36 protein-coding genes, 1 tRNA gene and 2 pseudogenes (1 of these 39 only partly in view) are annotated in these 44,060 nt (G+C 64.3%); 6 read left to right on the forward strand and 33 right to left on the reverse strand.

All coding sequences use genetic code 11. The features are described from left to right. The 10 genes from I9P22_RS02620 to I9P22_RS02665 all read right to left on the reverse strand — a co-directional run. Positions 1–298: the 5' portion of a LutC/YkgG family protein gene (locus I9P22_RS02620; RefSeq protein WP_199257844.1), read on the reverse strand. Its footprint begins 350 nt before the window's first position; only the first 298 of its 648 coding nucleotides appear in the window; it begins with the start codon at positions 296–298; the stop codon falls past the left edge of the window. Further along, entirely contained in the window at positions 295–1,728 is a 1,434-nt protein-coding gene (locus I9P22_RS02625; protein WP_199257845.1) for a lactate utilization protein B, read from the reverse strand. Before I9P22_RS02625 ends, I9P22_RS02620 begins: the two co-directional genes overlap by 4 nt. Positions 1,729–1,731: 3 nt before the next feature. Then, positions 1,732–2,499: a (Fe-S)-binding protein gene (locus tag I9P22_RS02630; RefSeq protein WP_199257846.1), complete on the reverse strand. Its 768-nt coding sequence runs from the start codon at positions 2,497–2,499 to the stop codon at positions 1,732–1,734. A gap of 7 nt (positions 2,500–2,506) precedes the next feature. Then, positions 2,507–4,276: an L-lactate permease gene (locus tag I9P22_RS02635; RefSeq protein ID WP_199257847.1), complete on the reverse strand. Its 1,770-nt coding sequence runs from the start codon at positions 4,274–4,276 to the stop codon at positions 2,507–2,509. Positions 4,277–4,461: 185 nt separating this feature from the next. Further along, entirely contained in the window at positions 4,462–4,926 is a 465-nt protein-coding gene (locus I9P22_RS02640; RefSeq protein ID WP_199257848.1) for a hypothetical protein, read from the reverse strand. A gap of 65 nt (positions 4,927–4,991) precedes the next feature. Further along, complete coding sequence (lpdA, locus tag I9P22_RS02645; RefSeq protein ID WP_199257849.1) at positions 4,992–6,758, reverse strand: dihydrolipoyl dehydrogenase; 1,767 nt, start codon at positions 6,756–6,758, stop codon at positions 4,992–4,994. Between the two features lie 14 nt (positions 6,759–6,772). Further along, positions 6,773–8,041: a dihydrolipoyllysine-residue acetyltransferase gene (gene aceF, locus I9P22_RS02650; protein WP_199257850.1), complete on the reverse strand. Its 1,269-nt coding sequence runs from the start codon at positions 8,039–8,041 to the stop codon at positions 6,773–6,775. A 24-nt stretch (positions 8,042–8,065) separates the two neighbouring features. After that, positions 8,066–10,720, reverse strand: a complete 2,655-nt coding sequence (gene aceE, locus I9P22_RS02655; RefSeq protein ID WP_199257851.1) for a pyruvate dehydrogenase (acetyl-transferring), homodimeric type — start codon at positions 10,718–10,720, stop codon at positions 8,066–8,068. 11 nt (positions 10,721–10,731) lie between these two features. Beyond that, the gene (gene phbB, locus I9P22_RS02660; protein ID WP_199257852.1) at positions 10,732–11,457 is read right to left on the reverse strand and encodes an acetoacetyl-CoA reductase; all 726 of its coding nucleotides are present in this window, start codon (positions 11,455–11,457) and stop codon (positions 10,732–10,734) included. Positions 11,458–11,549: 92 nt separating this feature from the next. Further along, positions 11,550–12,722, reverse strand: coding sequence for an acetyl-CoA C-acetyltransferase (locus tag I9P22_RS02665; RefSeq protein WP_199257853.1), 1,173 nt, complete (start codon positions 12,720–12,722; stop codon positions 11,550–11,552). A gap of 399 nt (positions 12,723–13,121) precedes the next feature. On the opposite strand from I9P22_RS02665, the gene I9P22_RS02670 reads away from it, so the two are divergent. After that, a complete protein-coding gene (locus I9P22_RS02670; RefSeq protein ID WP_233253161.1) occupies positions 13,122–14,030 on the forward strand; it encodes a FadR/GntR family transcriptional regulator in 909 nt (302 codons plus the stop codon). 46 nt (positions 14,031–14,076) lie between these two features. On the opposite strand, the pseudogene I9P22_RS02675 reads toward I9P22_RS02670, so the two are convergent. The 18 genes and pseudogenes from I9P22_RS02675 to I9P22_RS02765 all read right to left on the reverse strand — a co-directional run. Then, a pseudogene (locus I9P22_RS02675) lies at positions 14,077–14,346 on the reverse strand (integrase core domain-containing protein); the annotation flags it as partial. 517 nt (positions 14,347–14,863) lie between these two features. Beyond that, the gene (locus tag I9P22_RS02685) at positions 14,864–15,094 is read right to left on the reverse strand and encodes a hypothetical protein (RefSeq protein WP_199257854.1); all 231 of its coding nucleotides are present in this window, start codon (positions 15,092–15,094) and stop codon (positions 14,864–14,866) included. Position 15,095: 1 nt separating this feature from the next. Next, positions 15,096–15,434 carry a DUF2285 domain-containing protein gene (locus tag I9P22_RS02690; RefSeq protein ID WP_199257855.1) on the reverse strand — a complete coding sequence of 113 codons (339 nt, stop codon included), beginning with the start codon at positions 15,432–15,434 and terminating at the stop codon, positions 15,096–15,098. 103 nt (positions 15,435–15,537) lie between these two features. Further along, entirely contained in the window at positions 15,538–15,861 is a 324-nt protein-coding gene (locus tag I9P22_RS02695; protein WP_199257856.1) for a transcriptional regulator domain-containing protein, read from the reverse strand. Between the two features lie 123 nt (positions 15,862–15,984). Next, a complete protein-coding gene (locus tag I9P22_RS02700; RefSeq protein WP_199257857.1) occupies positions 15,985–16,260 on the reverse strand; it encodes a DNA -binding domain-containing protein in 276 nt (91 codons plus the stop codon). 57 nt (positions 16,261–16,317) lie between these two features. Beyond that, positions 16,318–16,566, reverse strand: coding sequence for a helix-turn-helix domain-containing protein (locus I9P22_RS02705; protein ID WP_058096061.1), 249 nt, complete (start codon positions 16,564–16,566; stop codon positions 16,318–16,320). A gap of 281 nt (positions 16,567–16,847) precedes the next feature. After that, a complete protein-coding gene (locus tag I9P22_RS02710; protein ID WP_058096062.1) occupies positions 16,848–17,174 on the reverse strand; it encodes a DUF736 domain-containing protein in 327 nt (108 codons plus the stop codon). Between the two features lie 573 nt (positions 17,175–17,747). Continuing rightward, positions 17,748–18,188 carry a hypothetical protein gene (locus I9P22_RS02715; protein WP_199257858.1) on the reverse strand — a complete coding sequence of 147 codons (441 nt, stop codon included), beginning with the start codon at positions 18,186–18,188 and terminating at the stop codon, positions 17,748–17,750. A gap of 277 nt (positions 18,189–18,465) precedes the next feature. Further along, a complete protein-coding gene (locus I9P22_RS02720) occupies positions 18,466–19,392 on the reverse strand; it encodes a DUF2493 domain-containing protein (protein ID WP_199257859.1) in 927 nt (308 codons plus the stop codon). Positions 19,393–19,731: 339 nt separating this feature from the next. Continuing rightward, on the reverse strand, positions 19,732–20,784 hold the full coding sequence (locus tag I9P22_RS02725; RefSeq protein WP_199257860.1) for a DUF7146 domain-containing protein: 1,053 nt from the start codon (positions 20,782–20,784) through the stop codon (positions 19,732–19,734). Next, the gene (locus tag I9P22_RS02730; protein WP_199257861.1) at positions 20,784–25,109 is read right to left on the reverse strand and encodes a strawberry notch family protein; all 4,326 of its coding nucleotides are present in this window, start codon (positions 25,107–25,109) and stop codon (positions 20,784–20,786) included. Before I9P22_RS02730 ends, I9P22_RS02725 begins: the two co-directional genes overlap by 1 nt. A 146-nt stretch (positions 25,110–25,255) precedes the next feature. Continuing rightward, positions 25,256–25,900, reverse strand: coding sequence for an antitoxin of toxin-antitoxin stability system (locus tag I9P22_RS02735; protein ID WP_199257862.1), 645 nt, complete (start codon positions 25,898–25,900; stop codon positions 25,256–25,258). Continuing rightward, positions 25,893–26,309 carry a hypothetical protein gene (locus I9P22_RS02740; RefSeq protein ID WP_199257863.1) on the reverse strand — a complete coding sequence of 139 codons (417 nt, stop codon included), beginning with the start codon at positions 26,307–26,309 and terminating at the stop codon, positions 25,893–25,895. The genes I9P22_RS02735 and I9P22_RS02740 overlap by 8 nt, the downstream gene beginning before the upstream one ends. Before the next feature lie 66 nt (positions 26,310–26,375). Further along, complete coding sequence (locus tag I9P22_RS02745; RefSeq protein WP_199257864.1) at positions 26,376–26,924, reverse strand: hypothetical protein; 549 nt, start codon at positions 26,922–26,924, stop codon at positions 26,376–26,378. A 195-nt stretch (positions 26,925–27,119) separates the two neighbouring features. Continuing rightward, on the reverse strand, positions 27,120–27,284 hold the full coding sequence (locus I9P22_RS02750; RefSeq protein ID WP_107325957.1) for a hypothetical protein: 165 nt from the start codon (positions 27,282–27,284) through the stop codon (positions 27,120–27,122). A gap of 417 nt (positions 27,285–27,701) precedes the next feature. Then, the gene (locus I9P22_RS02755) at positions 27,702–28,007 is read right to left on the reverse strand and encodes a hypothetical protein (RefSeq protein WP_199257865.1); all 306 of its coding nucleotides are present in this window, start codon (positions 28,005–28,007) and stop codon (positions 27,702–27,704) included. A gap of 91 nt (positions 28,008–28,098) precedes the next feature. Further along, positions 28,099–30,237 carry a ParB/RepB/Spo0J family partition protein gene (locus I9P22_RS02760; RefSeq protein WP_199257866.1) on the reverse strand — a complete coding sequence of 713 codons (2,139 nt, stop codon included), beginning with the start codon at positions 30,235–30,237 and terminating at the stop codon, positions 28,099–28,101. Between the two features lie 280 nt (positions 30,238–30,517). Next, positions 30,518–31,648 carry a competence protein CoiA family protein gene (locus I9P22_RS02765; protein ID WP_199257867.1) on the reverse strand — a complete coding sequence of 377 codons (1,131 nt, stop codon included), beginning with the start codon at positions 31,646–31,648 and terminating at the stop codon, positions 30,518–30,520. A 213-nt stretch (positions 31,649–31,861) separates the two neighbouring features. Here I9P22_RS02765 and I9P22_RS02770 point away from each other — a divergent pair, with 213 nt between their 5' ends. Further along, positions 31,862–35,551: an AAA family ATPase gene (locus tag I9P22_RS02770; protein WP_199257868.1), complete on the forward strand. Its 3,690-nt coding sequence runs from the start codon at positions 31,862–31,864 to the stop codon at positions 35,549–35,551. Between the two features lie 126 nt (positions 35,552–35,677). Here I9P22_RS02770 and I9P22_RS02775 read toward each other — a convergent pair whose 3' ends face one another. Both I9P22_RS02775 and I9P22_RS02780 read right to left on the reverse strand, forming a co-directional pair. Beyond that, a complete protein-coding gene (locus I9P22_RS02775) occupies positions 35,678–36,076 on the reverse strand; it encodes a DUF2958 domain-containing protein (protein ID WP_199257869.1) in 399 nt (132 codons plus the stop codon). Beyond that, positions 36,073–37,026 carry an ArdC family protein gene (locus I9P22_RS02780; RefSeq protein ID WP_199257870.1) on the reverse strand — a complete coding sequence of 318 codons (954 nt, stop codon included), beginning with the start codon at positions 37,024–37,026 and terminating at the stop codon, positions 36,073–36,075. The genes I9P22_RS02775 and I9P22_RS02780 overlap by 4 nt, the downstream gene beginning before the upstream one ends. Positions 37,027–37,444: 418 nt before the next feature. On the opposite strand from I9P22_RS02780, the gene I9P22_RS02785 reads away from it, so the two are divergent. Both I9P22_RS02785 and I9P22_RS02790 read left to right on the forward strand, forming a co-directional pair. Continuing rightward, positions 37,445–38,476, forward strand: coding sequence for an AAA family ATPase (locus tag I9P22_RS02785; protein ID WP_199257871.1), 1,032 nt, complete (start codon positions 37,445–37,447; stop codon positions 38,474–38,476). Beyond that, complete coding sequence (locus I9P22_RS02790; RefSeq protein WP_199257872.1) at positions 38,427–40,940, forward strand: S8 family peptidase; 2,514 nt, start codon at positions 38,427–38,429, stop codon at positions 40,938–40,940. The genes I9P22_RS02785 and I9P22_RS02790 overlap by 50 nt, the downstream gene beginning before the upstream one ends. A gap of 81 nt (positions 40,941–41,021) precedes the next feature. Here the strand turns inward: I9P22_RS02790 and I9P22_RS02795 are convergent, their stop codons facing one another. Beyond that, positions 41,022–41,765: a hypothetical protein gene (locus tag I9P22_RS02795; protein ID WP_199257873.1), complete on the reverse strand. Its 744-nt coding sequence runs from the start codon at positions 41,763–41,765 to the stop codon at positions 41,022–41,024. 318 nt (positions 41,766–42,083) lie between these two features. On the opposite strand from I9P22_RS02795, the gene I9P22_RS02800 reads away from it, so the two are divergent. Next, a complete protein-coding gene (locus I9P22_RS02800) occupies positions 42,084–42,350 on the forward strand; it encodes a hypothetical protein (RefSeq protein WP_233253162.1) in 267 nt (88 codons plus the stop codon). A gap of 13 nt (positions 42,351–42,363) precedes the next feature. Continuing rightward, a pseudogene (locus tag I9P22_RS24915) lies at positions 42,364–43,401 on the forward strand (recombinase family protein); the annotation flags it as partial. Positions 43,402–43,557: 156 nt separating this feature from the next. On the opposite strand, the gene I9P22_RS24920 reads toward I9P22_RS24915, so the two are convergent. Together I9P22_RS24920 and I9P22_RS02810 are read right to left on the reverse strand one after the other, a co-directional pair. Continuing rightward, positions 43,558–43,929 carry a hypothetical protein gene (locus I9P22_RS24920; RefSeq protein WP_332908990.1) on the reverse strand — a complete coding sequence of 124 codons (372 nt, stop codon included), beginning with the start codon at positions 43,927–43,929 and terminating at the stop codon, positions 43,558–43,560. 43 nt (positions 43,930–43,972) lie between these two features. After that, positions 43,973–44,049 (reverse strand) — tRNA-Met (locus I9P22_RS02810). Positions 44,050–44,060 lie beyond the last annotated feature (11 nt).

Below are 44,060 nucleotides of genomic sequence, written 5' to 3' on the forward strand. Positions count from 1 at the left end.
GTGCGGTCAGCGCCGGCGTCGGTTCCACGGCCAGGGACAGTGACAGTCCGTGTCCCGACAGATAGCGCCGCACAGCGTCGGGAACGGCTTCCATGCCGCCAACGCGGTCAATCGTCGTGCCGATCGACTCAGCCTTCAGGATGAAGGCATCGAACAGCCCCTCAGCGACCAGTCGGGGGCGGCTGGTGTCGGGATCGGCCAGCAGGGCCTTGGCCTCGGCGGAGATGGCGTCGGGCGCCGGGCGTTCCTGTGGCAGCGCTACGCGGATCGCATCCAGTATCCGGTCGCGGGCGGTCATGGGCGGCCCCCTTTCTTCGCCTGTTCGGCGCGATACTGCTCCATGAAGGTGCGACCCTTGGGTCGCGGCATGTCGCGGTGTGCCGTCCAGCCCCCGGCGAGCGGCAGGCGCGAAATCCAGCCCGCCTTGCCGAACATCCGGATTGCGCGTACCCCGGTCCGGCTGGCCAATCGGTAAAGCGCGGGGCGCTTCGCCAGCATGGCCCAGAGGCTGATGCCGACGCGCAAGGCACCCGGTTCGAGTTTCTCGCGCCAGCTGCGGATGCGCCAGGCGCGCAGAAGCGTGGGCAGCGGGATGCCAACCGGGCAGACCTCGGCACAGCGGCCGTTCATCGTGCAGGCATTGGGCAGATCGCGTGACCCGGCCAACCCGTCCAGCACCGGCGTCAGGACCGAGCCCATGGGGCCGGGATAGGTGCCGCCATATGCGTGACCGCCGATCTGGCGATAGACGACGCAATGGTTCATGCAGGCGCCGCAGCGGATGCAGCGCAGCATCTCGCGGAATTCGTCTGCCAGCATCCTCGTTCGGCCATTATCGACCAGAACGATATGCATCTCTTCCGGCCCGTCGGCATCGCCCGGACGCTTCGGCCCGCAGTGGAAGGTGGTGTATTGCGTCAGCTCACCGCCCGTGGCCGAGCGCACAAGAAGCCGCAGCAGGGCAAAGGCATGGACTGTGGAGGGCACGATCTTCTCGATTCCCGCTGTCACGATATGGATGCGGGGCGGCGTGGTGGTCAGTTCGGCATTGCCTTCGTTGGTCACAGTGCAGGTGGCGCCGGTATCGGCCACGAGGAAGTTTGCTCCAGAAATGCCAATGTCGGCCGACAGGAACTTCGTGCGCAACTCGCGCCGCGCACTTTGCACCATGGTCGCCGGGTCTTCGGCGGCGGGCGGTGGACGATGGCCGGTCTTGAACAGTTCGGCCACCTGTTCGCGGGTGCGGTGCATGGCGGGCCAGACGATATGCGACGGTTTTTCGCCGGCCAACTGGATAATGTGTTCGGCGAGATCGGTCTCGACCCGCTCGATTCCGGCATCCGCCAAAGCATGCGGCAGGCCGATCTCCTCGCCCAGCATGGATTTCGACCGGGTGACCAGCTTTGCCTTCGCCTCCAGACAGATGCGGGTGACGATGGCGCGTGCCCCGGCGTCATCAACCGCCCAGTGCACCTTGGCCCCCGATGCGGTGGCGTTGCGTTCGAACTGTTCCAAATAATGGTCCAGATGGGCGATCACATGATCCTTGATCGCCTTGCCGCGGGCGCGCGCCGCCTCGAACTCTGGGAAGGCCGCGACCGCCGCGGCACGCTTGCGCTCGGCATTGCCTGTGGTGCGGTCAATCGCGATCTTCAGCGTCTTGTCGGCGAGAGCCGCCGTGGCGCGATCCTTGAAAGGCGCCTGGGCGCCTGCGTGGGCTCCGCTCATCCTTCAGCCCTCCTCGCCGATGGCCGGACCGTCGGCGCGGCCGGCCAGGACCTCGATGGTGTGGAAACAGCGCGTCTTCGCGCCGCGGCGGTGGAGCTTGCCGGCCATGTTCATCAGACAGCCGAGGTCTCCGGCCAGAAGGATATCTGCCCCGGTGCGCTCGATGGCTTCGGCCTTTTCGGTGACGATCGCATTGGAAATGTCGGAATACTTGACGCAGAAGGTGCCGCCGAAACCGCAGCAGACGTCGTTGCCTTCCAGCCCCCGCATCTCAAGGCCCTCGACGTCGGCCAGAAGCGCACGGGGCTGCGCGGCGATGCCCAGTTCGCGCAGACCCGCGCAACTGTCATGGTAGGTGGCCGTCGCCGCAAGGCGACGGCCTTTTGGCCGAAAACCCATCATATCAACCAGGAAACCCGTGATCTCGTGTGTCTTGGCGGCCAGGGTCCGGGCGCGGGGCGCCCAGACCGGATCGTTCGCCAGCAGCTCCGGATAGCCGTGCACGATCGTCCCCGCGCAGGATCCCGAGGGCAGGACGACATAGTCGAACCCCTCGAAAGCCGCGATGGTCTGCCGTGCCAGCGCTGCGGCATCCTTTTCGTCCCCGCTGTTCAAGGCAGGCTGCCCGCAACAGGTCTGCGCCTCCGGCACTTCCACCCGGCATCCGGCCTCTTCGAGCAATTGAAGGGCCGAGAACCCGATACCGGGACGGATGGCATCCACGAGACAGGTCACGAAAAGGCCGACACGAGGGTTTGGCTGTCCAGACATGGCGACCTCAGCGTGTTTGGGTGGCGGAAACAGCCCCGCGATTGCGCGACATCAGGAACAGCACGGCGGCCGGCCAGATCAGCACGGCGATCCACCACAGGTTCGGCCCGCCCGCCAGGATAGCAAGACCAAGAAAGCCGCCCTGGACGATATAATAGAACATCGGGATCAGGGTCATGCGGATGATTTCGCCCTCGCGGTCCACAAGCCCCACCGTGGCCGAGGCTGCCACCACGTTGTGCACGCAGATCATATTGCCTGCCGCACCGCCGATGGCCTGCAGCGCAACAACCAATCCGGCCCCGGCCGCGCCCAGACCGATCTGTTCAGCGGTCGAGAACTGGAACAACGAGAACATCATGTTCGAAATCGTGTTCGATCCGGCGACGAAGGCGCCCATCGACCCGATCAGTGGCGCGAACATCGGCCAGGCACTGCCGACCACGGCCGAGACGCTTTCGGCGAGCACGATCGGCATCGACGCCATCGTGTCCGAGGCAGAGTTGATGAACACCTGCACCATCGGCACCGCCAACAGCAGTGCCGGGGCCGCCGCGATCATTGTCGATCCCGACGTACGCAATGCCTTGCCGTAATCGGCCGGACGCATTCGATGGAACAGGAAGGTGAACAGCGAAGCGAGGATCAGCACCGTTCCAGGCAGATACAGCCATTGCACGCGGGCATTGATGCCCGACCCGAACAGATCATCGAAGGCCATGGTCCGTTCCGGGGCGGTCAGCCAGGCCTTGAAATCGGGAATCGTGCGCGTCGCGACCAGCAGAAGAACCACGAATATGTAGGGCGCCCAGGCCTTGAGCAACGACATCACCTCAAGCCCGGCACGGTGATCCTCCAGATCGTCCAGCTTGCCGACCCATTTTCCGTCCCACTGTTCGCGGGGCGGGAAGTCGAAGGACTCCTTCGGGATCAGGAAGCCGGCCCGTGCGGCGGGAACGACGATCAGCAGCCCGATGATGCCGCCCACCAGGGACGGAAATTCCGGGCCAAGCAGGCTGGCAATGATCCAGTAGGGAACGGTGAAGGCAAGCCCGGCGAACAGCGCGAATTTCCAGATGCGGAACCCTTCGGCGAAGGACCGCCGGGAACCGAAGAACCGCGTCATCATGCCGATCATGATCAACGGGATCAGAAAGCCGATCAGGCCATGCAGCGTGGCAACCTTGACAGCAATCTCGACCAGATAGTCAGCGAAGGCCATCGGTGCGATGGTCTGTTCGACAATCGCCTGACCCGAAAGCCCGGTATTGACACCGACAAGAATCGGCGTGCCGACTGCCCCGAATGACACAGGCGTGGACTGGATGATCAGCGTTACCAGCACCGCCGCCATGGCCGGAAAGCCGATGGCAACCAGCAGTGGCGCGGCGATGGCCGCGGGCGTTCCGAACCCGGACGCCCCCTCGATCAGCGATCCGAACAACCAGGCGATGATGATCGCCTGTACCCGCCGGTCAGGCGAAATGCTGGTGAACCCTGCCCGGATCGACCGGATGCCGCCGCTTTCCTCCAGCGTATAGAGCATCAGGATCGCACCGAAGATAATGTAGAGCAGGCTGACTGCGGTCACGGCACCGTTCACGGTGGCGCCAAGAATCTTGTTGAGGTCCGTGCCCCAGACCAAAAGCGAGGTCGCGGCCGTGACCAGATAGGAAACGCCCATCGAAAGCTTGGCCGAGCGTGCGAGCACCACCAAGAGCAGAAACACTGTGGCGATTGGCAGCAGGGCCATGACGAATGTGAAAACTTGGGGCATCTTTCCTCCTCCGAAGCGTCGGGCCAATCCGGCCCTTTGGGGGTCTGTTACAACGCAGCCGATATTCTCGGGCTTGCCGGATCCGCGGCGCACCATGGTCTGGGTCGAATGGTGATCACCAGCAGGAGCGCGCCGATGCTCTTGTGCGCGTCGCGGTACAGGATGGGGTCACCCGACCTCGTCGCTCAAGCGCCGCGCAAGTCCTTGATGGCCGCATCCACCTCAACTGCAAACCGTTTCTGAGTTTCGGTCATCGCCACCAGCGATTCCTCCGAAAGCCGCTGCATCAGCGCGAGAGCCTTGTCGGCCGCGTCCGAAAGAACCTTGATATTGTTCCCAGACGCCTCGGAGCGGACGGATGTGTCGAGCCGCTTCATGCTGTCTGTTGCGGCAGCCGTCATCTCGTCGAAAATCTGGAACTGACGCTCGATCTGCAACCGGTAGAGGGATCTTGCGTGCTCGTTGGCACTGGCCAGGGCATCCAGCCGTTTCTGCCACATCTTCAGCATTGAGGCGGGATCGAGGCCGTCAACATTCTGACGGCGGAACCAGTCCGCCATGCCCTGAGAGTTCATGAACGGAAACAGGGATGTCGGATCAAACGCCTTGAGCGCTTCATTGAAATCCATGGTGGGCTTCTTGTCGGTCATTGCAGGCTCCTGTTGCTGTGCTGACGGAAGGCATCGGGCGATCAGCTGTGGCCGCCCGATCACGGTCAGTGACGCTTCTTCGGCGGAATCAGGTCGGTGATCGTGCCCTCGAACATTTCGGCAGCGAAGTTCACCGTCTCACTCAGGGTAGGATGCGGGTGGATGGTGTGGCCAAGGTCGACCGCATCGGCCCCCATCTCGATTGCCAGGGCCACCTCGGCGATCAGATCGCCGGCGTTCGGGCCGACGATGGCCGCGCCGATGACGCGTTGATCGGTTTCGTCGAAGATCAGCTTGGTGATGCCCTCGGACCGGCCAATTGAAAGCGACCGTCCAGAGGCAGCCCAGGGGAAAACGCCCTTGCCGACCTTCAGTCCACTGGCCTTGGCCTGGGCTTCCGTCACGCCGACCCAGGCAACTTCTGGGTCGGTGTAGGCGACCGAGGGAATCACGCGGGCGTCGAAGTGGCGGTTGTGCCCGGCCGCGACCTCGGCTGCGACCTTGCCTTCATGGACTGCCTTGTGCGCCAGCATCGGCTGGCCCACCACGTCGCCGATGGCGAAGATATGGGGAACATTGGTACGCTGCTGGCTGTCCACGGCGATGAATCCGCGGTCGTCCACGGCCACGCCCGCGGCGCCGGCGTTCAGCATCTTGCCGTTGGGCCGACGCCCGACCGACACAAGGATCTTGTCGAAGCGATCGGTGGTGGTGCCGCCCTTGTCGTCCTCGAAGGTGACGGTCAGCCCGTCCTCGTCGGCCGAGACCCCCGTGACCTTGGTCTTGAGCAGGATCTTCTCGTATCGGGCCTCGATCCGCTTATGCAGGGGCTTGACGATGTCCTTGTCGGCGCCGGGGATGATCTGGTCCATCAGTTCCACGACCGTTACGCTGGACCCCAGCGCGTCATAGACGCAGGCCATTTCCAGCCCGATGATGCCGCCGCCCAGAACCAGAAGGCGTGCGGGCACGCCTTCCAGTTCCAGCGCGCCGGTGGAATCGATCACGCGGTGATCGTCATGGGGAATGAACGGCAGCTTCACGGGTTCGGACCCGGCGGCGATGACGCACTGGTCGAAGCTGACCGTGGATTTCGCCCCGTCGATGTCGACCGCGATCATGTTGGGTCCGGCAAAGGTGCCAAAGCCGGTCACGACCTGAACCTTGCGGCCCTTTGCCAGACCGCTGAGACCGCCCGTCAACTGCGTGACGACCGAGTTCTTCCAGCCGCGCAGCGCATCGAGATCCACCTCGGGCGGCGAGAAGCGCAGGCCATGATGGCCCATCTCCTCGGCTTCCGAGATGACCTTGGCTGCGTGCAGCAGAGCCTTGGACGGAATGCAGCCGACGTTCAGGCAGACCCCACCCAGCGTTGGATAGCGTTCGATCAGCACGACCTTCTTGCCCAGGTCGGCCGCGCGGAACGCCGCCGTATAGCCGCCCGGACCTGAACCGAGCACGACCACCTCGGCATGGATGTCGCCGCGCGCCGAAGCGGACAGCGCTGCCGGGACGGGCTGAGCTGCGGCCGGGCTGCTGTCACGACCGCCGCTGCTGTCCTTGCGCGGCTCATCCTTGCCCTTGGCGGGTTCGGCGGCGGCGCCGGCGGCGTCCAGCGTCAGGATCACCGATCCTTCGGAGACCCGATCGCCTTCCTTGACCGAGATCGCGGTGATCCGGCCTGCGACGGGGCTGGGCACCTCCATCGTCGCCTTGTCGGATTCCAGTTCGATAAGCGGCTGCTCCTCGGCAACCTCGTCGCCCACGGCGACCAGAAGGGTGATGACCGGCACATCCTTGAAATCGCCGATGTCGGGAACCTTGACGTCCATGTTTCGGCCCTCCTTCACAGCATGATCCGGCGCACGTCGCCGAGCAGGTGCTTCAGCGTCGCGGCAAAGCGAGCCGCCAACGCCCCGTCGATGGCGCGGTGGTCATAGCTGAGCGACATCGGCAGCATGTTGCGCGGCACGAATTGCTGGCCGTCCCAGACCGGCGCCATCCGCGAGCGCGTCAGGCCCAGGATCGCCACCTCGGGCGCGTTCACGATGGGAGTGAAGGCGGTGCCACCGATGCCCCCTAGCGACGAGATGGTGAAGGTCGCGCCCTGCATGTCCTGGGACTTCAACTCCCCCGCGCGGGCCTTGGCACTGAGATCGCCCAGTTCCTTCGAGATTTCGACAATCCCCTTGCGGTCGGCTTCCTTGATGACCGGAACCACCAGCCCGTTCGGCGTGTCCGCGGCAAAGCCGATGTTGTAATACGACTTGCGGATCAGCTTGTCGCCGTCGGGGTGGATCGACGAGTTGAACTCCCAGTGCTTGCGCAGTGCGGACACGCTGGCCTTGATCACAAGCGCTAGCAGGGTGACGCGATAGCCGTCCTTCTTGGCCTCGTCGTCCAGTTCCTTGCGGAACTGGTCGATCTCGGTGATGTCGGCTTCCTCTTGATGGGTGACATGGGGGACGTTCAGCCAGGACCGGTGCAGCGCCGGGCCGGACAGCTTCTTGATGCGGGGCATTTCCACGTTTTCGACCGGACCGAACTTCGAGAAGTCCACAACCGGAATCGGCGGGATGCCCATGCCGCCGCTCAGCGCCGCGCCGCCCGATGCGGCAGCGACCGGGACTGCGCTGGCCTTCAGCGCCGCCGTCACGTCGTCGCGCAGAATGCGACCCTTGCGGCCCGAGCCGTTGATCTTGGCCAGATCAATCCCCAACTGCCGCGCAAAGGCGCGGATCGACGGCGAAGCATGGGCCTTGTTGAACCCCGTATCTGTGACGGCGGGAACTGCGGGGGCTGCCGCCGCCGGAACCGATGCGGCAGGCGCGGCGGCGGGCGCCGATGTAGGCGCCGATGCGGCGGCAGCGGCGTCGCTGCCCTCGGCCTCGACCGTCAGGATCACCGATCCCTCGGAGACCCGGTCGCCTTCCTTCACCACGATAGAGGCGATGCGGCCTGCGACGGGGCTTGGCACCTCCATTGTGGCCTTGTCGGATTCAAGCTCGATCAACGGGTCCTCGGCGGCGATGGTGTCGCCCACCTTCACCAGAACGGTGATGACCGGGACATCCTTGAAATCGCCGATGTCGGGAACGTTCACTTCAACAGGCATGATGTGTCTCCTCCTTCTTCCCGCTCAGACCAGCCGGGGGTTCGGCTTGGCGCCGTCGATGTCATACTTGGCAAGGGCAGCCTTCAGCGTCGCCTCGTCGACCGCACCGTCACGGAACAGATCCACCATGGCTGCGGCGGCGATGTGGTTGGCATCGACCTCGAAGAATCTCCGCAGGTTCACCCGGCTGTCGGAGCGACCGAACCCGTCGGTCCCCAGCACCGTGTAGCGGCCCGGCACGAAGGCCCGGATCTGCTCGGCATAGTTCTTCATGTAGTCGGTGGCGGCGATCACCGGTCCCTTGGCCTTGGACAGCGCCTGCGTGACATAGGGCACGCGCGGCGCCTCAAGCGGGTTGAGCCGGTTCCACCGCGCCGCGTCCTGGCCGTCGCGGGCCAGTTCGTTCAGGCTTGTCGCCGACCAGATGTCGGCGGTAATGCCGTAATCGGCCTCAAGCATCTCGGCGGCCTTGATCGCCTGGATCAGGATCGTGCCCGATCCCAGCAGATTGACGTGCTTCCTGCCCGGCTTCTTGACCTCTTTCAGGCGATAGAGGCCGCGGATGATGCCCGCCTCGCAGCCTGCCGGCATGTCGGGATGGGCATAGTTCTCGTTCATCAGGGTGATGTAAAAATACACGTCCTCCTGATCCTGATACATCCGCGTCATGCCGTGCTGCACGATCACCGCCACTTCGTGCTGAAAGGTCGGGTCGTAGCTGATGCAATTCGGGACGGTGCCCGCGATGATATGGCTGTGGCCGTCCTCGTGCTGCAAACCCTCGCCGTTCAGCGTTGTGCGCCCGGCGGTGCCGCCCAACATGAAGCCACGCGCCCGGCTGTCACCCGCAGCCCAGGCCAGATCGCCCACCCGCTGAAAACCGAACATCGAATAGTAGATGAAGAACGGGATCATCGGCACGCCGTGGTTGGAATAGGACGTGGCCGCCGCGATCCAGTCGGCCATGGCACCGGCCTCGTTGATGCCTTCCTGCAAGACCTGCCCATCCGCTGCTTCGCGGTAATAGGACATCTGCTCGCGATCTTCGGGCGTATAGTGCTGGCCGGCGGGATTGTAGATCCCTATGGATCGGAACAGCCCCTCCATGCCGAAGGTGCGGCTTTCGTCCGGCACGATCGGCACGATATGCTTGCCCAGCTCCTTGTCGCGCAGAAGTGTGGTCAGGATGCGCACAAAGGCCATCGTGGTCGAAATCTCGCGCTCGCCCGTGTTCTGAAGCTGCGCCTTGAACGCCTCGAGCGGCGGGATTGCCAGCTTGGGCGAGGTGCTGACACGCTGCGGGAACGCGCCACCCAGGGCCTTGCGCCGGTCCGCCAGATAGGCCTTCTGGGCGTTGTTCAACGCGACGAAGGGGGCCTTCGGCAAATCCTCGTCGGACACGGGGATCTTGAAGCGGTCTCGGAACGCGCGCAGTTGGTCCTCTGCCAGCTTTTTCTGCTGGTGGGTGGTGTTCTGCCCTTCGCCCGCAGATCCCATGCCATAGCCTTTGACCGTCTTGATCAGCAGGCAGGTCGGCTGGTCCCTAGTGTCGGTCGCCTTGCGGAACGCGGTATAGACCTTCTCGGGATCGTGGCCGCCCCGGCTCAGCGACCAGATCTGATCGTCGGACCAGTCCTCGACCAGGGCCGCAGTTTCGGGATACTTGCCGAAGAAATGCTTGCGGATAAACGCGCCGTCCTTGGACTTGAAGGTCTGATAGTCGCCGTCCACCGTTTCATCCATCAACTGGCGCAGCCGGCCGCTGGTGTCGTTTTCTAGCAGATCGTCCCAGCCCTTGCCCCAGAGCAGCTTGACGACATTCCAGCCCGCGCCTCGGAAATTGCCTTCCAGCTCCTGCACGATCTTGCCGTTGCCGCGCACCGGGCCGTCCAGGCGTTGCAGGTTGCAGTTGATGACGAAGATCAGGTTGTCGAGACCCTCGCGCGCGGCCAGGTCGATGGCACCGCGGCTTTCCGGCTCGTCCATCTCTCCGTCGCCCAGGAAACACCAGACCTTGCGGTCGGCCATATCGATCAGCCCGCGATTGTGCATGTATTTCATGAACCGCGCCTGATAGATCGCCATCAGCGGGCCAAGTCCCATGCTGACGGTCGGGAACTGCCAATAGTCCGGCATCAGCCAGGGATGGGGATAGGACGACAGCCCCTCGCCCCCGACCTCGGACCGGAAGTTCAGCATCTGCTCTTCGGTGATGCGGCCTTCCATGAAGGACCGGGCATAGATGCCGGGCACCACATGGCCCTGGAAGAATACCAGATCGCCGCCGTGAATCGCCGACCGCGCGCGCCAGAAGTGGTTCAGCCCGACATCATACATCACCGCCGAGGAGGCGAAGGATGCGATATGCCCGCCGTATTCGCTGGATTCCTTGTTGCGGCGCACGACCGTCGCCATGGCGTTCCAGCGGTTGATGGTGCGGATGCGCCATTCCATGTCCAAATCGCCCGGAAACTCATACTGATCGTCCACGGGGATCGTGTTCTGGTAAGGGGTCGTTGCAGAGAACGGCAGCGTTGCCCCGGCGGCGCGGGCCTGTGCGACGGCTCTATCGAGAAGGAAATGAGCCCTGTTGGGGCCATCGCGTTCAATCACGTCGGCAATGGCGTCCTGCCATTCGCGGGATTCGATCGGGTCGATATCGGGACCGAGGTCTCTCATGGGTGTTTCCCTCAAACGAAGAACTGGCCGCCATTGGCGGAGATGGTGGAACCGGTGATGAAGCCCGCGTCGTCGGACGCCAGGAACACCACGCTGCGCGCGATCTCCTCGGGCTCGCCCAGACGGCCGACCGGGATCTGCGGGATGATGCGTTCGTTCAGGACCTTTTCGTCGATGGCCTTGACCATCTCGGTCGCGATATAGCCGGGGCAGATCGCGTTCACGGTGATGCCCGCCCGGGCGCCTTCCTGGGCCAGGGCCTTGGTAAAGCCCAGGTCGCCCGCCTTGGCGGCGGAATAGTTCGCCTGGCCGGCCTGGCCCTTTTGTCCGTTGATCGAGCTGATGTTGATGATGCGGCCGAACTTGCGGTCGCGCATCCCCGACCAGACCGGGTGGGTCATGTTGAAGAGGCCGGTCAGGTTGGTGTCGACGACCTCTTTCCACTGCTGCGGGGTCATCTTGTGGAACATCGCGTCGCGGGTGATGCCGGCGTTGTTGACCAGCACGGCGATCGGGCCCAGCTCGGCCTCGATCTGCTTGATGCCTTCCGCACAGGCGTCATAGTCGGCGACCGACCATTTGTAGGTCTTGATGCCGGTTTCCTCGGTGAATGCCTTTGCGGCGTCGTCGTTGCCGGCATAGGTGGCGGCGACGGTGTATCCCGCCTCCATCAGTGCCCTGGAAATTGCCGCGCCGATGCCGCGCGACCCCCCGGTAACAAGTGCAACCTTGGACATGAATCCCTCCCTTTTCAAGAATTTGCCGTCCCCGAAATATTGCTACAAGGATGGCCAAACGTGCGCAATGATATTGCGCACGTTTTCCTGCCTTACCGTTCCAGGCACATGGCGACGCCCATGCCGCCCCCGATGCACAGCGTGGCAAGGCCCTTTTTCGCGTCGCGCCGCTTCATCTCGAACAGCAGGGTGTTCAGGACGCGCGCGCCCGATGCGCCGATCGGGTGGCCGATGGCGATGGCGCCGCCGTTCACGTTCACGATCTCGGGGTCCCAGCCCATGTCCTTGTTGACGGCACAAGCCTGGGCGGCAAAGGCTTCGTTCGCCTCGACGAGATCCAGGTCGCCCACGGACCAGCCCGCCTTTTCCAGTGCCTTGCGGCTGGCCGGGATCGGGCCGGTGCCCATGATCGCCGGGTCAAGCCCTGCCGTTGACCAGGATGCGATGCGCGCCAGGGGGGTCAGGCCGCGGCGGCTGGCCTCGTCCTCGGTCATGACCATCACCGCCGCCGCGCCGTCGTTCAGGCCGGACGCATTGCCCGCCGTGACCGTGCCGTCCTTGGAAAACGCCGGGCGCAGCTTCTGCATGGCGTCGATGGTGGCGCCGTGACGGATGTATTCGTCCTTGTCCACGACCGTGTCGCCCTTGCGGGTCTTGACCGTGAAGGCCACGATCTCGTCATCAAAGCGGCCCGCCTTTTGCGCGGCCTCGGCCTTGTTCTGCGAAGCAAGCGCGAATTCGTCCTGCTGGTCGCGACTGATCTGCCATTTCTGGGCGACGTTTTCGGCCGTGGTTCCCATGTGATAGTTGTTGAAGGCATCCCACAGGCCGTCGCGGATCATGGTGTCGATGAACTGCATGTCACCCATCTTCTGGCCCGCACGCAGATAGGCCGCATGGGTGGACATCGACATGCTTTCCTGGCCGCCCGCCAGCACCACCGTGGCATCGCCCGTCGTTACCTGCTGGGCGGCCAAGGCAACGGCCCGCAGTCCAGACCCGCAGACTTGGTTCAGAAGCCAGGCCGAGGATTCGGCCGGCAGGCCCGCGTTGATATGCGCCTGTCGCGCCGGGTTCTGGCCCTGGCCCGCGGTCAGGACCTGGCCCAGGATCGTTTCGGAAACTTCGGCCGGGTCGATCCCGGCCCGGGACACGACTTCCTGCAGGACCGCTGCGCCCAGGTCATGCGCGGGGATATTGGCGAACGATCCCAGAAAGCTGCCGACGGGAGTTCGTGCGGCGGCAACGATTACGGCTTTGGTCATAGCATCGATCCCTTTCCTAAGGTCGTTTGAAAGGCGCTCAGTTTGCTGTGGAAGTGCCATCGGCAGAACAAAGCAACGCGGCTCGACATAGCCGATTTGATGGCCCCTCGCCCGAAAAGTCAGCGGCGCGGCACCGTGGACAGGCATGGCGGAGACGAACCGAGCGACTGACCGGCCAAGCAGGCCTGCGGTCCGGCCCGACCGCCTCGTGCTGCAGCATGGACGCCCCCTCCCAGAGTTGGTTCGGAGCGCTCAGCGTCCCGCCTACGTCATAACAGGTATATAAACTTTACCACTTATCCTAGTCAACAAGTTTATTTACCTTTAGATCAAGCGCCGTGAAAAGTGATCGTCGGTTGACGCAGCGTGCTCGGCAGTGTGAGGTTCACCGGATACCCCATGGATATCAAGAAAATATTGATTTTCAGTCAAAAAAATACACGACTGGAGAAGATGCTGTCCTTGAAATCAGACTCCGGTGAGGTAAATAATATTGATGTCTGTCTATCGGCACCCCCAAGGAGCTCGCCGCCCATGATTGCTGCGGAAATTTTTGAGCCGATTGATCACGAATCAGTCGTCGATACGGTTGTCGGCAAGGTTGAAACGATGATCGTCGATGGGGTTCTGAAGAGCGGTGCTCGTTTGCCGTCGGAGCGCGAAATGGCCGACGCCTTCGGGGTGTCGCGGCCAAAGCTGCGTGAAGCGCTGCAGACGCTCGAGGCTCGCGGCCTCGTTCATGTCCGCCACGGTGACGGAACTTATATTGCCGAACTGACCGGCAGGGCCATGTCGCCGGCCATGTTGGCGCTTTATTCGCGCCATGGCGAAGCCTTTCACGACTATCTCGAATACCGGCGCGAGCAGGAAGCCTTCGCGACCCGCCTTGCCGCGCAGCGCGCGACAGCTGCGGACAAGGAGCGTCTGTCTGCGATCAGGGAAGAACTCGAAGCGGCCTGGCTTGGTCAGGACGCAGAGGCGGAAAGCGAAGCTGATTTCCGGCTTCACCATGCTGTGGTCGATGCCAGCCACAACACAACGCTGATCCACATGATGGCGTCGGTCTATGACCTGACACGTCGCGGAATCTTCTACAATCATGACCTTCTCCGCAGTATCGATGACAGCGGACGCAAGCTTCTCGATCAACACATAGAGATCATTGAGTCGGTTCTGTCCGCTGATCCTGTACGTGCCGAGGAGGCTGCGCGCGACCACATGGGCTATGTCGAGGAATCGATACGTCGCGGTCGGGAGCTGCAGCGACGAGAGCAGCGCGCTCGAATGCGATTCAAGACTGGGGTCTGAGTGAGCTGGCAATCCCCCCATATTCTATGGGGTGCATTCGTAGAACTTACGCGGCCGTTTTCAGTTTCATTGCGGGTGTGATGCCGCCGATGCCCATGTTCGGGTGGTCGTTGTTGTATGTCCAGAGCCATTCCGTGGCGTGATCCTGTGCCTCCTCGATGGTTTCGATGATGTATTCGTCGAGCCATTCATGCCGGATGGTGTGGTTGCAGCGCTCGATATAGGCGTTCTGTTGCGGCTGGCCGGGTTGGATGTGCTGGATGGTGATGCCCTGTTTCTCGGCCCAGATCAGCAGCTTGCCACTGATGTATTCCGGGTCGTAGCGTGTTGGGAACAACACGCCATGACCGGGCTCAGATCTCTATGGTGGTTTTGCGAACCACACCATCAACAAGTTGAAACGACGCAGCGCGACATGAAAACTGCCAACAAGGTCATGCCGAAAATGGGTGTGCAAAGGCGTCGCTTGCGAAACCGAAGGCCCACCATCCAACGTAAGCGCGACGCCGTCCCCCTCCTCCCGCTGGTGATCTGATCTGGTTATTCTCCGCGCACATTCGCGTTGGAGGCTTGGGCTTGGGACGAGACGGCGAAGTGGGCGTCTGTCGCGTTGCCCTTTAATCGGGTCATCCTCAATATGTGTGGTGGAGCGGAAGCATTCGAGCCCTGAGCAAGTTCGGGCCGGCCCGACCGTACATCGCACGCTTCAAGGTCTTCAGTCGGTTGATCTGGCTTTCGGCTTGACCATTGCTCCAATGCATTTCGATCACCGCGCCTTGCACCGAAGGCCACAGTGCGGACATTCCTGTCATTCGTTACGTGCGCCTATCCCCTCACTCTGCCATGAACGCCTGCATGTCGGCCACGAACTTCAGCGGGTTTTTCAGCATGAGGAAGTGGTCGCCCTCGTCTTCGCTGGTGTAGCTGAACAGGCGGCCGTTCGGAACGGTATGGGCCGTCCTTGACGAGGCGCTCCTCGGTGCACGCGCGAAATCCGTCTGTTCGGTCTCGGTCGGTTTGGGCTCACTGCGGTCGTAGGCACCCCTAGACTGGGCAAGGCGCACCCTACGGCTTACGGCGGTGATGCAGGAGGCCGCGATACCCGCCGACGATCAGCGCGGAGGCATTGCGGGCGAGCGCGATGACGGCAGCCCGCAGCGGGGATGTCTTCCATGGTTCACTCAAGACGCGCTGTTCCCCGTAGAGCGCGATGCCGATCTCTCGGTAGCTCGCACCCGACGCGCGACCGTCAGCTGCCTGCATCATCTGTCGGAAGCGCTGGCGCTGATAAGGGGTCATGCGGGTATCGCGCGGGACCGGGCGCGTTTTGAGCACCTGCCAAAACCGCTGGATCGCTTCGATCCGGCCCGGCAGGTCGTCATCGACGGGCAGAACGATGGCCATGGACCCGGTGTCCATGCGCCCCGCCATGTTCAGAAAGGGAACCGGATCATCCGTGCCCAAGGCGCCGTAGCTTCCCTCCTCTGCTTCCGCCTGCGACGGCAGATCAAGCGGGATGTGCCGCGGCAAGGGCGGCCAGAAACCGGGGACCTCTCCGACAAGCACGGTGCCCGGATTGGCGTGAGGTGACCAGATCACCGGCTGGTCGAGAATGGAGAGCCTCGGGTCGGCCGGAAAATCGCAGGCCCCAGCGATGCTGGGCTTCCTCCTCGAACGGGGCACGCACGGCCTTTTGCGTCACGATGTCCGCGAAGCTCGCCTGATAGTCGAGATCGCGGCGCAGGCATTCCCAGGCGATGCCTTCAACCGAAAGCTCATCGTAGAAGTCATAGGAGTCCTGGTTTCGCCAGTTCGATGTATCCGGCCCCATCTCTCAACCCTCGACAGAGTCAACACACGCATGGGATGAAAAGATTCCAGCGCAGGGAAGCTGGGAAAAGGCTCAGAGGGATGCAGCAGATGATGCCGCTGCAGCATCACCTCGCGCAGGGGCTCACGAAATGCCGGAACGCGGACCCAGCAGCTTCCGATAGCCACTTTGCGTCATCCAGCGCGCCCGCGCCAGATGGCTGTCATGGACCCGCCGCGCGCGGTCGGGTTCACGGACAGGGTCGATCCCGAACAGGACCTCGACGGCCTCGGTCCAGTCCGCGCCATCTTCTGTCGCATCGAGAAGACGCATGTAGAGCTTGATGTGCCTGCGGTCGTAATCGGTGATGTCCGCGCTGGTGGGGGCAAGCTCGTCGAAGGCCGGGGTCGTGGGCTTCATGGCGCGGTCCCCGGGAGCATCGGCATAGTCAGCCTTCTGTCACACCGCCCGGTCGCGTCAGTGGGTCTTCTCGTCTCGGCCATGCTCCAGCATCACTCCCTGCCCGCGCTTGTCAGACAGGATGACGATCCCTGCGGCCTCGAGTGCCCGGCGAACCTGATCCCGTGTCGATTCATACACCTCAAGCCGGTTCTCGGACTCAAGGCGTTTCAGGGCAGTCAGGGATATTCGGGCCTTGTCAGCGAGCGTCTCCTGCGTCCAACCCAGCAACGCGCGTGCGGCCCGCGACTGTCGAGCGGTGATCATGCATGATCACCTCCCATCGCGACCGGCGCGCATTCCAGAACTACGACTATTTTAGTCGCTCTAGTCCAATCCGCCACTGGAAACTGCGGTTTCGCCGTCCGGCCTATGCCGTTGTGAATTCCCGCGATTCGCCGCCAGCGCCGGCTCCATCTGCGGCGTCGCCCGGCCGCGCCGGTCCCTGCAGGTCACGCTGTGGCCCCGGCGCGGTCGCGGTGGGCATCGCCGTTCGGGGCAGGCATGGAAAAGACCCCGGTCTTGCGACCGGGGCCTTGTGGTCCGCGTCAGTCGGCGCGGCGGCCGTTGGGGCGGGACCAGATCAGCGAGAAGCCCTCGCCGTCCTCGTCGTCGAAGAGGTTGGCGTAGATCGGGGCGGTGAAGCTCGGATCGTCGAGCTTGAGACCCAGATAGTCGCGGCCCTCGTTCGAGCGCTTGGACCAGGCGGCGCCGATCTCGGCGCGGCCGACCAGAACCCGGTGGCTGGGGGCGTTCTCGCCGGTGGCGCGCTGGTCGGGGACGATGCGCACGCCTTTGGCCTGGACGCTGAGGGTGACGATGTCGCCGGTGAATTCGTTCGTGCCGGTCTTCTTGAAGGTGCCGATGGTCGCCATGGTAAGTCTCCGTTTTCCGTTTCCGAGCCCGCACCATTGCGGCCTCGATGGCGATCGACAGGACGGAGACGACCGCTGGCGCACCCCCGCCCGGCGGGGGCCTGACAGCACAGGAGGAACTTTCTTGGTCCCGCGAGGAATGGCGGCCTTCAGGCCGGCAGGGGAAGAAAGTTGTGACGACGCTGTTGCGCCGAAGCGGTCGAGGCGAAGCCGGTCTTCGGCCAGATCAGGCCATTGAAGAGGCCGTATGGAGCGGTCTGGACACGGGGAGCAGACGGAGACACTGGCGACAGGCCCCCGCCAAGACAGACAGGACGGGGCCACACCGGCGATCCGCCTCCCCCTTCCAGGCCTTGCGCATTGTCCAACCCGAACCATGCCACCGGCAGCGCCCCCCCCTGACGGGATCGATGACGGCCCGCCGATACGGCCTTGCCCGTCCCGCGCTCTGGACGGGACAAGAACAGGGCCTAGCGACGATCCGAAGCTACGCACCAGAGCCAGCCCCGCAATCCGTCGAGACAGGCAGGCAGGGCCTCGTTGCTTTGGTCACCCCACCTGCCTGCCCGGCCTTCAGCTTCGGACCAGGCTCCCGCCCGCATCGCCGGTGGCCGCCATGCCTGCGACCCGCAGAAAGGCCGTGATGCCCACCGCGACCGCGCCGATGATCGCAAAGACGACCTGCCAGGCGTCCGACGGCATCAGGAGCCGGGTGATCCCCAAGGCAGCGTGAAACCCCGCCACGCCAGCGGGGGCGACAAAGGCCAGCGCGATGAGGAACCGCGCCCAGAGCGGACGGACGACCAGTAGGAGGCCCTGACCAAGGGCCAGCACGAGCCCGGCGCCTGCAATGCCGATAACGGTCGCGCCCAGCCATCCGGCACTGGTCCCATAGGCCCAGGTGCCGAGGGTGACGCCTGCAAAGAACGGCAGCGCGAAGACGGCGAGATTGAACAGCAGCCAGCACATCGTGCCGATGGCCGCGAGAGAGACGAGGATTCCGAGAAAGATCATAGTGGTGGCTCCGCACAAAAGGTTGGACGGTCGCGCCTCCACCACCACCACGGCGCGACACGCAGGATAGCATTGATCAGGTGTGCCTGCGAGCCTCAGGTTACCTGCATAGGCGGCAGCCGCGCCATGCAGCGGTGCCATCCGAGCTGATCACCTCAACCTTTGCCAGTAGCCAAATACCGGGGTTTCAGTCCGGCAGGCCCGAGGATCGGAGAGAGCACCCCACCGACGCGGGTCAATCGAACCGCACCGTCGGACGTCAAGGCGTTGGCAGCGCTTACGCGCTGCCCGCCCCGATGCGGATGACCGGGATACCCATCTTGCGGGCTTTATCGGCCAGGTTGTCCTGGATGCCGGTGCCCGGGAAGACGATGACGCCGATCGGCAGGGTCGCGAGCATCTGGTCGTTGCGCTTGAAGGGCGCGGCCTTGGCGTGTTTCGTCCAGTCGGGCTTGAAGGCGACCTGCGGGACCTTGCGGTTGCTGGCCCAGGTGGCGGCGATCCGTTCGGCGCCTTTCGGCGATCCCCCATGCAGGAGGACCATGTCCGGGTGCTTGGCATGGACCTGGTCGAGCTTGTCCCAGATCAGGCGATGGTCGGTGGTCTCGCCGCCCGAGAAGGCGATCTTCGGCCCTGTGGGCAGCAGCACCTCGGCATCGGCCCGGCGTTTGGCAGCCAGGAAATCGCGGCTGTCGATCATGGCAGCCGTCATCTGGCGGTGGTTGACGCGCGAACCGGTGCGCGGCGACCAGGGGGTGCCCAGCGTCCGCAGGTAGATGTCTGCGGCGGTCTCGCAGAAGAGCTCGAGACTGTCGCGGCGATCGAGCAGGCTCTGCCCGATGGCGATCAGCGTCTCGAGCTGCACGGATTTGACCTCGGAGCCATCCTGTTCGCGCTGCAGCCGCTTCTGGGCCTGCTCATTGTCGTCGAGCTTACCCTCGATCCGCAGGACCGCGCGGTGGAAGGTGTTGACGGTCGACCAGAGGATCTCGTCGAGGTCGAAGTCGAGTCTGGTGTCGGCCATGGTGGAGATGAGGGCGTCGAAGATGTCGGCGACCGCGGTGCGGATGACGTCATCCTCGGGCGTGATCCGGGGGTCGGCCTCGTCCTCGGCGGGACGGTAGCCATAGAGTTCAAGGGCTTCGATGACATGGCCGGTAGGTGAGGTGCTGTGATCGGCGTCGAAATCTTCATGGGCGTACATGGGAGGCGTCCTTCGGCTGGACCGCGACCGTCGCGGCCTTCGTGGCGACGAAAGCCCACAGGCGGACCGGTCAGGCAGCCCGAGCCCTTTGCGAGGGCCTTGATGGCCAAGCCCGGCTGATTTGGATCGCGCTGTAAAGGCGGGCCTTCCGGGGTCCCCGCGCGACCTGTCGCGTGGGGTGGATGCCCGCCGACGGAAATCAGTCGGGCGCCGCCATTGCCGGGCCGGACCGCTTGTGGGCCGCTCGCCCTCTCGAAGGCCGAGGCGCGGTCCTCCTGCCCTATGACGCTGCACTCCCGCGCCCATGAACCCTTCGTCACAGGCCGATCACCTGCTCCGTCACGGCGCGTGCATCGGACCCATGAACCGGCTCACGTCCTCCGGGGCGAGCTGTGGCCGGACCCAGGCCCGAAGCGCATCCCGCCCGCGTACAACGAGATCGTCGTTGAAATCCCCCAGCATCGGCGAGAGTGCCAGTGCCTCGACCCCGGCCTCGCTGACCCGGGCGACCAGCGCCTCCCGCGCGATCCGTCCTGCCGGATCGTTGTCGCAGACGATATAGAGCCTGCGCAGCTGCGCAGGGAACAGGATGGCTGCCAGGTGACCCGCAGACAGGGCGGCGACCATCGGCAGTGAGGGCAAGACCTGGCGCAGCGACAGGATCGTCTCGATGCCCTCGCCCGCGGCCAGGACATCCTGCGCGCGGCTGAACCGGACGCCGTGCCCGAGCAGCGTGCCCATCGCCTTTCGCGGCGGATCGAGAGGTGCCTTCTGTCTGCCATCCCGTGCAAGCCAGGTGCGATGCGCGCCGGTGACCGTCCCCTCGTGGTCGGTGACGGCGGCAATCAGCGCGGGCCAGGTCTCGGTCGGACCCCCGCTGTCGGGCCGCCAGTAGCAGTCCGGCAGAAAGCGCAACGGGTCGGCGTCCAGCGGATCCGCGATGCCACGCTCGCGCAGATAGGTTTCGGCGAGGCTGCCCCCGATTGGCCGGGCCATGCGCCAGAGCCGTTGCGCCGCGCCTGTCGAGCCGGATGGTCCTGCGGCGTGCGGCGAACGGTTGCCCGGTGCGGCTGGCACCTCCTGCGGCAGGCTGAGAAACCGGCGCGCTTCCTCAGCGATCTCGGCGAACGCTACCAGCCCGAGGCTTTCGCGGATGACGTCCAAAAGGTCGCCATGTTCGGAACTGGCCGCATCGACCCATTTCCCAGCGGCCCCCTTGCCCGATGCGCGGCCGGTCAGCCGGACGAACATCGACCGACCCGGCGTGTTGCGCACATCGCCGACCAGCCAGTAGTTGCCCTGCTTGCGCCCGTTCGACAGGTAATGACGACAGACCGCCTCGGCCTGTCGGCCAAGACGCTCCGCCAGATCGGAGGCGGTGAGCCGGGTCATCAGACCGCCTCCCGCGCGCCGATCCGCTCGATCGGGAACCGCGCGAAAAGCTTGCCGAGGACCTCGACGCCGGTGGCGTCGACCGGCACGAAGAAGCGCAGCTTCCAGGCGATGATCTCGGTGAAGAGACCATAGGTCCGCAGCCGCTCTCGCATCGCCTCGGTGAAGCCCATCAGCTCGATGCGCTGCACGCCCATGACGCGCGCGCGGCGGAGTTGCAGCCCCTCGACGAGATCAAGGATGGTGCGCCCCTCCATCAGGGCGGCATGGGCGGCCTCCGGGGTCAGGCTCGCCACCGTCCCGGTGACCGAGGCCGTCGCGGCCCAGGCGGGCGAGACGCGGCGGCCGATGATCCGTTCGCCATCGTCGGCCTGCAGGCGATAGACGCGGGTCGAGTCCGGTGGCAGGCGCTTCCAGATCGGCAGCAGAAGCCCCGTCACCATATGGAGCGTGCTTTCGGTGAACTCCGGCACGCCCGCAATTTCCGCATCCCAGGCCGCGCCAAAGCGGGCGACATCGGCTTCGACCCAATGGGTCTCGCCCATCAGGCGCAAGGGCACGGCCTGCGCCTCCATGGGCCGGATCAACCGCACTCGGCGCTCGATCTCGCCATCATCGAGCATGATGCTGGTGGTGGGGATCTGCACGGCGGCCCGGCCCGAGCGTTCGTTGATAAGAAGCTTCGCGCGGGGATCGGAGAGTTCGGCCAGCGCCGCCTCGCGGGTAACAGGCTTGTTCCCCCTGCGTTCCGCGATGGTCAGAAACCGGGTTTCGGCACCGGTGCCGGGATGGGTGTGGATCACCTGGCGGTCGATGACCCGGAAGCTTTCCGCGCGGAGGGTCTCGAGCCCCATGTCGTAGTTGCCCGAGGCCATGGCCCCGGCAATCCGTGCCTCGAGGAGCTGCTCGAAGGCGGCGAAGAGAATGCCCTGCAACGCGATGGGGAGAGCCAGGAGGCGGTTGAGGAAGGTGGTGATCGGCGGCAGATCGTCCTTGAGGCCTGTCGCATCCATCAGCTTCAGCCCGGTCGCGGCCTCAAAAGCCTCGAGCGTGCAGCCCTCCACCTTGCCGCGCGCGATCAGCTGGTAGAGCTGGCGCAGCGCATCGCGGGCATAGGTGGATTCCAGATTGTCCTCGGGCCGGAACAGGCCCTGTCCGCCGGTCTGGCGCTGACCGCGGGTGATCGCGCCCAGCGTGTCGAGGCGGCGGGCGATGGTCGAGAGGAAGCGTTTCTCGGCCTTCACATCGGTCGCGATGGGCCGGAAGAGCGGCGGCTGCGCCTGATTGGTCCGGTTCGTACGGCCAAGACCCTGGATCGCCGCGTCGGCCTTCCAGCCCGGTTCCAGCAGATAATGGACCCGAAGCCGCTGGTTCCTTGCGCCAAGATCGGCGTGGTAGCTCCGCCCGGTGCCGCCCGCATCGCTGAAGACGAGGATCCGCTTGCGGTCGTCCATGAAGGCGGAAGTCTCGGCAAGGTTCGCCGAGGCAGCGCGGTTTTCGACGGCAAGACGTGCCTCGCGCCCCTCGCCCTTGCGAATGATCCGGCGCGACCGGCCTGTCACCTCGGCGACCTGATCCGTCCCGAAATGCTGGACGATCTGGTCGAGCGCGCCGGGCACCGCCGGAAGACCGGCAAGGTGCTCGATCAGGGCCTCGCGCCGGGCGACGGCCTCGCGGCATTCCACGGGCTGACCATCCCGGAAGACGGGGCGCGACGAGAGGTTGCCCTCCCCATCGGTGAATGGTTCATGCAGCTGAACCGGGAAGGAATGCTGCAGGTAGGACAGGACGTACTCGCGGGGCGACAGGTCCGTATTCAGGTCGTTCCAGTCCTCGGTCGGGATCTCCGCCAGCCGCCGTTCCATCAGCGCCTCGCCGGTGGAGACGATCTGGACGACGCTGGCATGGCCCGCCGCAAGGTCCCCTTGGATCGCCCGCAAGAGCGTCGGGGTCTTCATCGAGGTCAGCAAATGGCCGAAGAAGCGCTGCTTGGTGCTCTCGAAGGCCGAGCGGGCGGCGGATTTCGCCTGTCGGTTCAGCGTGCCCTCGCGGCCGGTGATGTTGGCCGCCTCCATCGCCGCGTCGAGGTTGTTGTGGATGACGGCGAAAGCACCGGCATAGGCATCATAGATGCGGCGCTGCTCCGGGCTGAGGTGGTGTTCCAGAAGGTCGTATTCCACGCCCTCGTAGGACAGGGACCGCGCGGTATAGAGGCCGAGCGCCCGCAGGTCGCGGGCCAGCACCTCCATGGCAGCCACGCCGCCCGCCTCGATCGCCGCCACGAATTCGGCGCGGGTGGCGAAGGGGAAATCCTCGCCGCCCCAGAGACCGAGGCGCTGCGCATAGGCGAGGTTGTGCACGGTCGTCGCCCCGGTGGCCGAGACATAGACGATACGTGCCTCGGGCAGCGCATGCTGAAGCCGCAGCCCAGCCCGGCCCTGCTGTGAGGCGGCGACATCGCCGCGTTCGCCCTTCCCGCCCCCGGCATTCTGCATGGCATGGCTCTCGTCGAAGATGATGACCCCGTCGAAGTCGCGGCCCAACCAATCGACGATCTGGCGCACCCGTGAAACCTTCTCGCCACGGTCGTCGGAGCGCAGCGTGGCATAGGTGGTGAACAGGATGCCTTCGGCCAGTGTGATCGGCTTGCCCTGCGCAAAGCGCGCAAGCGGCGTGATCAGGAGGCGTTCCTGCCCGAGCGCCTGCCAGTCGCGCTGCGCATCCTCGATCAGCTTGTCGGATTTGCTGATCCAGAGGGCCTTGCGCCGCCCGCGGAGCCAGTTGTCGAGGAGGATGCCGGCCGATTGCCGCCCCTTCCCCGCCCCGGTGCCGTCACCCAGCATGAATCCGCGCCGGAAGCGTACGGCCCCCTCGGCATCATCGGGGGCCGCGCTCACCGTGTCGAAGGTGGCGTCGACCGTCCAGGACCCGGCCAGATGACCCGCATGCGCCTCGCCCGCATAGATCACGGTCTCGAGCTGGGCCTCGGACAGGCGGGCGCGGATGTCGGAGGGCAGCAACGGCCGATAGGTCGGGCGCGGCGGCGCGACCGAGGCCATGGCGGCGGATTGCACCAGCCGGGTCGGATGCGGTTCCGCGCCGGGGATCCGGATCGCTTGCAGCGCATAGGGCTCGTAGATGGCATCGGACAGGCGTCCGCCTTCGGGCGGCGTCCAGTCGATGGCCTCGTAGGCCAGTTCGACAGCTTCGGGGTCCCTGCCTTGCGTCGGCACGGGATGTGCCGGGCGGATTGGCCGACCGGGCACCCCGCGGACTGGCAGCGACAAGCGGCGGCAGCCTGGAGCGGTCGCCTGCGGCAGGGACACCGGCAAACGCTCGGGCACGTGCGCCGCGATCCAATGGAGAAGCGTTCCCACATCCGGTGCAGTGCCCGGCGAGGCCGGAAAAGCGGCGGGATCCTCGGCGGGCTGCTTGTCGATCACGGTCAGCCGTGTCTCGATCGTCGTGCCATGCCGCGCATAGACTGACCCGTCGATCGCGGCGGAGAAGACCACCCGACCGTTCGCATGCAGCCGGATAAAGGCGTCACGCCAGGCCGGAGCCTCGGGCCCGAAACCCGCCCCCGTGATGGCGACCAGCCGCCCGCCGAGCGCAAGACGCGCCAGCGCCGAGGCGATGTGCCGGAAGGCGGCCTCCGTGTTGCGCCCGGCGACATGGGCCAGGGCCGAGAACGGCGGGTTCATCACGACGACGGAGGGCACGAGCCTCGCATCCAGATGATCATCGATCTGTGCGGCATCGACCCGCGACAGGTTCGCGGCCGGAAAGAGGGCGGAAAGGAGATCGGCGCGCGTCGCCGCGAGTTCGTTGAGAATCAGCCCGCCGCCCAGCGTTTCCGCGAGAATGGCCATCAGACCGGTGCCGGCCGAAGGTTCGAGCACGATATCCTTAGGGGTGATCCGAGCCGCAGACAGGGCCGCAAGGCCGAGCGGGAGCGGTGTGCTGAACTGCTGAAAACTCTGGCTATCCTCCGAGCGGCGGGTCTGGGTCGGCATCAGGGCCGCGATCTTCGTGAGCTGCGCAAGACGGGCCTCCATGCTGGCGGCTTTGCGGAACAGCGCAGGGCCATACTTGCGCAGGAAGAGGACCGTGGCGACCTCGCAGGCCTCATAGGCGGATTTCCAGTCCCAGCCGCCGACAGCGTCCGAGGCGCCGAAGGCGGTTTCCATGGCCGCGCGCAGGATCGCAGCATCGATGCGCGCGCCGCGCTCGAGATGGGGAAGCAGAAGCCGGGCCGCGGCCAGGATGGCCGTGGCAGGCGAAATCGATGCGGCCGGTCCGGCCGCGGGGGAAAGGCTGTGCATGTCGGATGACCTCGGGAGAGACGGATGGGCAAGGTTCCGGACGGCGCTCTCTCCCCCGCCCGGACCCGCCCTGTCGCGGCCCCCCCCTGCCTCTCGCACGCGCCGCAAAAAGGAAGCGCCCCGACCTCGCGGTGGGGCGCTTCAGGTCACCCGAAGCGGCGACCGGCTTCGGTGAAGGTGTAATCGTTCGCGCGTAGGCTCTCGTCGACCGCCTCGTCGGAGGTGAGATACTCGTATTCCCGCTCGAGCTGCCGATAGAGCCAACGGGCGAGGTCCCGCAGCGCCTCCGTGACGATGTCCTCGGCATCGGGGGTCATGTCCTGCCCGACCGGGCTGTCGCGCTCGACGGCGATGTGCATGCTGTATTCGTGCGAGTAATGCCCGTGATGAGTGATCTCGGCGCGCAGCTGGAAGAAGTTGCGCCTCTGGATGGCCTGCAGCCGGTCCGCGATCCCGTGCAGCACGGCGTCCTGAGGGGCATAGGCTCGAAGACGGGCCGCTGCCCCACTGGCGTGTCGCCAGACCCCCTCGTAGCAGGCGCCGTCGCCTTGCGACCAGAAGCCCCGGAACCAGATGCAGGGGTCCTGCCGCGTACCGCCGCCCATCAGACGGGCGGTCCGGGTCCGGAAGCGGATGCCGAGGATTTCGGCGATGCTCTGGAAATCCTCGTAGACGGCATCGTACCAGTCGTAGTCGAAGCCGCCGTCGCGATACCAGGCGCGGGCCTTTTCCTTCGCCGCCTCGGACAGCTCATCGAGGCGGTAGACCGTGGTTTCGATCACTTCAGGCATGGCTCGCACCCTCCGTCAGCAGGGCCGACAGCCAGCCATCGGTTGAGATCCAGTCGACCGTCTCGCCGGTCGCGAGGTCGAGCACATGCGCCCCGCCGCCGAACCCGTCGATCCTGGGCCTCGAGCAGGTCGAGGCGTATTGCAGGCCCCATCGGCCCGTCAGGCCAAAGGCGGCGGCGCAGCGTCTGACGAACTCAAGGACATGGGCGGGATCGCCGGTGCCCTCGTCGCGCATCCAGAGCACCGTGCCGCCGTGCTCGGGCTGAATGGACAGCACGAACCCGTCCGAGGGAGGGTCCTCCGTGGCGTTCTGTTGGGACAAGGCGGTATAAAGCTCGAGCGCGCGGGCGGCATTCTCGGGCGTACCCACGTCAAGCAGGCAGGAAAACTGCGTGTAGTAATCAGCCATGACAGCCTCCGGACAGGCGAAGGCCCGGTGCGCGACCGGGCCGGTTTCGGGAAAAAGACGAGGAAATCAGGCGGCCTGCGGCAGCCTGAGCAGCGCCGCCACTTCGTCCCGCCAGAAGGGATCGACCAGCCGAGCTTCGAGGAGGCTGGCCCGGTCCCGCAGGGTCCTTGCGACATTGGGATCCCCGCGCCCTTCGGCGGCGAAGGCCTCGCCGCGTAGCCGGCTCGCCTCGGTCACGATCCGGCGCGCCTCGGCGTCCGAGGCGACGGGCGGCTGCCAGAGGATGACATCGGTGCGGATCGCTCCAGCGAGGACGAGGCCATGCACACGATCCTCGATGACCGCCAGACGCGGCTGAAAGTTGGAGAGAGCGACTGCGCCCGGATAGTCGCCCTTAGATACGAGCAGGGCAGAAAGACGCATGGCCTCTTCGGGACAGGTGACTTCGCCGAGGGCAAGACAGTGCTCCCGGGGCGCTTCGGCATTGTCAGGGCTGATGCAGCCGAGGCAGGAGATGCGCAGCGGCAACCTCCGCGCGCCCTGCAGCGCGGGCAGGAGGTCATGGGCCAGGATCTGGCCGATGGGGCGGAAACCGCCCTGTCGGGAAAGGGTCATCGGGAACACTCCGCGACGGGCGGCGGAGGCCTCTCCTCCACCTCGCACCCGTCACGGCCCAAAGGCCCGCCCTCTTCCTCTTTGCCGGGGGCTGCGGCCCCGGTCTGGCGCGTGCCGACGCGCTGCCATGGCAGCGGAAAAACCCGGAACCCGCATACGGGTCCGGGCCTTGCAGGCTTGAGGCGCTGCCGCGCCTCAGGCCCAGGGATCAAGCTCCAGTTTCACCATGCTCTCCTCGCCGTCGAATTCATCGGCGGGCATGGCGCCATGGGTGCCGTCACCGGCCTCGAAGACGACGATCGACACGAGCAATGTGGCGGCGAGGCTGGCGGCGAAGGCGATGGCATCTGCGTAGGACATGGGTTCCGGCTCCTGTCTTGGAGGCGGGAGACCATCCCCCGCGCGACAGGCGCCCGAGGTGTCTGACCGGTTCTGCACTCACCCTCGCGTGTTCAGGCACCTGAACGCCGAGGGCGGCACGTGCGCGTAAGCCGACCCCTCTGGGGTTGAATGCCCAAGAGACGGATCAGACCAAGGTCAGCGAATGGAAGCGGGGGATGGTCTTTGCCACGGACCCGCCGCCGGATACCCGTCGCAGATACCCTGCCGCGCCAGCCTTGACGCCTAGCAAGACGATTCAAGCAGAACCGTGGGCCGGTGATTTCGCACCCGAACCCTGCGCCAGAATGCGGGTCGAGAGGCCGGGTGAAACTGGCACTTGATCCACGCACTGGCATGCAGCCACGCCTTGCATCGACGGAAAGCGTCGCCCGGGCTTCAGTCCCAGAGCCCATCCGCGATCTCGCCCGCGACCATGGCACGCGCCCTCAGCATGACCTCGTCGCCGGACAGATCGGCATGGCCAAAGAACCGGGCCCTTGCGCCATGGAGCCGCCAGTCGGCGTAACGGCAGTACTCACGCGCTTCCAGCCGGAAGGCGCGCAGGTCTTCAGCCCAGTGGGGCTTCGGTTCCACGACGACGGTGATCCCGTCGCATGTCTCTTCCCAGGGAAGCGACCGCTCGGCCACCGGGTTAGTGCGGTCCTCGCGGAAGATCTCGTCGATATTGATGACAGGGCGCATGGGGTCTCCGCATGCAGGAAGGCCCGGCACATGGCCGGGCCTGAAAATGAAGATCGGACAAGATGGGGCGACCTGCGCCGCCCCAGAGTGATCACTCGGCAGCCACGGGGGGCTGCGTCTCATCCTCATCTTCGGCCGGTGAATCGTCCTCACCCGCGAGAAAGTCGGGCAGGTCTTCGCTCTCGGACCCAGACGCGGCGTCAACATCGGCGCCCGCATCCGGAAGCGCCTGGCGAAGCGGCTCCGGCAGCCAGCCGGTATCCGCCAGCAGGCGCTCGGCCTCCTTGGCCATCTCGCCCTTCTTGAGGTGACCGATCAGATCGGCCGCGCGGTCGCCGGCACCCTCCCGCACCGCCTCGATGATGCGCGGCTTGGTCACCCGGCCGAGGTAGTTCTCGACCGTCGGCCGCCAGCCTGCCGCGACCATGTCGAGGCCCGTCGCCTGCGCAAGACGATCAGCCTGCGCAAGGCGCTGTGCCAGCCCGTGCTGGCTCACCCCCATGCCGCCATAGGGGTTCGGCTTCTCGTAGAGCGCGTTGACGCCGAAGCTCACGCAATGCGCCAGAAGTTCCAGACGCGATACGTCGTCGAGGGCGTCGAGCCAGGCCCAGAGCGCCGCATCGTCGGTCGGCACCAGATCGCCCCAGCGTTCATGCCGCTCGGCGATCGAGAGGGCCGAGGCGCTGTCGCGCAGATCCTCGGCCTGCGCCGGGAAATGCACCTCGCGGACCTGCGCCTCGAGGCAGCCCCTTCCCGACTGCCGCAGGAAGCTGTCCGACACCAGCCGATGCAGAAGCGCGGTCAGGGCGACATGGGGGGATTTCGCCACGGCATCCCGCAAGGCCAGGGTACGATGGGCGGTCAGTTCCGTGACAAGGCGGTCCGGCAAGGGCCGGACCACGTCCGCCGCATCCTCTTCGTCGTCGCCCTCCACGGCCGCGCCGCCAATGGTGATGACAGCCCGCTGTGGCTGGGCCGGTTCAGCCCCTGCGGGCAGAGACCCATCTGCGCCATCGGCACCCTCACCCTCGGGTTCCGCGACCGCCTCGTCCTCGGGCCGGACATACCCCCGCTCGACCCGCAGCCGACCGTCGGAGTCGATGCTGACGAAGGCACCCGCCTTTGCCATCTGACCGGGGGCATAGACCATCGGGCGGCTGTCGAAGACCTCGAGCGCCGCCTCAATCTCGCCGAGCCGCTGGTCGATGTCATCAGGCAGCTCCTCCGCCTCGGCATACTCGGCTTCCAGCCGGTCGTATTCGTCGCGCAGCGCTTCGCGCGTCGCGCGCTCGTCGTCGGTCAGGTCGACGGTCGTGCCCGCCAGTTGCCGCAGCCCCTGCAGGTGGCCGTAGGGGAAGTTCACTCCGACCTCGATCCACTTCCAGCCCTCGGCTGCGATGGTCTCGGCCTCGGCCTTCAGCTTCTCGCCGACCAGACGATCGAGCAGGACCGGGTCCTGCAGCCAGCCGCCGTCGTCCTGCTGGAACAGGTCGCGCAGGACAGAGCCGCCCGCCGCTTCATAGGTGTCGATGCCGACGAACAACGCCCGCTTTTCCGAGGCGCGCACCGTGGTTTCGGTCAGAAGGCGGCGGATGTGATAGGGCTCCTTCTGCCAGCCGTTCCGGATCGCCTCCCAGACCTGTTCCTGCCGGGCGTGGTCTTCCGACACCGTGAAGGCCATCAGCTGCTCGAGCGTCATGCCATCCTCGGCATAGACCTCCAGAAGCGCGGGCGAAACCGACGCGAGGCGCAGGCGCTGCTTGACAACCTTGGCATCCACGAAGAAGGCCGCGGCGATCGCATCCTCCGTCATGCCCTTGTCGCGCATGGCCTGGAAGGCGCGGAACTGATCGAGCGGATGCAGCGGCGCGCGCTCGATGTTCTCGGCGAGCGACAGCTCGTCGATCAGAATGCCGGTCTGCGCCTCGGACAGGACGCAGGGCACGGGCGCGGTCTTGGCCAAGCGCTTCTGCTTCACCAGAAGCTCCAGCGCTCGGAAGCGGCGCCCGCCCGCAGGGACCTCGAAGAGGCCGGTTTCCTGACCATCGGCGTCAAGGAGAGGCCGGACGTGCAGGGACTGGATCAGCCCGCGCCGGGCGATCGACTCGGCCAGCTCCTCGACCGAGACCCCGGCCTTGACGCGCCGGACGTTCGCCTGGCTCAGCACCAGCTTGTTGAAGGGAATGTCGCGCGAGGACGACAGCGTGATCTTGTGAATGGCAGAGGCCATGGTCGCAACTCCATGACGGGCGCCGGGGAGCCTCTCTCTCCGGCCTCCAACCCGTCAGGAGACCCGCCCCCCACCTCTCCCTCTCGTTGCGGCATCTGCAATGTCGTATGTGTTGGGACAGCCGTCAGACAAGTTCAACACAGGTCATTGCTACAAGAATACAAAGGAGGTCTTTTCCCAAGTCGTAAGCGGACGCAATTATAGCCCTGAAAAGCACGATTGCCTGCATCAAGACACATGCTTTGCAGCGTGTGTCCTGGACGCCCAGATGCTTTCCCAATCAAGAACCGCCCAAGCTGCCCAGTACATGTATTGCTTCGTCGCGATCCCCAGCCGGATCATAATCTGTACACCCGATCGCACTGGATGACATCCAGACCTTGCGGTCTTTGGCCATGCAATAGGCGTCGTGTTTGTTCACTTGCCCACCGTTGTTCCGGCAAACCAAACAAGACCTGATAGTGCGACCATGCTCAAAGGCTTGCTGGACCAGGAAAGCACCCAGATGATCCCGAACCATTTTCCACGACCTTGTCGGATACCCAAGCCTAATATCAACAATAGCATGGGCTATGAGGTGCGGATCGGAGAGGATCTGCTCCTCGTCCCGTGTTCCGACCCCCAATTCCGAATACCAGGCTTTCCCGCTTTTATAGAGCAGAAGCGCAAGTCCATTCGCCGAGCAGGGAATCGTGCACAGATGCGGCGCTGTATCTGGGCTTGGAAGATTGTGGCACCGAGTATGTCGAAGAGCAGCATCGATGCCATCCCGCAAGCGGTTGGCCGCATCCTCGTTTTGAATGTCAATTTCGATGATCGGAAGGCCGCTTGATATTTTGGTCTCATCGCAGGGATGGGTCACTGCGATCTCAAGGAGCATGCGAGCGTCGGACTTGCTTGAGGACAGCAGGATGTCGGCTATGAAGCCATCCACCCCCGCCTCCACCGCGACCTGATCAAACATCGTCGTAAGGTCCGTCCGATAGGGCGCGCTTTTCGCCGTGCATGACAATACAAATGCTTCCTCATAGTAGGAACAGACGACCGGATGGTCCCGAGTTAACCAGTATGGCTGACCAGTCCGAATGGCCTCGCTCAGGACAGAAAAAAGCGTCATCTTGGCAAGCTGATGCAGGTAAGTCTCGTTGTGGCAGTCAGCCGGACGGCCCGCTTTATGCTTGAAATGGTGCTTCCGTGTGCGACCTAGGGCAGGTACCATCAGATGGCCACAGGCTAGGCAGGTATAGGGTCCTTGTGCATAGCGGTCATCCGAGTTGACCTCACATATTTCAATCAGATCACCTTCGCCCGTCCGTACAAAGCGGCTGGCGTCAGGTCCGTGAGATCCTGACGGAGGGCGCTCACGCTCCCAGCTTGGGGCTCCGATGTCAACGTAACCGCGGCTGTCCATCTGTCGCTCCTGAATCGGTTCCGGCGTCTAACATTGACAGCTCCGCAGCGGAGCGAAACAGGAATTTGCCCACGTGTTCGACCCTTGATCGGTATCACGGTTTTCTTGCGCTGTTGCGACCGACATGGCACATGGTTGGGATGACAATCCTCGCGTCCATGAACTCGGTAGTTTGAGGAAAGACTGCGCAGATTAAGTTGACCGAGGGGGAGTATGTTTCATCTCACAATGCGGGTCGCCTGGCATGGTTCGCGCTGGAATGGGCGGGTGTGCCCGGCTCCTTCGTCCAACGCGTTCTGTGTGGCGCTCGATCGTATCCGGGAAGAGAAGGACGACGTTGCGGAAGATGCCCTCGCTGGCAGGGCGTGGCATGAACTGACTCAGGGCGAGCTGCCGCCCTGCAAAGCTGAATCCGGCGCATTCATGAACGAGACGGAGTGGACACGTCGGTTCAATCACCCCTATGCGACCATCAAGAAGGCGGCGGCGACACACGGACACTTGGAGCCAACAGATGTGAAGGTGCCGCCCTTCGCAACATTCGCGGTCCCGTTCGGCTGGATGTTGCGGAGTGAGCAAGCCGCCATCGACGCAAAGCTGCCTAGCCCGTTGCCATCTGACGAGGAGTCGCCGTTCGCGAGCCCCTGGGTGTTTGGCCGCGCCCGACAGACGGCGATAGTTGACCATGTATTCAATCACCTTACCCCCGAGCGCTCGCTCGTCTTCTTTTATTGTAAGGAGGGCCAGCCACTCGGCGACGCAGTGCCACGTCTGGTTGTCGGTGTCGGTCGCATCCAATCTATCGCCCCGGTGAAGTACTACGACGCCCCTGCGGGCAAGAGCGCTTATCCGATGTGGGATCGTCTTCTCCGACACTCGATCCGGCCGGACGGCTTCGACGGGTTCCTGCTGCCATATCACGACTATCTCGAGCCAACCGGCGACACGGCCGAGGACGCCCGTCGAGCTGAGCTTCTTGCAGAGATCGCCGTCCCAGCCGATCCGGCCCACATGCGGGTTTTTTCTTATGCCGCAGAGTTGGCTCCTGCGGATATTGCGCTTTCAACGCTGATCCGATGCCTAGAGTCAGTGCGGAAGATCCGCTCCCATGGGATCGTTGCGGGACCATGGGAGCGTCGTGAGGAATGGCTCAACACGCAGATTGGCCTAGCTTGGAAGGATCGGGGCGCGTTCCCAGGGCTCGGTTCGGCCCTGGAGGCGTTGGGCATGCGACTGGGCACGGCGCTCACACTCGAACTGCTCGCGTCGGGCGCGGTCGGGAGGGATGAGGACCCCTGGCCTCACATTGATGCTTTGCTGCGTGGCCAGACGAGGCCGCCGCAGCCCACCTATGACGCTGATCTCAAGGCGGTACGCGACACCTGGCTCAACTTGGCGGACGAGCGTCGAGCGCTCCTGAAGCTGCTCTCGCGTTTCGCGCTCACCCCGGCCCAAGCGAGCCGCTGGTTTGATCCCACCAAGCGCGCAGCGGCCTGCACGGCTCTCACTACCGACGCCGAAATCATCGAAAACCCCTATCGGATCAGCGAGGTCGACCTCGGCGACGCGAAAGAGTCGGCGGTCTCGGTTGGAACGATCGACCGCGGCCTCCTGCCGGACGCGACCATCGCCGCCTTACACCCGGTGCCCAGTCCATCACTTGTTCAGTCCGCAGCGGACCCGCGCCGCCTACGTGCTGCGCTTGTTAGTGTGCTGCGCCGCGCGTCGGAAAACGGTGACTCGTTACTCAGCGTGACCGAAGCTGTGGAAAAAGTGGCCGCGCTCCAGCTAGCCCATCCCTGTCTGATCGGGGTTGATTGGCCAGCCACTAACGCGGCGGCACTTACTGGTGTTGTCGAACTCATCGACCTGCCCGCGCCGCAGGGTCAGCACACCGGGATCTCCGCGCTGCAACTCACCGAACTGAAGTTGCGTGAGGAACGGCTTCGGAGCGTCCTGTCGAAACGGGCAGGCAAGGCGGCCCCTGAGGTCTCTTCCGATTGGAAGAAGCTTCTGGTGGAAGCGATCGAGGCGGCAGGGGGGGCGTATGATCCAAACAACGCCCGTCACGTCCTCGCCATCGACGAACAGGCTGCCGCACTCGCGCGTGTGACCTCCCGGCGCCTGACTGCGCTTGTTGGGCGCGCCGGCACCGGCAAGACGTCGGTGATGGGAGCGCTCTTGCTGAACTCGGCGCTCGCTCGCGACGGCATCCTGCTGCTTGCACCAACAGGCAAGGCGCGGGTCCGGCTAGGGAAGGCCGCCAATGCCGAGGCGATGACGGTTGCTCAGTTCTTGAATGAACTCGGAAGATACGACGGCGTCCGTCAGCGTCCACGGTTCCAAGGTAGGGAGAAGTACCGCAAAGAGAAGACAGTCGTCATTGACGAATGTTCGATGCTCACAATGGATGACCTTGCGGCGGTGCTCGAAGCGCTCGACCTCGCACATGTTCAACGACTGATCTTGGTCGGCGACCCGAACCAGCTGCCGCCCATCGGTGTCGGACGTCCATTTGCCGACCTCACGTCATATCTACAGACTACGGAGGCGCAGAGCGACGCCGGCCTGCCGCTCGATGAGGCGCTGGCAAGGCTGTCGGTCGAGGTCCGCGCTGTTGCAGGCGCAGAACAAGCGTCGGACACGCTCCGGCTCGCATCCTGGTTTACAAGGGAGACTCAACCCGTCGATGCCGATCGAGTGCTCAGCGATTTGGAAACGGGGCGGCCCTTCAACGACCTCGACCTCTTTTTCTGGACAACGCCCGACGAGTTGCGGAGCCGTCTTAGCGAAGCATTTCAGAAGCATCTTGGACTTACGCAAGCGGGTGATGTTTCCGGTTTCAATGCCTCGCTCGGCATCGACGAGCGCGGCTGGGTCTCTTTCGACCTGCCCGGCGGCTCCGAACATTGGCAGATCCTCTCACCGGTCCGCATGCATCCACATGGGGTGCGCGACCTCAACCGCTGGACCCAACGTCGCTATCGTGCGCGCGAGCTGAAGGCGGCGACTGACCCATGGGTGGTAAGCCTCGGTGATGAGAACATCGTCATTCGTGACAAGGTTATCCAGGCTTCGAACCAATGGCGTAATGCCTTTGACGGGCAGCAGTCGGGTGACCATTATGTCGCCAATGGGGAGGTCGGGCTCGTCGGCAGCGGAAAGTCCCCTTGGCTGAACGTGATCTTTGCAGGCCGTCCCAACCTTCGGTTTGGCTACAGCGGCCGCGACTTTCCGGGCGGATCAGGGCCGCTGGAGCTCGCCTACGCAATCACTGTACACAAATCGCAGGGCAGCGAGTTCCAGAAGGTGTTCGTCGTGCTGCCCAAGAACTGCCGGCCGCTTTCGCGCGAGTTGCTCTACACGGCACTCACCCGTTCGCGCCGCCAGCTCGTCTTGCTCATCGAGGGCGATAATCCTTCGGTCCTCTTCGACTACACTCGTCCTGAGAGGTCGGAGACCGCGCGACGAAACACAAACTTGTTCCAGGGCGTCCTCCGACGAGTCGAGTCCGAGGTTCCATATGCCGAGAACCTGATACATCGAACCGAGAAGGGTCACTTGGTTCGGAGCAAATCGGAGCTTGTGATCGCCAATATGCTGTTTCAATCCGGCGTCGAGTACGAATACGAGCGCGTGCTCGACGGAGAGGTCGAGCCTGGCCGTCTTCGCCCGGATTTCTCATTCGTCACGGCTGACGGCGATCTGATCCTTTGGGAGCACCTCGGCATGATGGCTCGCGAGGACTACCGAAAGGGTTGGCAATGGAAGAAGGCGTGGTACGAAGCCAACGGCTTCAGCTTGGGTCGAACGCTCTTCACGTCGCAAGACGATGATCGCGGCGGGTTGGATTCCGCAAGCATTCGGTCAAACGTCAACGCGATCAAAACATGGCTGGATTGACCTGCGGCCGAAGCTGAAGCACGCTGTTCTTGCTGTAAGCCTAGGGGCTGCAGGTATACTCCGGTCAGCACCGCCCCCTGTCCAAGGGAGCGGCGCGATCATCTCCTCGCGGATTCCTGCCGGCACCTACTGCCTCTCAGACCCCCTTCTTCCGAAACCCGTGCCCCCTTCTCTCTGCGCCCTCTCATACAGCGCCCGCTCCGCCGCGCTGATGCTGCCCTCGGCCCGCGCCACCTCTGCCCAGACCGAGATCGGATAGCGCCCCTCGAAGTGCAGGTCCCGCTCGATGCCCATGCCGAAGGGCAGCCTCATCGCCGCCATCTCGCTCAGCGACCAGGAACCGAGCTCCGGGTAGCCGAGATCGGCGAGGCCGAAGAGGATGTCGCCGTCCTCATCGAGCTCGGTGGCCAGCCAGGTGCCTTGGCCGAACGGATTGAAGAACTTCACGACGGGGATGTGATCGGCGTCCGGTATCCGACCATTGGCAAGAAGACGGGCGCGCTGGCTTTGGGTCAGGAGGATCATGCCGCAGCCCTCCCCTGTTCGGTCGCCCCGGCCGCCACAGGCTCCGGCAGATGGGCCAGCAGCCAGTCCGCGGCCTTGCTCGCCTGCGAGGCGGCACGCACGATGGCGCGGTTGTCCTCGCGCAGCACCTCGAGCCAGGAGCCGATGTAATCGGCATGGCGCACGGTGGGCACGATCCCCAGCGAGGCGCAGCAGAAGGCCGCGTTCATCTCGGCCACCAGTTCCTCGAAGGCATAGGCCTTGGTCCCGAAACTCCCCGAGAAGTCCCGGCCCAGCCGCGAGGCATGGCCCGTGGCATGGCCGAGCTCATGCAGAGCCGTCCGATGCCAGTTGATCGGCTCGAAATAGGCCTGCGGAGGGGGAACCTGGACATAATCCAGCGCCGGAACATAGAAGGCCCGATCGCCCCCGATCCGGAAGTCGATGCCGGTGGCGCGGATCAACGCCTCGACCTGCGGCTCGATCATTCCCGGGGGCGGCGGGGGTGCTGCGACTGTGATCTCCTCCGGCAGGCCCTCGCATTGGGCGGCGTTGAAGACGGTGAAGCGCTTGAGAAAGGGGATCTGACCGGGCGTATCGCCGGTTTCCCGGGCGCGGCGCTTTTCGTCCTCGGGGGTGAAGCGGTCGGCATAGACGACAGTGGTGCCGCGCTCGCCCTTGCGGACATTGCCGCCGAGCGCCAACGCTTGGCGGAAGGTCAGCCAGGCTTGCGTCGGATAGCCCTGCTGGACCACGGCGCCCCAGAGGATCAGGATATTGATCCCGGAATACGGACGCTGGGTGGCCGCGTTGCGCGGCAGGGCGAGCGGGGCCTTGGCCGAGGCCGTACCCCAGGGCTGGACCCAGGGCAGCCGCCCCGCCTCGAGTTCTGCGATGATCCGGGTGGTGATGTCGTCATAGATGCTGCTTCGGGCGCCGCCGTCGCGGGGCGCGCGGTCCTGTCTGGCCATCAGGGTGATCTCCACGACGGGCGCCGGGGGCCTCTCCCCCGACCCTCAACCCGTCACGGAAATCCCGTCTGCACTCTCCCTCTGAGGGGGCGTTGCGGGGCGCTCCCCGCTCGAAGGGGGTGTGTCGGCAACGCCAGTGCCGACCAGGGGGAAGGCCTTCCCCAGCATCCGGACCTGAATGATCTGACCTCACAATGCCGTGCTATAGACAAACCGCACCGATTGGCGGCCCGGCGGATGTCAACGGGGATTCCTTGTTTGATCAAGAGATGCTAGGCTCAGTGGGCTTCCGACCCGGTGGAGTCTGATTTCGGCTGCTTCTGACGACCGACCCATTTCGGGAGCCAAGCAATTGTCTCCCTTGATCAATTGACCGATCAGGGGGCGAGAACAACCCAACGGGTGCGTAAGGTCACACATGGCGCGGAGCGATCTTCTGGTGTCTTTGATTCGCGCGGGTGCGACCGGCGACAAAGAGATGCTGCGCTCCACCACCGAGGCGATGGTCGCCGAAGAACGTGCAAAGAAGCATTTCATCGTGGCCGACCGCATGCAACGCGCTTTATCGGCTGTTCCGATCACACCGCCTTCGCTGACAGCAAGCTCCCCTCACCTGGCCGGACCCAACGGTCGTGAGGCAATCCTGGAGATCACGCCGCAGCTTCAGCTGGAGGACCTGCTCCTCCCCCTGCCAGCGCGGGAGAGCGGAAGACAGCTGCTTGAGGAGCATCGCCGGGCGGACGTCCTGCGCGCACATGGCTATGAACCTCGGCACCGCGTCTTGCTTTCAGGGCCTCCTGGCAACGGCAAGACCTCGTTCGCCGAGGCCATGGCAGAGGGACTAGGCCTGCCCTTCTTTGTCGTCAGGTATGACGCCCTGATCGGCAGCTATCTTGGTGAGACGAACGCCAGGCTCCGGAAACTCTTCGACTATGTTCGAACGACCCCGAGCGTATTGTTTTTCGACGAGTTCGACGCCATCGGCAAGGAACGCGGCGATACACATGAAACGGGAGAGATCAAACGGGTTGTCTCCTTCCTGCTCATGCAGCTCGACCAGCTTCCCAGCTATGTCATTGTGGTCGCAGCGACCAACCATGGAGAACTGCTCGACCGCGCGGTCTGGCGTCGTTTCCAGATGCGCCTGTCCTTTCCGGCGCCGAAGAAGACTGATGTCACGGTATTTCTCGACCGGATCATTTCGGGCTGGCCGGACGCCCCCAAATTGCCGCTCAGCCGCCTCGCTGGTAGACTTGGCGATGTCAGCTATGCAGAGGCGCTGGATTTTTGTCAGAATGTCAGGCGGCGACAAATTCTTGGTTTAGGGGAGGTTTCGGTTGATGAGGCATTGCGCGCGGAACTGGATCTTTGGACTTCGCGCGTTACGCCAGAGTTCATAAATGCCGAGCGATCCGACAAAACCCCTCCTGAGACTGACGCCGAGCGCTGATCAGCCCCGCCCAAAGGGCAAGCCGAAATACCCTCCCCCGCCAGCCGCTTTTCCGCGCGACCGTCAGACAGGCACCTTCGGTCCGAAATTCACGCGTCTCGCCGAAATTCTTGCACGCGGCGATGGGGCGCTTGAACTGCGCGCCGACCCTGCAGGGCTCGCTCCGGAACGGCTTTTGGTCTTCGAAGTTCGCGGCTCAATAAGCAGGTTTGCCGAGGCCATCCGCCAGGTTGCCGGGCTTGAACTGGTGGATGAAGAAGAGCTCGAGAGCGACGAGGAAGACAAGCAGCCTGTCGCCTATCTGCTCGTTCCCGACATGGTTGCCCTCCGCAGCCTTGAGTCGCTGTGGCGGCGTTGGCAGGCCGGACAGCTGGTCAGAGGAGAAACACCCTGGGCCACGGTCTTCGAACATCTCAGGGACCTGCGCGCATGGGGGCCAGACGACCGCGTTCAGTCGGCAGACAGGACCTTTCTGTCTTCTATTCTCGAGGGCCATCACGACAACGACCTGATCCGACTGGAGATCGAACTCGTCTTCAGGGCCAATGAGGCCTCCGCTCGGCAGAGTGAAGAGGAGACGACACGGGCGCTGATCGCGCGCGGGGGCCAGGTTCTGTCACGCTGCCGATTGCCCGAGATCTCCTACCATGCCCTGCTTGCGGATATCCCCGCCTGGGCTGTGCGCGAAATCATCGCGCGTCGGATCGAAGGGATTGCCGGCCTCGACAGCGTGATGCACATCCGTCCGCAATCGGAGGCCACGGCTATCGAAATCGGCGATCCTGAAGACACGCCTCAGGCCGCGGACCAGATCGCGGAACTCGGTGAGCCGATCCTCGCCATTCTCGATGGTGTCCCGGTCAGCGCTCATAGGCGGCTGGGCCCCCATATCGACCTCGACGACCCCTTCAATCTTGAGCCGGATGCGCTCGTCGTGACGCGGGCGCATGGAACGGCTATGGCGTCCCTTGTCATTCATGGAGACCTCAACCGCGGCGAAGCACCCCTGCCGCGCAAAATCCATATGATCCCGGTCCTAGGGAACAATGACGCCTTCCCGCCCGACCGGCTCATTGTCGACATGATCTACCTGGCGGTGACCCGACTGCGCGCACAACGCCCCGGGATCGTGATCGTCAATCTCTCTCTCGGCAATCGCTATAGGCCGTTCCAGAACCACCTTTCGCCTTGGGCCCGCCTTATCGACCGCTTGGCCTATCGCTTCGGCTTGCTCTTTGTGGTGAGTGCCGGAAATCAGGTGTTCCCGTTCGGCATGCCGGGCTATGCCACCAGCCGGGACTATGAGGCTGCAGATGCCGCAAGCCGCGCGAGATCGATGGTTGAAACACTGCACGGCGTCATGGCCGATCGCCGCCTGCTTTCGCCGGCGGAGACCATAAACGGCATAACCGTTGGCGCAGCGAACATCGATGCCGTCGGGCCTGCGGATCGCGCACTGGCGCGAGCCTTGATCGACCCCTTCCCGGCTCACGTCGCGGCGAACCCCTCGAGCAGTCTGGGTCCAGGCTTCGCCAGATCGGTAAAGCCGGACATCCTGATGCCCGGCGCCCGGGAACACATGGCCTGTGTCGGCAATCACCGGCACATAGACGTGCGTCCGGCCATGGCTTCGCGCGGCGCCGGTCTCAAGGTCGCAGCCCCACCGCGGGCAGGTCGTGAAAATCTTGACGGCTATTCTAATGGGACCAGCGCAGCAGCAGCACTGGCATCGCGGACCTGTCACCGCATTCACGACGCCCTTGAAGCGGCCTACGGCGAGTCGTTTCTGCAGATCCCGGCCGTGCAACGTGCAGTGCTGCTGAAGGCCCTTCTGGTCCATCCTGCTCAATGGCCACAGGAGATCGCCGAGGTCATCAAGTCCACGCTCGGTCCTACCGGTCGCGGCCAGGCGTCGAAACAGAAGGACAATATTCGGCGCTTCCTCGGCTACGGCTATGTGGATGCGGATGACGCGCTGGCCTGCGCCGCGGACCGGGCCACGTTCTTTGCCACGGGAGTCCTCGGGCCCGATCGCCTCGCAACAATCGATGTGCCGGTTCCGGTGGCAATCGGCGGCAAGGCAAGACCGCACAGCTTGTCGGCGACCGTGGCGTGGTTTTCCCCGGTCCTGCCCGGTCGCAAGACGTATCGAAGTTCTCGGCTGAAGATCGTCACACCGGCAGAACTCAACGCGCTTGCCGTTTCGCCGGAGCACTGGCACCCGGACGAAAATCAGAGCAATCGCGGGACGGTCAGCTCGCGACGCTGGAGCGGAGCGAATGCACCGGTTGTCACGCCGAACATGACAGTACCATTGGTCATACAACGCGATCCCGATCAGGGCACGGCGGTTGACGAAGCTATCCCTTTTGGCGTGGCGGTGACGATCTGCATGCCAGGTGAGATAGGCATCTACGACGAAGTGCGAGCCCGCGTGGTGCCGCCGGTTCTGGCGCGCCCGTAACGCGAGTTGGTTTCCTAGCCGCCAATCAGCTTGATGCGGAGCGAGGTCAGCAATTCAGCAGATGGTTCTTTCCGGTGATCTCTATCGCCAAGGCTCCGGCTCATAGGCAGCCTTGGCCACCACCTTGCTGGCATCGCCGCGCGACCGGTAGCGGCCGATCATTTCACCGCTGGCGTCGTCATCGACCGCCTGCACGCGGTAGAGGGTCAGGCTCTTGTCGCTGTTGGGCTTGAGCTGGAAGACCCGACCGTTCTTCCGGCAATAGACGAATTTCGAGCCCTTGATCTGGGTCCAGGGACAATCGGCATAGGAGAGGAGCCGCCGCTCCCGCTCCAGCCGCGCCTCTTCCGAACGGCGCTCGTCCTCCGCCCGCTTTTCATCGCGCAGCCGCTGCCATTGAGCGCCGACGTAATCCGACAGCCGCCCGATGATCGCAGGCATCTCCGTGCCCGACTCCTTCTCGGCCTGATAGATGGCCAGGCATTCCGCCTCGAGCTTCGGTTCGGGATCCCCGAGATACTCCTCCTCGATCATCGATTTCATGCGCTGCTCGAGGTCCGTCATCGTCAGGGCCGGTCCGGGCAGGCTGTTGAGGAAATCGAGCATGTCCTCCTTCGGGATCCAGCACTCGATTGCCACTTCGAGGATCTTGTCGCGCGGCCCTTCCCATTTCTTCCACACCGAACTGTCCCGATCGAGCTTCGTGACGATCTCGAGGGCGAGCTTGGCGAGGGACCGCTCCTCCCGCATGTGGCGAAGAGAGGGGCTGCGCACATACTCAGCCAGAAGGCTGTAAACGACCTGGGTTCGCTGAGACATGAACATGCTTGGCACCACCCGTCGACGGCGCGACGTCAATGAAATTGACCTGATGGCGTCATATTTTGCGTCATTCGAGATAAGCGATCAAGAACTGCGCCAAGTCGCCCGCGATGGCGCAAAATCACTGCCCCAATCCCGCGAAATCCGCACTCGGGGCGCGTTCGGCCAGCACGAGACCATCGCGAACACATACCGGGCGGAGATTTTCGACGCAGCGCCCCCGGTTTTTACCATATGCTGCGGCACGCCAGACTACGCTGGTCTGCGACAATCGCACCGAACAGCGGCCAAACACCGCCGGAGCTACACCCCTGAATCTCTTTGCATATCCGGATCGCCGCCCTGATGCTCGCAAGCATGACCTTGCGAGACCCATCAAAAACAGGCACCTTTTCTCCGAGCGACCGCGAAGCGCTGCTCGAAGCCCTGCTGTTGGAGGGGCCAGAGCTCACGTTCACGCCGCGCGGCTCGCCCGACCCGCGGCTCAAGCGTCTGGTGGCGATCCTGGCACGGCAGGCCGCCCGGGAGTGTTACGAAGAGGAAGTCAGGCTGGCCCGGGAAAGGCGGACAACCGCGCCCCGCGCCTGAAGGGAGCGCTTGCATGAATGTCGCGATCTACGCCCGCTATTCGTCCGACAACCAGCGCGACGCGTCCATCGCCGACCAGTTCCGCCTGTGCCGCCTGCATGCCGAGAAGCAGGGCTGGCGCGTGATCGAGGAATACAGCGACCACGCGATCTCGGGCGCCTCGATGATCCGCCCCGGCATTCAGGCACTGATGGCCGACGCCATGAGAGGGCGCTTCGACCTGATCCTTGCCGAGGCCATGGACCGCATCTCACGCGATCAGGAGGATATCGCCGGGATCTTCAAGCGCATGTCCTATGCCGACGTGAAGATCGTCACCCTGTCAGAAGGCGAGGTGACGCATCTGCATGTCGGGCTCAAGGGCACGATGAACGCCATCTTCCTGAAGGATCTGGCGGACAAGACGCGCCGCGGCCAACGCGGTCGGGTCGAGGCCGGCAAATCTGGCGGCGGGAACGCCTACGGCTACGACGTCGTCAAGAAGCTGGACGCCCGGGGAGAGCCGATCCGGGGCGACCGCACGATCAATCCCCAACAAGCCGAGGTGGTCAGGCGCATTTTCCGCGACTATGCTGCAGGCCAGTCCGCCAAGGCCATCGCCTTCGCGCTGAACAAGGAGGGCATCCCTGCCCCGACCGGCGGCGACTGGGGCTTCAGCACGATCAACGGGAACCCGAAACGCGGCAACGGGATCCTGAACAACGAGATGTATATCGGCAAGATCGTCTGGAACCGTCAGCGCTTCATCAAGGATCCGGACACGGGCAAGCGCCAGGCCCGGCCGAACCCGGAGTCCGAATGGGTCACACAGGAGGTCCCGGACCTGCGCATCCTCGACGACGATCTCTGGGCGGCGGTGAAGGCGCGCCAGGACCGACACAAGATCGAGCCCGACGCCAAGGGGTGCCCGGACCTGCCCAAGGTCCACACCCGTCGGCGCCCCAAGTATCTCTTCTCGGGACTGACCAAGTGTTCCTGCTGTGGCGGTGGCTTTTCGCAGATCTCGGCCACGCTCATCGGCTGTTCGACCGCGCGCAACAAGGGCACCTGCGATAACCGCCTCAACATTCGCCGGGATGAACTGGAGGCCCGTGTTCTGACGGCCCTTCGCACGAAGCTCGTCGATCCCGAACTCTTCGCGCACTTCTGCGAGGTCTTCACACAGGAGATGAACCGGTTGCGGATGGATGCGAGATCAGGGATCGGGTCAGCCGAGGCTGAGATCGCGAAGATCGATCGGGAAATGTCGAGGCTGCTCATCGCCATCAAGGCCGGTGGCCCGATTGAAGCAGTGGTCGAAGACATGAAGCGCCTCGAGCAAAGGAAATCGGAACTCAGGAGTTTTCTTGCTGAAGCAGACGAACCACCGCCGATGTTGCACCCGAGCATGGCCCTGCAATACCGCAAGCGAGTCCAGCAGCTCTATGAGGCGCTTCAGGGTGACGACGAGGCAAGACGGGTCGAGGCCGCGGAAACCCTGCGGACGCTCGTGGACCAGATCATCCTGACGCCTGCGGGGGACCGGCTGGAGATCGACGTTCAGGGCGATCTTGCTGGAATCCTTGCGATTTCTGCACAAAGCAAAAACCTCGCAGCGTTGGCTACGGGGGCGCAAGTAAAGATGGTTGCGGGGGCAGGATTTGAACCTGCGGCCTTCAGGTTATGAGCCTGACGAGCTACCGGGCTGCTCTACCCCGCGGCAGGGCGTTT

The organism is Paracoccus binzhouensis (genome assembly GCF_016446475.1).
GTDB classification, from domain to species: domain Bacteria; phylum Pseudomonadota; class Alphaproteobacteria; order Rhodobacterales; family Rhodobacteraceae; genus Paracoccus; species Paracoccus binzhouensis.

What these genes read in the sequence shown, in the direction of transcription:
- I9P22_RS02625 (WP_199257845.1), bottom strand. Translation starts at nt 1,728, where the DNA reads ATGAGCGGAGCCCACGCAGGCGCCCAGGCGCCTTTCAAGGATCGCGCC.
- I9P22_RS02630 (WP_199257846.1), bottom strand. Translation starts at nt 2,499, where the DNA reads ATGTCTGGACAGCCAAACCCTCGTGTCGGCCTTTTCGTGACCTGTCTC.
- I9P22_RS02635 (WP_199257847.1), bottom strand. Translation starts at nt 4,276, where the DNA reads ATGCCCCAAGTTTTCACATTCGTCATGGCCCTGCTGCCAATCGCCACA.
- I9P22_RS02640 (WP_199257848.1), bottom strand. Translation starts at nt 4,926, where the DNA reads ATGACCGACAAGAAGCCCACCATGGATTTCAATGAAGCGCTCAAGGCG.
- lpdA (WP_199257849.1), bottom strand. Translation starts at nt 6,758, where the DNA reads ATGGACGTCAAGGTTCCCGACATCGGCGATTTCAAGGATGTGCCGGTC.
- aceF (WP_199257850.1), bottom strand. Translation starts at nt 8,041, where the DNA reads ATGCCTGTTGAAGTGAACGTTCCCGACATCGGCGATTTCAAGGATGTC.
- aceE (WP_199257851.1), bottom strand. Translation starts at nt 10,720, where the DNA reads ATGAGAGACCTCGGTCCCGATATCGACCCGATCGAATCCCGCGAATGG.
- phbB (WP_199257852.1), bottom strand. Translation starts at nt 11,457, where the DNA reads ATGTCCAAGGTTGCACTTGTTACCGGGGGGTCGCGCGGCATCGGCGCG.
- I9P22_RS02665 (WP_199257853.1), bottom strand. Translation starts at nt 12,722, where the DNA reads ATGACCAAAGCCGTAATCGTTGCCGCCGCACGAACTCCCGTCGGCAGC.
- I9P22_RS02670 (WP_233253161.1), top strand. Translation starts at nt 13,122, where the DNA reads ATGGATATCAAGAAAATATTGATTTTCAGTCAAAAAAATACACGACTG.
- I9P22_RS02690 (WP_199257855.1), bottom strand. Translation starts at nt 15,434, where the DNA reads ATGGCCATCGTTCTGCCCGTCGATGACGACCTGCCGGGCCGGATCGAA.
- I9P22_RS02695 (WP_199257856.1), bottom strand. Translation starts at nt 15,861, where the DNA reads ATGGGGCCGGATACATCGAACTGGCGAAACCAGGACTCCTATGACTTC.
- I9P22_RS02700 (WP_199257857.1), bottom strand. Translation starts at nt 16,260, where the DNA reads ATGAAGCCCACGACCCCGGCCTTCGACGAGCTTGCCCCCACCAGCGCG.
- I9P22_RS02705 (WP_058096061.1), bottom strand. Translation starts at nt 16,566, where the DNA reads ATGATCACCGCTCGACAGTCGCGGGCCGCACGCGCGTTGCTGGGTTGG.
- I9P22_RS02710 (WP_058096062.1), bottom strand. Translation starts at nt 17,174, where the DNA reads ATGGCGACCATCGGCACCTTCAAGAAGACCGGCACGAACGAATTCACC.
- I9P22_RS02715 (WP_199257858.1), bottom strand. Translation starts at nt 18,188, where the DNA reads ATGATCTTTCTCGGAATCCTCGTCTCTCTCGCGGCCATCGGCACGATG.
- I9P22_RS02720 (WP_199257859.1), bottom strand. Translation starts at nt 19,392, where the DNA reads ATGTACGCCCATGAAGATTTCGACGCCGATCACAGCACCTCACCTACC.
- I9P22_RS02725 (WP_199257860.1), bottom strand. Translation starts at nt 20,784, where the DNA reads ATGACCCGGCTCACCGCCTCCGATCTGGCGGAGCGTCTTGGCCGACAG.
- I9P22_RS02730 (WP_199257861.1), bottom strand. Translation starts at nt 25,109, where the DNA reads ATGCACAGCCTTTCCCCCGCGGCCGGACCGGCCGCATCGATTTCGCCT.
- I9P22_RS02735 (WP_199257862.1), bottom strand. Translation starts at nt 25,900, where the DNA reads ATGCCTGAAGTGATCGAAACCACGGTCTACCGCCTCGATGAGCTGTCC.
- I9P22_RS02740 (WP_199257863.1), bottom strand. Translation starts at nt 26,309, where the DNA reads ATGGCTGATTACTACACGCAGTTTTCCTGCCTGCTTGACGTGGGTACG.
- I9P22_RS02745 (WP_199257864.1), bottom strand. Translation starts at nt 26,924, where the DNA reads ATGACCCTTTCCCGACAGGGCGGTTTCCGCCCCATCGGCCAGATCCTG.
- I9P22_RS02750 (WP_107325957.1), bottom strand. Translation starts at nt 27,284, where the DNA reads ATGTCCTACGCAGATGCCATCGCCTTCGCCGCCAGCCTCGCCGCCACA.
- I9P22_RS02755 (WP_199257865.1), bottom strand. Translation starts at nt 28,007, where the DNA reads ATGCGCCCTGTCATCAATATCGACGAGATCTTCCGCGAGGACCGCACT.
- I9P22_RS02760 (WP_199257866.1), bottom strand. Translation starts at nt 30,237, where the DNA reads ATGGCCTCTGCCATTCACAAGATCACGCTGTCGTCCTCGCGCGACATT.
- I9P22_RS02765 (WP_199257867.1), bottom strand. Translation starts at nt 31,648, where the DNA reads ATGGACAGCCGCGGTTACGTTGACATCGGAGCCCCAAGCTGGGAGCGT.
- I9P22_RS02770 (WP_199257868.1), top strand. Translation starts at nt 31,862, where the DNA reads ATGTTTCATCTCACAATGCGGGTCGCCTGGCATGGTTCGCGCTGGAAT.
- I9P22_RS02775 (WP_199257869.1), bottom strand. Translation starts at nt 36,076, where the DNA reads ATGATCCTCCTGACCCAAAGCCAGCGCGCCCGTCTTCTTGCCAATGGT.
- I9P22_RS02780 (WP_199257870.1), bottom strand. Translation starts at nt 37,026, where the DNA reads ATGGCCAGACAGGACCGCGCGCCCCGCGACGGCGGCGCCCGAAGCAGC.
- I9P22_RS02785 (WP_199257871.1), top strand. Translation starts at nt 37,445, where the DNA reads ATGGCGCGGAGCGATCTTCTGGTGTCTTTGATTCGCGCGGGTGCGACC.
- I9P22_RS02790 (WP_199257872.1), top strand. Translation starts at nt 38,427, where the DNA reads ATGCCGAGCGATCCGACAAAACCCCTCCTGAGACTGACGCCGAGCGCT.
- I9P22_RS02795 (WP_199257873.1), bottom strand. Translation starts at nt 41,765, where the DNA reads ATGTTCATGTCTCAGCGAACCCAGGTCGTTTACAGCCTTCTGGCTGAG.